The organism is Parasphingopyxis marina (assembly GCF_014237875.1).
Taxonomy (GTDB): Bacteria; Pseudomonadota; Alphaproteobacteria; order Sphingomonadales; family Sphingomonadaceae; genus Parasphingopyxis; species Parasphingopyxis marina.
The window spans coordinates 1,114,941-1,171,586 of record NZ_JACJVJ010000001.1; the positions used below are offsets into that span (position 1 = coordinate 1,114,941).

The 56,646-nt window shown below is 61.9% G+C and carries 53 protein-coding genes and 2 tRNA genes (1 of these 55 cut by a window edge); 27 read left to right on the forward strand and 28 right to left on the reverse strand.

The annotated features are described in order from the left end of the window. Positions 1-13: 13 nt before the first annotated feature. From H6P80_RS05580 to H6P80_RS05600, 5 genes are all read right to left on the reverse strand, one after another. Positions 14-499 (reverse strand): MarR family winged helix-turn-helix transcriptional regulator, encoded by a 486-nt coding sequence (locus H6P80_RS05580; protein WP_185800321.1) that lies wholly within the window; start codon positions 497-499, stop codon positions 14-16. Positions 500-504: 5 nt separating this feature from the next. Further along, positions 505-1,218: a nuclear transport factor 2 family protein gene (locus H6P80_RS05585; protein ID WP_185800322.1), complete on the reverse strand. Its 714-nt coding sequence runs from the start codon at positions 1,216-1,218 to the stop codon at positions 505-507. Between the two features lie 112 nt (positions 1,219-1,330). Beyond that, entirely contained in the window at positions 1,331-1,654 is a 324-nt protein-coding gene (locus H6P80_RS05590; protein ID WP_185800323.1) for a PspC domain-containing protein, read from the reverse strand. Positions 1,655-1,680: 26 nt separating this feature from the next. Beyond that, positions 1,681-2,325 carry a PspA/IM30 family protein gene (locus tag H6P80_RS05595; protein WP_185800993.1) on the reverse strand — a complete coding sequence of 215 codons (645 nt, stop codon included), beginning with the start codon at positions 2,323-2,325 and terminating at the stop codon, positions 1,681-1,683. 88 nt (positions 2,326-2,413) lie between these two features. Continuing rightward, entirely contained in the window at positions 2,414-2,590 is a 177-nt protein-coding gene (locus H6P80_RS05600; RefSeq protein WP_185800324.1) for a hypothetical protein, read from the reverse strand. 277 nt (positions 2,591-2,867) lie between these two features. Between H6P80_RS05600 and H6P80_RS05605 the strand changes: the two genes are divergently transcribed. The 9 genes from H6P80_RS05605 to H6P80_RS05645 all read left to right on the forward strand — a co-directional run bounded on the left by H6P80_RS05605 (position 2,868) and on the right by H6P80_RS05645 (position 10,516). Next, positions 2,868-3,221, forward strand: a complete 354-nt coding sequence (locus tag H6P80_RS05605) for an ArsR/SmtB family transcription factor (RefSeq protein ID WP_185800325.1) — start codon at positions 2,868-2,870, stop codon at positions 3,219-3,221. Next, positions 3,218-4,147, forward strand: coding sequence for an MBL fold metallo-hydrolase (locus H6P80_RS05610; protein WP_185800326.1), 930 nt, complete (start codon positions 3,218-3,220; stop codon positions 4,145-4,147). Before H6P80_RS05605 ends, H6P80_RS05610 begins: the two co-directional genes overlap by 4 nt. A 7-nt stretch (positions 4,148-4,154) precedes the next feature. Next, positions 4,155-4,586: a YeeE/YedE family protein gene (locus tag H6P80_RS05615; RefSeq protein ID WP_185800327.1), complete on the forward strand. Its 432-nt coding sequence runs from the start codon at positions 4,155-4,157 to the stop codon at positions 4,584-4,586. Continuing rightward, positions 4,586-5,038 carry a YeeE/YedE family protein gene (locus tag H6P80_RS05620; protein ID WP_185800328.1) on the forward strand — a complete coding sequence of 151 codons (453 nt, stop codon included), beginning with the start codon at positions 4,586-4,588 and terminating at the stop codon, positions 5,036-5,038. Before H6P80_RS05615 ends, H6P80_RS05620 begins: the two co-directional genes overlap by 1 nt. Positions 5,039-5,058: 20 nt before the next feature. Continuing rightward, positions 5,059-6,855: a SulP family inorganic anion transporter gene (locus tag H6P80_RS05625; RefSeq protein ID WP_185800329.1), complete on the forward strand. Its 1,797-nt coding sequence runs from the start codon at positions 5,059-5,061 to the stop codon at positions 6,853-6,855. Between the two features lie 104 nt (positions 6,856-6,959). Next, on the forward strand, positions 6,960-7,808 hold the full coding sequence (locus H6P80_RS05630; protein WP_185800330.1) for a hypothetical protein: 849 nt from the start codon (positions 6,960-6,962) through the stop codon (positions 7,806-7,808). Between the two features lie 214 nt (positions 7,809-8,022). Then, complete coding sequence (locus H6P80_RS05635; protein WP_185800331.1) at positions 8,023-9,594, forward strand: FAD-binding oxidoreductase; 1,572 nt, start codon at positions 8,023-8,025, stop codon at positions 9,592-9,594. Next, on the forward strand, positions 9,594-10,025 hold the full coding sequence (locus tag H6P80_RS05640; protein ID WP_185800332.1) for a c-type cytochrome: 432 nt from the start codon (positions 9,594-9,596) through the stop codon (positions 10,023-10,025). Before H6P80_RS05635 ends, H6P80_RS05640 begins: the two co-directional genes overlap by 1 nt. Next, positions 10,022-10,516 carry a hypothetical protein gene (locus H6P80_RS05645; protein WP_185800333.1) on the forward strand — a complete coding sequence of 165 codons (495 nt, stop codon included), beginning with the start codon at positions 10,022-10,024 and terminating at the stop codon, positions 10,514-10,516. Before H6P80_RS05640 ends, H6P80_RS05645 begins: the two co-directional genes overlap by 4 nt. Before the next feature lie 30 nt (positions 10,517-10,546). Here H6P80_RS05645 and H6P80_RS05650 read toward each other — a convergent pair whose 3' ends face one another. Continuing rightward, complete coding sequence (locus tag H6P80_RS05650; protein ID WP_185800334.1) at positions 10,547-10,744, reverse strand: hypothetical protein; 198 nt, start codon at positions 10,742-10,744, stop codon at positions 10,547-10,549. 194 nt (positions 10,745-10,938) lie between these two features. Between H6P80_RS05650 and H6P80_RS05655 the strand changes: the two genes are divergently transcribed. Continuing rightward, on the forward strand, positions 10,939-11,886 hold the full coding sequence (locus H6P80_RS05655; RefSeq protein ID WP_185800335.1) for a crotonase/enoyl-CoA hydratase family protein: 948 nt from the start codon (positions 10,939-10,941) through the stop codon (positions 11,884-11,886). Here H6P80_RS05655 and H6P80_RS05660 read toward each other — a convergent pair. Continuing rightward, positions 11,873-13,846, reverse strand: coding sequence for a putative bifunctional diguanylate cyclase/phosphodiesterase (locus tag H6P80_RS05660; protein ID WP_185800336.1), 1,974 nt, complete (start codon positions 13,844-13,846; stop codon positions 11,873-11,875). The two genes, H6P80_RS05655 and H6P80_RS05660, sit on opposite strands and share 14 nt — an antisense overlap. A 120-nt stretch (positions 13,847-13,966) precedes the next feature. Next, positions 13,967-16,312 carry a putative bifunctional diguanylate cyclase/phosphodiesterase gene (locus H6P80_RS05665; protein ID WP_185800337.1) on the reverse strand — a complete coding sequence of 782 codons (2,346 nt, stop codon included), beginning with the start codon at positions 16,310-16,312 and terminating at the stop codon, positions 13,967-13,969. A 224-nt stretch (positions 16,313-16,536) separates the two neighbouring features. Here H6P80_RS05665 and H6P80_RS05670 point away from each other — a divergent pair, with 224 nt between their 5' ends. Then, on the forward strand, positions 16,537-18,714 hold the full coding sequence (locus H6P80_RS05670) for a M3 family metallopeptidase (protein ID WP_185800338.1): 2,178 nt from the start codon (positions 16,537-16,539) through the stop codon (positions 18,712-18,714). 60 nt (positions 18,715-18,774) lie between these two features. Here the strand turns inward: H6P80_RS05670 and H6P80_RS05675 are convergent, their stop codons facing one another. Then, complete coding sequence (locus H6P80_RS05675; protein WP_185800339.1) at positions 18,775-19,512, reverse strand: META domain-containing protein; 738 nt, start codon at positions 19,510-19,512, stop codon at positions 18,775-18,777. Between the two features lie 129 nt (positions 19,513-19,641). Between H6P80_RS05675 and H6P80_RS05680 the strand changes: the two genes are divergently transcribed. From H6P80_RS05680 to H6P80_RS05715, 8 genes are all read left to right on the forward strand, one after another. Continuing rightward, positions 19,642-20,928: a thiamine pyrophosphate-dependent enzyme gene (locus H6P80_RS05680; RefSeq protein ID WP_185800340.1), complete on the forward strand. Its 1,287-nt coding sequence runs from the start codon at positions 19,642-19,644 to the stop codon at positions 20,926-20,928. Beyond that, the gene (locus H6P80_RS05685) at positions 20,925-21,953 is read left to right on the forward strand and encodes an alpha-ketoacid dehydrogenase subunit beta (protein ID WP_235973727.1); all 1,029 of its coding nucleotides are present in this window, start codon (positions 20,925-20,927) and stop codon (positions 21,951-21,953) included. The genes H6P80_RS05680 and H6P80_RS05685 overlap by 4 nt, the downstream gene beginning before the upstream one ends. After that, positions 21,940-23,205, forward strand: a complete 1,266-nt coding sequence (locus H6P80_RS05690; protein ID WP_185800341.1) for a dihydrolipoamide acetyltransferase family protein — start codon at positions 21,940-21,942, stop codon at positions 23,203-23,205. The genes H6P80_RS05685 and H6P80_RS05690 overlap by 14 nt, the downstream gene beginning before the upstream one ends. Before the next feature lie 115 nt (positions 23,206-23,320). Beyond that, positions 23,321-23,458: a hypothetical protein gene (locus H6P80_RS05695; protein ID WP_185800342.1), complete on the forward strand. Its 138-nt coding sequence runs from the start codon at positions 23,321-23,323 to the stop codon at positions 23,456-23,458. Positions 23,459-23,467: 9 nt separating this feature from the next. Beyond that, positions 23,468-24,430 carry a hypothetical protein gene (locus H6P80_RS05700; protein WP_185800343.1) on the forward strand — a complete coding sequence of 321 codons (963 nt, stop codon included), beginning with the start codon at positions 23,468-23,470 and terminating at the stop codon, positions 24,428-24,430. A 2-nt stretch (positions 24,431-24,432) separates the two neighbouring features. After that, positions 24,433-25,407, forward strand: coding sequence for a transposase (locus H6P80_RS05705; RefSeq protein ID WP_185800344.1), 975 nt, complete (start codon positions 24,433-24,435; stop codon positions 25,405-25,407). A 9-nt stretch (positions 25,408-25,416) separates the two neighbouring features. Further along, positions 25,417-25,740 carry a winged helix-turn-helix domain-containing protein gene (locus tag H6P80_RS05710; protein ID WP_185800345.1) on the forward strand — a complete coding sequence of 108 codons (324 nt, stop codon included), beginning with the start codon at positions 25,417-25,419 and terminating at the stop codon, positions 25,738-25,740. Between the two features lie 91 nt (positions 25,741-25,831). Continuing rightward, entirely contained in the window at positions 25,832-27,316 is a 1,485-nt protein-coding gene (locus H6P80_RS05715; protein ID WP_185800346.1) for a TonB family protein, read from the forward strand. Positions 27,317-27,338: 22 nt separating this feature from the next. Here the strand turns inward: H6P80_RS05715 and H6P80_RS05720 are convergent, their stop codons facing one another. From H6P80_RS05720 to H6P80_RS05740, 5 genes are all read right to left on the reverse strand, one after another. After that, on the reverse strand, positions 27,339-30,593 hold the full coding sequence (locus H6P80_RS05720) for an error-prone DNA polymerase (RefSeq protein WP_185800347.1): 3,255 nt from the start codon (positions 30,591-30,593) through the stop codon (positions 27,339-27,341). Beyond that, complete coding sequence (locus tag H6P80_RS05725; protein WP_235973812.1) at positions 30,590-32,134, reverse strand: Y-family DNA polymerase; 1,545 nt, start codon at positions 32,132-32,134, stop codon at positions 30,590-30,592. The genes H6P80_RS05720 and H6P80_RS05725 overlap by 4 nt, the downstream gene beginning before the upstream one ends. Beyond that, positions 32,058-32,879, reverse strand: a complete 822-nt coding sequence (locus H6P80_RS05730) for an ImuA family protein (protein WP_235973728.1) — start codon at positions 32,877-32,879, stop codon at positions 32,058-32,060. Before H6P80_RS05730 ends, H6P80_RS05725 begins: the two co-directional genes overlap by 77 nt. A 67-nt stretch (positions 32,880-32,946) precedes the next feature. Next, on the reverse strand, positions 32,947-34,170 hold the full coding sequence (locus H6P80_RS05735; RefSeq protein WP_185800349.1) for a tetratricopeptide repeat protein: 1,224 nt from the start codon (positions 34,168-34,170) through the stop codon (positions 32,947-32,949). A gap of 136 nt (positions 34,171-34,306) precedes the next feature. Next, positions 34,307-34,714, reverse strand: a complete 408-nt coding sequence (locus H6P80_RS05740) for a MarR family transcriptional regulator (RefSeq protein WP_185800350.1) — start codon at positions 34,712-34,714, stop codon at positions 34,307-34,309. A 296-nt stretch (positions 34,715-35,010) separates the two neighbouring features. Here H6P80_RS05740 and H6P80_RS05745 point away from each other — a divergent pair, with 296 nt between their 5' ends. Further along, entirely contained in the window at positions 35,011-35,604 is a 594-nt protein-coding gene (locus tag H6P80_RS05745) for an NADPH-dependent FMN reductase (protein WP_185800351.1), read from the forward strand. Between the two features lie 209 nt (positions 35,605-35,813). Here the strand turns inward: H6P80_RS05745 and H6P80_RS05750 are convergent. The 3 genes from H6P80_RS05750 to H6P80_RS05760 form a co-directional block, all read right to left on the reverse strand. Beyond that, a tRNA-Arg gene (locus H6P80_RS05750) sits at positions 35,814-35,889 on the reverse strand. 207 nt (positions 35,890-36,096) lie between these two features. After that, a complete protein-coding gene (locus H6P80_RS05755) occupies positions 36,097-36,501 on the reverse strand; it encodes a hypothetical protein (protein WP_185800352.1) in 405 nt (134 codons plus the stop codon). Positions 36,502-37,043: 542 nt separating this feature from the next. Beyond that, positions 37,044-37,469: a very short patch repair endonuclease gene (locus H6P80_RS05760; protein ID WP_185800353.1), complete on the reverse strand. Its 426-nt coding sequence runs from the start codon at positions 37,467-37,469 to the stop codon at positions 37,044-37,046. Between the two features lie 218 nt (positions 37,470-37,687). On the opposite strand from H6P80_RS05760, the gene H6P80_RS05765 reads away from it, so the two are divergent. Continuing rightward, positions 37,688-40,699 carry an ATP-binding protein gene (locus H6P80_RS05765; protein WP_185800354.1) on the forward strand — a complete coding sequence of 1,004 codons (3,012 nt, stop codon included), beginning with the start codon at positions 37,688-37,690 and terminating at the stop codon, positions 40,697-40,699. Next, positions 40,692-42,599 carry a response regulator receiver domain gene (locus H6P80_RS05770; protein ID WP_185800355.1) on the forward strand — a complete coding sequence of 636 codons (1,908 nt, stop codon included), beginning with the start codon at positions 40,692-40,694 and terminating at the stop codon, positions 42,597-42,599. Before H6P80_RS05765 ends, H6P80_RS05770 begins: the two co-directional genes overlap by 8 nt. A 49-nt stretch (positions 42,600-42,648) precedes the next feature. Here H6P80_RS05770 and H6P80_RS05775 read toward each other — a convergent pair whose 3' ends face one another. From H6P80_RS05775 to dapB, 7 genes are all read right to left on the reverse strand, one after another. Next, complete coding sequence (locus H6P80_RS05775; RefSeq protein WP_185800356.1) at positions 42,649-43,767, reverse strand: DNA cytosine methyltransferase; 1,119 nt, start codon at positions 43,765-43,767, stop codon at positions 42,649-42,651. A gap of 261 nt (positions 43,768-44,028) precedes the next feature. Next, a complete protein-coding gene (locus tag H6P80_RS05780) occupies positions 44,029-46,167 on the reverse strand; it encodes a bifunctional DNA primase/polymerase (protein ID WP_185800357.1) in 2,139 nt (712 codons plus the stop codon). 197 nt (positions 46,168-46,364) lie between these two features. Continuing rightward, positions 46,365-47,357: a tyrosine-type recombinase/integrase gene (locus H6P80_RS05785; RefSeq protein ID WP_185800358.1), complete on the reverse strand. Its 993-nt coding sequence runs from the start codon at positions 47,355-47,357 to the stop codon at positions 46,365-46,367. 124 nt (positions 47,358-47,481) lie between these two features. Then, positions 47,482-47,558: transfer RNA gene (locus tag H6P80_RS05790), tRNA-Arg, on the reverse strand. A gap of 77 nt (positions 47,559-47,635) precedes the next feature. After that, on the reverse strand, positions 47,636-48,049 hold the full coding sequence (locus tag H6P80_RS05795) for a hypothetical protein (RefSeq protein WP_185800359.1): 414 nt from the start codon (positions 48,047-48,049) through the stop codon (positions 47,636-47,638). A 52-nt stretch (positions 48,050-48,101) separates the two neighbouring features. Then, positions 48,102-48,764 carry an endonuclease III gene (gene nth / locus H6P80_RS05800; RefSeq protein ID WP_185800360.1) on the reverse strand — a complete coding sequence of 221 codons (663 nt, stop codon included), beginning with the start codon at positions 48,762-48,764 and terminating at the stop codon, positions 48,102-48,104. Between the two features lie 16 nt (positions 48,765-48,780). Next, entirely contained in the window at positions 48,781-49,509 is a 729-nt protein-coding gene (dapB, locus tag H6P80_RS05805) for a 4-hydroxy-tetrahydrodipicolinate reductase (RefSeq protein ID WP_185800995.1), read from the reverse strand. A gap of 195 nt (positions 49,510-49,704) precedes the next feature. On the opposite strand from dapB, the gene H6P80_RS05810 reads away from it, so the two are divergent. Together H6P80_RS05810 and H6P80_RS05815 are read left to right on the forward strand one after the other, a co-directional pair. Further along, a complete protein-coding gene (locus H6P80_RS05810) occupies positions 49,705-50,406 on the forward strand; it encodes an NAD-dependent deacylase (RefSeq protein ID WP_185800361.1) in 702 nt (233 codons plus the stop codon). Between the two features lie 5 nt (positions 50,407-50,411). Beyond that, the gene (locus tag H6P80_RS05815) at positions 50,412-50,954 is read left to right on the forward strand and encodes a manganese efflux pump MntP (RefSeq protein ID WP_185800362.1); all 543 of its coding nucleotides are present in this window, start codon (positions 50,412-50,414) and stop codon (positions 50,952-50,954) included. Between the two features lies 1 nt (position 50,955). Here the strand turns inward: H6P80_RS05815 and era are convergent, their stop codons facing one another. The 3 genes from era to lepB all read right to left on the reverse strand — a co-directional run bounded on the left by era (position 50,956) and on the right by lepB (position 53,472). Then, a complete protein-coding gene (gene era / locus H6P80_RS05820; RefSeq protein WP_185800363.1) occupies positions 50,956-51,849 on the reverse strand; it encodes a GTPase Era in 894 nt (297 codons plus the stop codon). Then, positions 51,846-52,514 carry a ribonuclease III gene (gene rnc, locus H6P80_RS05825; protein ID WP_185800364.1) on the reverse strand — a complete coding sequence of 223 codons (669 nt, stop codon included), beginning with the start codon at positions 52,512-52,514 and terminating at the stop codon, positions 51,846-51,848. Before rnc ends, era begins: the two co-directional genes overlap by 4 nt. Before the next feature lie 64 nt (positions 52,515-52,578). After that, entirely contained in the window at positions 52,579-53,472 is an 894-nt protein-coding gene (gene lepB, locus H6P80_RS05830) for a signal peptidase I (protein WP_235973729.1), read from the reverse strand. A 148-nt stretch (positions 53,473-53,620) separates the two neighbouring features. Here lepB and H6P80_RS05835 point away from each other — a divergent pair, with 148 nt between their 5' ends. The 3 genes from H6P80_RS05835 (at position 53,621) to H6P80_RS16685 (ending at position 56,514) form a co-directional block, all read left to right on the forward strand. Beyond that, the gene (locus H6P80_RS05835) at positions 53,621-54,286 is read left to right on the forward strand and encodes an EF-hand domain-containing protein (RefSeq protein ID WP_185800366.1); all 666 of its coding nucleotides are present in this window, start codon (positions 53,621-53,623) and stop codon (positions 54,284-54,286) included. Between the two features lie 99 nt (positions 54,287-54,385). After that, positions 54,386-55,105 carry a response regulator gene (locus tag H6P80_RS05840; RefSeq protein WP_185800367.1) on the forward strand — a complete coding sequence of 240 codons (720 nt, stop codon included), beginning with the start codon at positions 54,386-54,388 and terminating at the stop codon, positions 55,103-55,105. After that, positions 55,102-56,514 (forward strand): ATP-binding protein, encoded by a 1,413-nt coding sequence (locus H6P80_RS16685; RefSeq protein ID WP_185800368.1) that lies wholly within the window; start codon positions 55,102-55,104, stop codon positions 56,512-56,514. Before H6P80_RS05840 ends, H6P80_RS16685 begins: the two co-directional genes overlap by 4 nt. Before the next feature lie 20 nt (positions 56,515-56,534). Here H6P80_RS16685 and H6P80_RS05850 read toward each other — a convergent pair whose 3' ends face one another. Then, positions 56,535-56,646, reverse strand: partial view of an ABC-F family ATP-binding cassette domain-containing protein gene (locus tag H6P80_RS05850; protein ID WP_185800369.1) — the end only. 1,763 nt of this gene lie beyond the right edge of the window; only the last 112 of its 1,875 coding nucleotides appear in the window; the start codon falls outside the window, past its right edge; it ends in the stop codon at positions 56,535-56,537.

Genomic DNA, 56,646 nt, shown 5'->3' on the forward strand with positions numbered 1-56,646 from the left:
CCTGCTCCGCCGGTTATTTGACCTGCCACTGGGCGATCCGGTCGGTGATCTTCTGCGTCGTCGCGCGAAACCGCCGCCGTTCCGCGTCGGTCAGGTCGCTGAACAGCGTTTCGGCGATATCGGCGAATTCGGGGATCATCGCGCGATAGGCGTCGATCCCTGCATCGGCGATCGCATAGGGTTTGCGGCGGCGATTGTCGGCATCCTCGACTTCCTCGATCCAGCCGCGCTTTTCCAGCGCCGTGAGCGCGCGGCTGGCATTCATCGGCTGCATGCCGATGGCCCGCGACAGTTCATGCCCGGCCAGTTCGCCTTCGCCGCCCAGGCTCATCAGCGCGCGCATCTCGTTGAGCGTAAGGCCCTCGGGATCGGCAAGCCCTTCCTTCATGGGGCGATTGATGACCGACGCGAGCTTCAGGATCGCGACCAGCAGGTCGATATCGTCGCTGCTGCCGTCGGCGAACAGCCGATCCTTCAACGTGTCGGGTTGGTCCGTCATCGCGCCTATTTTCCCTCGTTGCCCGTCCAGGGCTCGCCGGTCACCGGGTGCGGATAATGGAACGGCACGACCCGGGTGTGCGGCCAGAAAGTCGGCGTATAGTCGAAAAGTTCGTCGGGACCGAACGGATCTTCGGGATAGGTCTTTTCGATAGGCGGCAGATGCACGGAGTCATGCGCCCAGCCCTTGTCGTAATCGGCCTGCCACAGCATGTTGTAGTTGAGTTCCTTGATCTTCCAGACGCCGCCTTCCTTCACGTAGACATTCTCGTGGATGCCGCCTTCCCAGCACTGGTCGGGCATCGGACGGACCGGCTTTTCCTTGGTGTCGTGCGATCCCGCCTGCATGATGCAGCGGAAACGGCCGCGCGCGGTCTTCCCGTCCTCGGAAATATCGACAATGTCCTGCGAGATGAAGTGATCGAGGAGGAAGCCGTAAATAGGTCCATTATGGGTCCTGTCGCCGATGAACATGTCGCGGAACCATTGTTGGTAGACCCGGCTCACGCTCTCGCGGCCGCGGTAGATACCGTTCAGGAAATAGACGATGCCGTCGTCGGCGAAGAGATCGACCGCCTCGTCATACAGCATCATGTCGATATAATAGCCATATTTGAAATGCAGCGTGCGGACGTCGTGGATGTCCTTCAGCCGGGTCACATCCTTGCGGAGCGCCTGCATTTCGGCCCGCAATTCCTCGATCGCCCGGTCGTCGCTCATCCTCGTCCTCCCTCACAATTGCTGCCGCCCGTTCCGGGGCGATCATAACAATCGTGAGGGTTAGTCGCTGATCCTTTTTGCGGCAAGGCGGAAAGGGCGGTTTCCGCTTCGCCTAGCGCAATGCGTCGATTTCCCGCGAAAGCGCGGTGTCGCGCTGGGCGATCAGGCGGTCGGCGTCCGACACATAGCGCCGCTCATAGCCGATATGGCGGGAGGAGGAGCGATGGGCGGCGCGGCGGTTGGCGCGGCCGCGCGCCATGATCCAGGCCGTTACGAGATAGACGGGGATCGTCCAGGCGGTGACGAAAAGGGTCAGCGCGATCGTCGCGATCCGCACCCAGAGCGCATTGACGCCCATCGTGTTGGCGACGGCCGAACAGACGCCGAGCAGCTTGCGATCCTGCCGCACCACCGCGTTTCTTTCTTGATAGCGCATTTCCTTACTCCCTTCCTGTCTGGCCGTTACCGGGCCGTTGATTTTCGCATTTCGGCGAGTTCGGCCTCGATCCGCGCGTCGCGCACGGGATCGGCCTCGTCTTCCTCGGCGCGGCCGAGGGCAGCGGCTTCGGCATGGCCTTCGGCTTCGTCGACAACCCGTTCGAGCTGATCGAAGCGGGCGAATGCGTCGTGCATCGCGCCGCCGTTCAAAAGTTCGCGCAGGCGGATGCTGTTCTGCGCCGATTCCAGCCGCGTGCGGATCCGGTCGCGCTTCGAACAGGCTTCGCGCAATTTGTCTTCGAGCTTGGCGATATCGGCATGGTTGGCGCCCAGCGCCTTGCCGAGCACGGCGATCTCCTCGCCGATTTCGGCGGCGCGTTCTTCGGCCTTGGCCTTTTCGACCAGCGCCTGGCGGGCCAGGTCGTCGCGGTCCCGCGAGAGCGCGAGCTCCGCTTTTTCGCGCCAGTTGCCGGCGAGTGTTGCGAGCGCGTCGGCGGCGCCCTTCAATTCCTTCTGGTCGGCGATCGTCCGGGCCGTCGAGGCGCGGACATGGACCAGCGCTTCTTCCATTTCGCAGATGATCATCCGGATCATCTTTTCCGGGGTCTCGCTGTGATCCAGCATGTCGGTGAGATTGGCCGCGAGGATATCGCGCATCCGGGAGAACATACGGGTGGAGCGGCTGCTCAGCGCGCCCCGCCCGTAATCGGCCATCGGATATGCGGCCCCCGAGGCGGCCGCCCCGACGGGGCTAAGCTCAAGCGATGTCGCCATGAGCCTGTCCCGCCGGAGTGGCATTGGCGGCGACCTGCATCGGTGCGCCGTTGGGGCCTGCCTGAACCGGGCCGATGGTGCCGAGCACGCACATGCTCGAAACCGCTGCTGCCGCCACGATGGCGAGCACTCTTTGATGAAATCCCATTTCGTTGTTCATTTTCGGTCTCCTGAACCTTGGCTGTTTCCTGTTGCGTCCCGGCTTTACCGGTGACGCCCTCATATAAGCAGGGAGCGTGCCAGTTTTTGAAAATGGCGAAAATGCGCGGTTTTCGGAAAATCAGCGTGTCGACACATTCAAGCTGCGGCCGATGAAGTAGGAAAATATGCCAATATTTGGCGTCTGATTCGCGCGATCAGCGAAATATGGGTTTCTCGCCTTGAATTTGATTTAGATCAAACTAAATTAGGTTTATCTAATGTAAGGAAGGCGAAGCATGACGATTACCGATACCCTTTCCTTTGCCGCCATGGCCGAAAACGCTTCCAAGGCGGCATCGCTCCTGAAGGCGCTGTCGAACGAACACCGTCTGCTCGTGCTGTGCCATCTCGTGGCGGAAAGCGAATTGACGGCCGGCGAACTTGTCGTGCGGTCCGGGCTGAGCCAGTCCGCCTTGTCCCAGCATCTCGGCCGGCTGCGCGAGGAAGGGCTCATCGATTTTCGTCGCGACGCGCAAAGGCTCCACTATCGGATCGCCGATCCGAACGCCGAGCGCGTCCTTGGCCTGCTTCACGACATCTATTGCCCGGACCTCGAGTCCGAAGGCGAACAGGAAAAGGTGATATCATGACCCACGATACCGCACTCCAATCCGCCGTCGATCTTGCCGCGAAAGCCGCGGCCGAGGAAAGCACGGCGCCGATCGTCCAGGGTTTCTTCGACGAGGAAACCTTCACGGCGAGCTATATCGTCCACGATCCCGCGACCGGCAAGGCCGCGATCGTCGATAGCGTGCTCGATTTCGACCAGCCCTCGGGCCGCACCTCGACCGGTTCGGCCGATGCGATCATCGCCTATGTGAAAGAGCTGGGGCTGAGCGTGCAATGGCTGCTCGAAACCCATGCCCATGCCGACCATCTTTCGGCGGCCCCCTATCTGCAGGAACATCTCGGCGGGACGCTCGCCATCGGGTCCGAGATCCTCACCGTGCAGAATGTGTTCGGGAAGGTGTTCAACGAAGGCACCGAGTTCGCGCGCGACGGATCGCAATTCGATCATCTCTTTTCCGATGGCGACGGCTTCGCGCTTGGCGATATCCAGGCGGTCGCGCTCCACGTTCCCGGTCATACGCCGGCCGACATGGCCTATGTGATCGGCGATGCCATATTCGTCGGCGATACGATGTTCATGCCCGACTACGGCACCGCCCGGGCGGACTTTCCGGGCGGCGACGCGCGCCGGCTGTTCCAGTCTATCCGCCGGTTGATGCATCTCCCCGACGAAAGCCGCGTCTTCCTGTGCCACGATTACAAGGCGCCGGGCCGCGACACTTTCGTCCATGAGACGACGATCGGCGCCGAGCGCACCGGCAATGTCCACGCCCATGACGGCGTGACCGAGGACGAATTTGTCGAGATGCGCACGCAGCGCGATGCGACGCTCGGCATGCCGCGCCTGATCCTGCCTTCGGTGCAGGTCAACATGCGGGGCGGGCATTTTCCCGAACCCGAAGAAAACGGCACGCGCTACCTGAAGCTGCCGTTGAATACGCTCTAGGACGCCCATGATGGAAACCTTCCCCCCCATCGTGGCGCTCGCCGGCGGTGCGCTGATCGGGCTCGCAGCGGCAGTGATGCTGCTCGGCTCGGGGCGCATCGCCGGCGTCAGCGGACTGACCGGGCGCGCGACCGGCATCGGCGGCGCGCGCCCCGAACCCTTTGCCATCCTGTTTCTCGCCGGCTTGCTGATCGGCGCGCTGGCTGTCGCGCTGCTCACCGGCGGCGTGGTCCAGCGCTTCCCGCCGCATCTCGGCTATCTGATCGCCGGCGGCCTGATCGTCGGCGTCGGCACGCGGATGGGCAGCGGCTGCACGAGCGGCCACGGCGTGTGCGGGGTTTCCCGCCTCTCGCGCCGCTCGATCGTCGCGACGCTGGTCTTCATGGCGTCGGGCATTGCGACCGTCGCGATCATGAACGCGCTCGGATGGGGGTGGTGATGCGGCATCCGACCATCGCCCTTGTTTCGGGAACCCTGTTCGGCGCCGGGCTCGCCCTGTCGGGCATGACCGATCCGGCGCGGGTCCGCGGCTTTCTCGACCTGTTCGGGGCCTGGGATCCGACGCTCGCCTTCGTGATGGGCGGGGCGGTCGCGGTGATGGCCCTCGCCTGGCTCGTCCAGAAGCGGCTCGAGGTGCCGGTTGCCGGCGGCGGTTTCGCGCTTCCCGATACCCAGAAGCTTACCGGCAAGCTCGTCGCCGGTTCGGCCCTGTTCGGCATCGGCTGGGGCATCGCCGGGCTCTGCCCCGGGCCCGCCTTCGCCTCGCTCGCGCTGCAGCCCGCCCAGGCGGCGATATTCGTGCTGGCCATGCTGACGGGAATGATCGCGCATCACTTTGTCACTGCGGCCAGGGTGCAGACTGCCACCAACGATCCGGGCAAATCGGCCTGACGGCGGAAAGGGGCAGGGCCGTGAAGGGATGGACGCGCTATTTTCCGATCCTCGATTGGGGGCGGCGCTATAATGGGGGCACGCTGACCAGCGATCTTGTCGCGGCGATCATCGTCACGATCATGCTGATCCCGCAAAGCCTCGCTTATGCCCTGCTCGCGGGATTGCCGGCGCAGATCGGCCTGTACGCGTCGATCCTGCCGCTCATCGCCTATATGATCTTCGGGACCAGCCGGACGCTGGCGGTGGGCCCCGTCGCGGTCGTTTCGCTGATGACTGCGGCCACGGCCAGCGGCATCGCCGCGCCCGGCAGCCCCGAATATATCGGCGCCGCATTGGCGCTGGCGCTGCTTTCGGGCGCGATGCTCGTCATCATGGGTGTGCTCAGGCTCGGATTCCTGGCCAATCTGCTCTCGCATCCCGTCGTCTCCGGCTTCATCACCGCGAGCGGCATCATCATCGCGACGAGCCAGCTCAAGCATATTTTCGGGATATCGGCGCATGGCGAAAACCTGCCCGCGCTCGTCGGTTCGCTTGCCGGCAATATCGGCGCGCTCAACCCCTTCACCCTGGCGCTGGGCGTGGGCGCGATCCTGTTCCTGTTCTGGGTGCGCAAGGGATTGAAGCCGCTGCTCATCCGTCTCGGCCTGGCGGATCGCCCGGCGGACCTGCTGGCCAAGGCAGGGCCGGTGCTCGCCGTGCTCGTCACCACGCTCGCCGTGGTCGGTCTCGGCCTCGATGCGCGCGGCGTGGAGACCGTCGGCGCGATACCCGCGGGCCTGCCGCCGGTCGCGTTGCCCGGGATCGACCCCGGCCTGTGGGCGCAGCTTGCCGTGCCCGCGCTGCTGATCTCGATCATCGGCTTTGTGGAATCGGTTTCGGTGGCCCAAACGCTCGCCGCCAAGCGGCGCCAGCGGATCGACCCGGACCAGGAGCTGGTGGGGCTCGGTGCCTCGAACATCGCGGCCGCGGTTTCGGGCGGTTATCCGGTGACCGGCGGCTTTGCCCGCTCGGTGGTCAATTTCGATGCCGGGGCGGCAACGCCGGCGGCCGGCGGTCTCACCGCGGTCGGCATTGCGCTTGCCACCCTGTTTCTGACGCCGCTTCTTTATTTTCTGCCGGTGGCGGCGCTGGCCGCAACGATTATCGTGGCCGTTCTCAGCCTTGTCGATTTCCGCACGCCGCTGGTCCTGTGGCGCTATTCGAAGAGCGATTTCCTGGCCATTTCCGCGACCATCCTCGTGACCCTGGGGCTTGGCGTCGAGACCGGTGTTATCGCCGGCGTGGGGCTGAGCCTCGTCCTCCATCTCTGGCGGTCGTCGCGGCCGCATGCGGCGATCGTCGGCCTTGTTCCCGACACCGAGCATTTCCGCAATGTGACGCGTCACGCGGTGGTCACCGTGCCGCACTTGCTGACGATCCGGGTCGACGAGGCGCTGACCTATCTCAACGCGCGCTGGCTGGAGGAGTTCGTGCTGGAGCAGGCGGCCGACCGGCCCGAGCTGCGCCATGTCGTGCTGATGTGTTCGGCGGTGAACGAAATCGACGCCTCGGCGCTCGAAAGCCTGGAAGCGATAAACCACCGCCTCGCCGAAGCCGAGGTCCGGTTCCATCTCTCGGAAGTCAAAGGCCCGGTGATGGACCGGCTCAAGCGCAGTCCCTTGCTCGACGCGCTAACCGGCACGGTCTTTCTTTCGCAGTATCAGGCCTTCGACACGCTCTCCGCCGACCCGTCCGCGATGGACGAGAGAGACGGGGAGGGCATGGACGTTTTCGAAAACGCGCAGCTCTATTTCCATGCGCGCGGTCTGATCTGAAGGGGCTCAACGCACCCGGTCGCGGCACCGGCCCGGGATAGGCTTACCAGCTCCAGCCGCCCCAGCCGCCCCAGCTCCAGCCATCATCATCATCGTCGTCGTCGTTGGATCCGTTGTTCCCGCCGGAGCTCGCGTTGTTTCCGCCGGAGCTGGCGTTGTTGCCACCCGAGCTGGCGTTGTTTCCGCCCGAACTGGCGTTGTTTCCGCCCGAACTGGCGTTGTTGCCACCCGAACTGGCGTTGTTTCCGCCGGAGCTGGCGTTGTTTCCGCCGGAACTGGCATTGCCGCCGCCGCCGCTCGAACCGCCACCACCGGAACCGCCGGACGAGCTTCCGCCGCTGCTCGATCCGCCCGAGGAGGAGCTGCTGCTTCCGCCGCTCGATCCGCTCGAAGAACCGCTGCTGCTGGAACCGCCCGACGAGCTGCCGCCCGACGAACTGCTGCTGGAGCTGCCGCCATCGTCATTCGATCCGCTGGAAGAGCGACTGCCGCCAGAACTGCCACCGCTGCTCGATCCGCCCGAAGAGCCGCCACCGCCGCCGCTGGAACCGCCGCTGGAACTGCCGCCACTGCTGCCCGAACTGCCATTGCCGGAATCGTCGCTGCCATCGCCACCGCCCTTGCCGGTGTCGCAACCAGCCGTCGTGCCCTGCAGACAATCCGACACGGTGTTCATCGTCCCGCCCACCGAATCTCCGGTGTTTGCCACGGCCGCGCTGATACCGAGCGCGATAAGCGCGATCGCGAGGCCATATTCGACATTGGTTACGCCGGCGGTGCTTTTGAGCAGGCTCTTGCTTTTCCGTTCCATGATTAATTCTTCCTTGTTCGGGGCTGACCCCGAACTAGGCGAGCGGCCTTGCGAAAAGATGAAATGCCAAGGTTTACGCGATGTTACGAGTTTCATTTACCCGTTACAGCGATTCCCCTACCACTCTGATAACAAAAGATAATATCTGCCATTCTGCTTCGCGTCAGGCCTCCGCCGAGAGCAAGCTTTCGGCATTGAGCCGGTGTGGCAGTCTTTGATTAGGGATTTCGATAAGGCGGTTGCCATGCGGTTCGCGCGGTCGCACGCCAGTGTCGCGATCGCGCGCTGCGCGCTTGCCTTGATAACGATTGTTAGGATAAACGGTTCACAGGAGAGACGATCGCGGAGAGGATTCCATGAGGCTGCAACTGCCTCCCGGCGTAACTGCATCGCAGTTCGATGCCGGGCTCAACGCGTTTCGGGGCGTGGTCGGCGATGACTGGACGCTCGCCACCGATCTCGATCGCGACACTTACGCCGATTATTACGCGCCCGGCGACCTGGACGAGCACGCGCCCGGGGCGGCCGTCGCTCCGGCCAGTGTCGAGGAAACCCAGGCGATCGTCCGGCTCGCCAACGAACACCGGATCCCGCTCTGGCCGATCAGCCGCGGCAAGAATCTCGGCTATGGCGCGGCCGCCCCGCGCGTGCCGGGCACGGTAGTGCTCGACATGGGCCGGATGCGCCGTATCCTCGAGGTGAATGACGATCTTGCCTATTGCGTGGTCGAACCCGGCGTCAGCTTTTTCGATCTCTACGAATATCTGCGCGCCAATAATCATCCGCTCTGGATGTCCGTTCCCGGCAATGCCTGGGGATCGGTGATGGGCAACGCGCTCGATCACGGTTTCGGCTACACGCCCTACGGTTTCCACGCCCGCAACATTTGCGGAATGGAGGTGGTGATGCCTACCGGCGATGTGATGCGCACCAATATGGGCGGCATGGAGGGCAATCACAGCTGGCACGTCTACCCGCTGAGCTTCGGGCCCAGCTTCGACCAGATGTTCACCCAGTCGAACATGGGGATCGTCACCAAGATGGGCTATTGGCTGCAGCCGGAGCCCGAGCACAGCATATCGCTGTCGATGGAAGCGCCCAACGAGGAAGATATCGGCTGGATCGTCGACACCATCTCGCCGATGCGCCGCAACGGCCTGATCGACCAGAACCAGTTCGTATCCTCCTCCCTTGGCCGGCTCGTGCTGATGGGGCAGCGCAGCGACTTCTACGACGGCCCCGGCGCGATGCCCGACGAGGTGGCCGATCAGATCCGCGCCGACCACAATCTCGGCTTCTGGGCCGTCAACATCCGCGTTTACGGGGAGGAAGCGGTCAACCGGGCCAAGGCCGATGTCATCAGGCGCGCCTTTGCCGAACATACCGATACCGAATTTGTCGAGACGGCCTGGAGCCGCGGCGAAGAGGTGAACACCATGGATCCGGGCTTCGGCGTGCCGACGGCGGTGCCCTTGCAGATGGCGAACTGGACGGGCGGACGTGGCGCGCATCTCGGCTTTTCGCCGATCGTTCCGGCGACTAGCGAGCATATCCTGCGTCAGCTCGAACGGTCCCGCGCGGTGATCGCGGCGCACGATGTCGATTTCTACGCCTCGTTCACGCTCGGCGAGCGCTATGCGACCAACATCAATATGCTGATGTACGATCGCGACGATGAAGAGCAGGTCGCCAATATCAGGCGGCTCTTCAACGCGCTGATCGCCGATGCCCGCGAATCCGGCTATGGCGAATATCGCACCCATCTGAGCTGGATGGACCCGGTCTCCGACACCTATGATTTCAACGACCATGCCCAGCGGAGAATGGCCGAGGCGATCAAGGACGCGCTCGACCCCAACGGCATTATCGCGCCGGGCAAGCAGGGTATCTGGCCCGAACGCTATCGTGCTCAGCGGGAGGGTTCGTGATGAAACCGGCATTCACCGTGCTTGCCGCCTGCATGCTCCTCGCCGCCTGTTCGGCGGACGGAGAGCCCGCGGTGGGCGGGCCGGAAGGCGGACCCCCGCCGATGGAATTTCGTCCGATGGAGGCCGAGCAGGGAGCGGATGTGACCGATCCGGCCAGTCGCGTCGCGGTCGGCCAGGATGGCGAACGCATGTTCAACCGGCGCTGCGGCGTCTGTCATCTGGGCGGCGGCATGGGCACCAATCTGCTGACCGGCCGGGTCGGCCCGGAAAACGCGCTGCTTGCGCAACGGCCCGGCGGCGTGCCTTCGGCATTGACAATGGCGGCGGTGCGCAATGGCCTGGGCGCGATGCCGCCGCTCTCTCGCGTCGAGGTCACGGACGCCGAACTCGACGCGATCGCCGCCTATCTGTCGGAGGATCACGCGCCATGATCGGCAGCGTCAACAAGCGCGAATTCCTGGCTGGATCGGCGATCGGTGCGGCCTGGGCATTTGGCGGCCGGCTGCTGGGGCGCGGCGCGGACGGGACGTCGTTCGATCGCCGGATCGCCGCCGCGCTGGTCGACGCGCGGACGCCGCTGGGCGAAGAACTGGCGAGCGCGGCGCGCCGCGCCGGCGTGCGGACGATGCGCTTCGACGGCGCGGACGCCCGCATCTGGCGCGATGCCCGGGCGGGTTTCGGTTTACGGCCCGGCGAGGCGATGATCGGACTGACGGGCTGGTCGGACTGGACGCTGCTGCGGCCGGCCCTTGCCGAACATCGCAAACTTGCGCGCACCGAACTGCGCATCGACCGGTCCGACATGGCGCCGGGCGAGCTGGTTCCCCTGCTGGCCGGCAATATAAATGGACGGTCGCCGGTCCGGTTGCGGTCCGGCATCACGCGATCCGGGCACACGCAATTCGGCTGGCTTGTCGCCTAGGCGCCAGCGCCGCAGCGCGCGAGGTCGGCTTTAGAAAAGTGCCGGTTCGCTGAACGAAATGATGCCGTCCCGATGATCAAGATCGGGGAGCCGCGTAAACCGGCCGACGAAGATTTCGCAGCCGGACGTCATCCGGACATCGAAGATTTCGCCGTCGATGCGGTGGAAACGCGCGACCTTGTGAAGCGATACGGGCTTCTCGGCCTTGAAGGATCGAGGACTGTGCATTCGTCCGATATCGCGGCTACTGCTTAAGAAAAAGTAGACGCCCCGATCTTTTTCAGGATCGGGTGTTAACCATAACGTCTTGGAAAGCTTTGCTTTCTGTCTTGTCCTGAGACGATTTCAGCCCGGCTTCTTTATCGTTTGCCGCGACCTCGCAAATATGTTTAGATTCGATCAACCATGTTCGGAGGCGTGCTATGGACCAGAGCAGGATCAGCGCGACGGATGGCCACGCACTGGCCAGCGATGCAGCCGATCCGTTGCTCGACGATACCGAACTCCGCCGTGTAACGCCTCCCAAGCCTTCTTCGCTGTTCGACCTCGGCCAGTTGGAAGTGACGTGGGACGAGGAACGCGAGGCGCTGTGGACGTTCATGACGCCGCGCAGCCGGCCCAGTTTCAACCTGCACATGCTCCGCGATTTCGAGATCTGGCAGAGCGAGATCGCGCGCCTCTACGGCATAGGCGGGGAGCCGCTCCGCTATCTGATCCTGGGATCGCGCTTTCCGGGCGTCTGGAATTTCGGTGGCGATCTTGGCCTTTTCTCCAAATATATCCGTAACCGCGATCGCCAGGCGCTGCTCGACTATGGTCGCGCCTGCAACAACATCCTCCATCGCAACATGAAGTGCCTGGGCCTGCCGATCGTCACGATCGGGCTCGTCCAGGGACAGGCGCTGGGCGGCGGGTTCGAGGCACTGATGTCTTTCAACGTGATCATCGCCGAACGCAGCGCGAAATTCGGATTGCCCGAAATCGCCTTCGGCCTGTTCCCGGGCATGGGCGCGCACGCGCTCCTGGCGCGGCGCCTGGGATTTGCGCGGGCCGAGCAGATGATCCTGAGCGGCAAGACCTATTCGGCGCAGGAGATGTACGATCTCGGTCTCGTCCATATGCTTGTCGAGGATGGCAAGGGCGAAGAGGCGGTGAAGGATTATCTGCGCACCAACAACCGCCGCCATGCCGGCAACAGCGCGGTCTACGAAGCCAGCCGCCACGTGCTTCCGGTAACCCTCGACGAGCTCAACGCGATCGTCGAGATCTGGGCCGATACGGCGCTCAAGCTGGACGAGGGCGATCTTCGGCTGATGGAGCGGCTGGTGCGCGCCCAGGCGAAGCTCTCGGAAAAGGTCAGCGCAGGTTGACGATCTGGACGGTGCCGTCGTCGGGCACCGCTTCACTCGCGAGCCGATGGGACGCCTGCTCGGCGCTCATCGGTCGGGCATAATAATAGCCCTGCACGCGGCTGCATCCGGCGTCGCGGACGCGGTCCAGCTGCTCTTCGGTTTCCACGCCTTCCGCGACGGTCGCGACCTGCAGGGACTTCGCGAGCTGCACGACCGCGCCGATGATCTTCTGGTCGGTCGGGCTGTTCGCGATGTTGCGGATGAACGACTTGTCGATCTTGATCGTGTCGAATTCCCAGCTGCGCAGATAGGTGAGCGAGGAGAAGCCGGTGCCGAAATCGTCGAGGCACAGGCGCAGGCCCATCTTCTGCAGCTGGCGCAGCAGCGAGTTGGTGTGCGGGCTCTTGTCGAGCAGCACGGATTCGGTGATTTCGAGTTCCAGGCGCCGCGCGACCATGCCGGTGTTGACCAGGGTTTCGATGATCGTCACCGGCAGGTTGGTCTGCTTGAGCAGCGCGGGCGAGATGTTGACCGAGACGTTGACGTCCTCGGGCCAGCCGGCCGCCGCCTCGCAAGCCTTGCGTAGCACCCATTCGGTAATGTCGCCGATCAGGCCGGCGCTTTCGGCTACGGGTATGAAAACCGCCGGGCTGACATCCCCGAGTTCGGGATGTTTCCAGCGCAATAGCGCTTCGCAGCTGCGCGTCTTGCCGGTTTCCAGGTCGACGATCGGCTGGAAGAGCAGGGTGAATTCGTCGTTGGCGAGCGCCTCCTGCAGGCCGGATTCGATCTGGCGGTGCATGAGGAAATCCTCGTGCATGAAGGGTTCGAAGGCGCGGACCTTTTTCCCCCCGTCATTCTTCGCATGGTAGAGGGCGATATCGGCGTTCTTGAGCATGATCTCGCTCTGCCGACCATGATCGGGCGCGACCGCGACGCCGAGCGAAGCGGCGACCTCGACCGTGTTTTCGTTGATGCTGACCGGCTGCGAAACCGAATCCAGGATTTCGCGGCCGAGCCGGCTTGCCTCTTCGACGGTTTCCACATTGGCCATGATCACGAACTCGTCGCCGCCAAACCGGGCCAGCCATCCGCGCGGGCCGAGAACGGCCTTCACGCGCTGCGCGGTGACGATTAGAACCTTGTCGCCCGCGAGATGGCCGAGCGTATCGTTGATCGCCTTGAAGTGATCGAGATCCATCCAGATGACGGCAAGCTTGTCGGTCGGCCGCTCGTCCAGCGAGTCCAGCAATTCGCCCAGCCGCATCTGCATCGCGAGCCGGTTGTCGAGGCCGGTGAGCATATCGCTGCGCGCCATTTTCTCGAAACGCGCGGCGACCTCGCTCTTTTCCTGCTTGCCCGAAAGCGCGGTGTAGACGACTTCATAGGTCTGCAGGCTGATGTCCATGATGCCGAGGACGAAAAGCAGGGTCAGCACGGCGAGCGTGATGGAGAGCGCGGTGCCCATGACCACGAGGCCGAGCATGATCGGTACCATGCACAGGCACAATTGGCCGATGGCGATGAGCGGCCGGCCCGCATTGCGCGCGGCCACGCCGGCGGCATAGCCGGTCACCGGGATGGCGGCCATCAGCAGCAGGATCGTGTGGTTGACCTGGGTGAAGGTAAGATAGGCCATGGCACCGAGCAGCGAGGCATAGAGCCAGGCGCCGATTTCGTAGAAACGCTCCCAGTGCAGCCTCTCTCTCGACGTGCCGTTATGTTCGGTGCGGTTATAGGCGATCGCGCCGGCGATGCGGAACAGGCCGGTGATGTGGATGGCAATCGAACAGAGGAGAAGCGCAAGATTGCCCGATACATGGGCGATGCAGCCCGCCGTAACGCTGCAGGTGAGGGCGCCGATGACGAGCGATGCGGGCGATGAATAAAGGGTGCGGACCAGCGACGCGCGAACCTGCCGCGCGAGCGAACTTTCCGAAGCGGCCAAGTGCCTTAATTTACCGCCGACAGTCGGCATCGACTTCTCCCACACGCCGACATTGTTAGGGGCATATGGTTAAGACTCTATGGGTGAATTGGGTGAAATTCAGAGAATCTTCACGCGGTGCGGCCGCCCGATTTCCGGGGCTTCCGGAGGTTAACCGACTTGCCGGTGTTCCCATTTGCTGCCCACGATCTCAAGCGTCTTTTCAAGTGGCATCGGCCGGCCGAAAAGATAGCCCTGAAGCTGGTGGCAGCCGAGTTCGCGCATCCGGTTGAAGTCGTCGGCGGTCTCGATGCCTTCGGCGGTAATCGTCAGCCGGAAGCTGTTGGCCAGCATGACGATCGCCTTGATGATCGAAACCGTTTCCTCGCGCTCTGCGGCCTCGCGCACGAAGCTGCCGTCGATCTTCAGCTTGTGGAACACCGCCTTGTTCAGATAGCCGAGCGAGGAATAGCCGGTACCGAAATCGTCGAGCGCGATGCCCGAACCAAGGGAACGCAGGCGTTTGAGCACGTCGAGCGCATTGCCGGCGCCACTCATGAACACGGATTCGGTCACTTCGATTTCCAGCCGGTTCGCCGAAAGCCGCGCCTTTTTCAGCGCATCGGCGACATCGTTGGGCAGCGAAGGAATGACGAGCTGGAGCGGCGAAACGTTGACCGCGACGGTGATGTCGTCGGGCCAGTGCGCGGCGTCCATACAGGCCTTGCGCATCACCCAGTCGCCGAGTTCGCCGACAAGGCCGCTTTCTTCGGCGATCGGAATGAACACTGCCGGAGAAATCGGCCCGCGGGTCGGATGGTTCCAGCGCAGAAGTGCTTCGAAGCCGGTTACGCGCTGGGTCTGCGTCGATACCAGCGGCTGGTAGAGCAGGTTGAACTGTTCGGTCCCGATCGCGTCGCGCATGTCATGTTCGAGCCGGACGCGCTCTTCCGCCTCGACCTGCATCTTCGCGTCGAAATTGCAGAAGGTGCCGCGCCCCTGCGACTTGGCGTGATAAAGGGCGAGATCCGCCTTGCGGACGAGGTCGTCCACCGTATCGCCGTCCACCGGGCCATAGGCGCAGCCGATCGAAAGGCCGATGCGGATCTGGATATTGTCGATCATATACGGTTCGCTGATCGTGGCGATCAGCTTTTCCGCCAGCGATTCGACAGCGACGCGGCTTTGCGCGTCGTCCAGCACGACCGCAAATTCATCGCCGCCGATCCGGCCGACCGTGCCGCGCTGGCCGACAAGATCGTGCAGCCGCCGGGCGACCGTCTTCAGCACGGCATCGCCCTTGGGATGGCCGAACGTGTCGTTGACCGGCTTGAAGCCGTCGAGATCGAGAAACAGCACCGCGCACGGCACGTTGCGCGCCTTGGCGTCGACCAGGGCGGTTTCCAGCAAGGTGCGAACGCGCGAACGGTTCGGCAGGCTGGTGAGTACGTCGAGATTGGCGAGATGCTGGAGCCGGGCGTGCGAGCTTTTGGAATCGGTGATGTCGAGCCCGACCCCGCGGTAACCCATGAACTCGCCATGATCGGTGAAGATCGGGCTGCCCGACAGCGAAACCCAGCGTTCCTCCTTGTCATGGCCGACCTGGATTTCGAACTTGCCGAATTTCTGCTGTTTGCCGAGGACATCGCCAAGGCCGACCCTGCCGCCGAAGGCGGCGACGAACGGCCGGCCGAGCAGCTGGTAGGTGGCGCAGCCGAGCAATTCGCCCATGCGCGGCGAAACATAGGTCAACGCATAGTCGCGGTCGATCTGCCAGAGCCAGCCGGCGCCGCGATCTTCATATTCCTGCAGCAGCAGCCGGATATCGGCATGTTTGGCGGAAACCACGGCAGCCTTGTCCATCTGCCCCTGCCAGGATCGCGCCAGCAGCAGGAAGCCGACCAGGGCGGCGCCCGAGAAGGCGGCGAGAATGGCGATGGCGGGCAGGGCGGCGGAACCGAGCGCCGTAAAGGCGGCGAACGCCATGCCGAGCGACAATATGCCGACCCAGAGCGCGATCGCGGCGGGAATGACGGCGACCGAAATGCCGCTGACGATCATGATCGCGACGAGCCCGCCGGTTGTCGCCTGGTTGATCGGCGCGCCCGAAAGCGTCGCGTAGACGGGCATCGATATCCAGAGCGCCGCGCGAGCCGCGCAGTCGCCGGCGGCCATCCAGATCCGGCTTGCCGGTTGCTGGTCGCTGCGGCGGACCATCGTGCTGGTGCTGAGCCAGCGCGCCGAACCGTATGTCGCGCCGATGATCAGGGCGAGCCAGGCGAGCAGTAGCATGGTCGACAGCGAGTTGCGTTCGAGAATAGCGAACACGACTGCGCAGATTGCCTGGGTGCCGCCGGAATAGAGCGCGAAGCGGGCCAGAATGTTAAGCTGTGCGGTGCGCACTTCGCCCGACGGGGCGTGGCGTTCTTCGATACGATGGGCAGGGCCGCGCGCGTCGCTTTCGCGACGGTGATGCGCTTCAAGATTCGCTTCCGCGTGCAGATTGTCTTCCGACATGAGACCCCGGCTCTACAGTGTTGGCCGGAGACATGGCATGAACTATTTGATGGTTGGTTAAGATCGCTTTGGGAATGTTTATACCCCGTCTTCCGCCAGTTGCGGGTTTCCGCCGTTCCCCGGACAAGAGGTTTTTGCGCTGGATCGCAAAACCGCCTAGGAAACAGCCATTGTCAGCGAGTCCGGATACATGCCCGGACTTTATGCTCCGAGGAGAAATAAGAATGCGCAAAGCGCTGTTTTTCGCGGTTAGCGGCCTCGCCCTTTCCGCCTATGCCACCATTTTCAGTGAGGACCGCGCCATGGCGACCGAACGTGTTGCTGCCCCGGCCAACGATGCCGACCAGAATCCGCTGCTTGCCGATTGGGCCGGGCCCTTCGAAGGGGTTCCGCCCTGGGACGAGATGCGCCCCGAACTGTTCGGCGAAGCTTTCGAGACGGCGATGGCGGAAATGCGCGCCGAGGTGCAGGCGATCATCGACAATCCGGAGGCGCCGACCTTCGCCAATACCAATGAGGCGATGGAACTGATCGGCGACCGGATGAGCAATGTCCAGTCGATGTTCGGCGTCGCCGTCAGCAATGTCAGCAACGACGAATATCGCGCGGTGCAGCGCGAATGGAGCCCGCAGCTCGCGAGCTTCTATCAGGATGTCTATCTCCAGCCCGGGCTTATCGAACGCTATCGCGCGGTTTATGAAAGCCGCAACGATGCGGGCCTGACGCCCGCGCAGATCCGGCTCGCCGAAAGGGATTACGAGCAATTGGTGCGCGCCGGCGCGACCCTGGAAGGCGCGGAGCGCGAACGGCTCGACGCGATCACCGCCGAACTGGCGGGGCTCTACACCGAATTTTCCAACAAGCTGCTCGCCGACGAGGAAACCTATGTCCTGCTCGACAGTGAAGACGACCTTGCCGGTCTGCCCGACAGCCTGATCGGCACCTTGCGCGCCGCAGCCGAGGAACGCGAACTGGAAGGCTGGGCGGTGGTCAATACGCGCTCTTTCATGCAGCCTTTCCTGCAATATTCGACGCGGCGGGACCTGCGCGAGCAGGTGTGGCGGGCCTATGTCAATCGCGGCGACAATGGCGATGCCAACGATACCAACGCCACGATCGCAGCGATCCTGGCGCTGCGCGCCGAGCGCGCCGCGTTGCTCGGTTTCGAGACGCACGCCCATCTGCGGATGGCCGATACGATGGCGGGCACGCCGGAAAACGCGACCGAGCTGATGATGCGCGTGTGGCCGGCGGCCGTCGCCCGGGTTCATGAGGAAGTCGCCGATATGCAGGCGATCGCCGATGCCGAAGGCGCAGGGATCACGATCGAGCCCTGGGACTATCGCTTCTATGCCGAGAAGGTCCGCCAGGATCGCTATTCGATCGACGAGTCCGAGATCAAACCCTATCTCCAGCTCCAGAACATGATCCAGGCGATGTTCTATTCGGCCGAGCGGCTCTACGATCTCCACTTCGAGGAAAATACCGGCGCGGTGCCGGTCTTCCATCCCGATGTCCGCACCTTCGCCGTCACCAACAGCCGCACGGGCGAGGATGTCGGGCTCTTCTATCTCGATACCTATGCGCGGACCGGCAAGCGTTCGGGCGCGTGGATGACGACATACCGTTCGCAGCAGACCTTGGGCGGCGAGCGCAATGTGCTCGCCTCGAACAACAATAATTTCTCCGAACCGGCCGAGGGCGAGGTGGCGCTGATCAGCCTCGACGATGCCCGCACCCTGTTCCACGAATTCGGCCATGGCATCCATTACCTGCTCCAGGACGTCTACTATCCGGGACTGGCCGGCACGCCGCGCGACTTCGTCGAATATCCGAGCCAGGTGAACGAGAATTGGGTGCTCACGCGCGACGTGCTCAACCGTTTCGCGACGCATTATGAAACCGGCGAACCGATGCCCCAGGAACTGGTCGACCGGATCGAGGCCAGCGACACGTTCAACCAGGGTTTCGCCACGGTCGAATATCTGTCTTCGGCGCTGGTCGACATGCGGCTGCACAACCGGGCCGAACCGGTCACCGATATCGACGCCTTCGAACGCGAAACGCTGGCCGAGATGGGCATGCCCGACGAGATCGTCATGCGGCACAGGCTGCCGCAATTCGGGCATCTCTTCTCGTCCGACGCCTATTCGGCCGGCTATTACAGCTATCTCTGGTCCGAAACGATGGACGCCGATACCTGGGAGGCGTTCGTCGAGAGCGGCGATGTCTGGAACCGCGAGATCGCCGACCGGTTCCGCGAGACATTGCTCTCGACCGGCAACGTCACCGACCGCGCCGAAGCCTATCGTGAGTTCCGCGGCCGCGACCCGGATGTCGACGCCTTGCTTCGCAAGCGCGGTTTTCCGGTGCCGAGCGAAGAGACCGAAACCGACGATTGAATGTGCAGGCCGGGTGAATATGCAGGCCGGGCGGCGATCCCGCCCGGTCAGCCCTTCTCCCTAATCGTGCGCCGGCCGCGGGCGGACGGCTTCGATCACGGGGCCGTCATCCGACAATAGCAGCAGTTCATCATTGGGGCCGACATCGAAGCCGGTGACGCTGGCGAGCAGCGTGAGCAGCATATGTTCGCGATCGCTCGCTTCCCGATCGGCGCAGGCGCGCCGGGTCGAGGCGACGGGGCCGATATCGAGCGTATCGCTGAGCGCATAGCCGCCCGTGTAGCGGTTGCAGCCGCCATTGCCGGCGACGCGGCCCTCGTCATCGAAGCTTATCGTCAGGCCGTCGTCCTGCGACGTGTAATAGGGGCCGGTGGCGGTGATCACCCAGTCGCCGATCAGCACATCCTGCCGCTCGCCGCCGCATCCATAATAGTGGACCCCTTCGAGGAATATGTTGACCGTTTTCGGAAAGGGCACGTCCGACATACCGTCGCTGCAGATATCGTCTTCGATCATGACGATGAAATCGCGGCCGCTGGCGCTTCGGCTCATGAATATAGCCCGGCCGGTTATGGTGCCCGGTTCGGTGCGCGGCGCGCGCGATTCGAGAACGCCCATATGTTCGAAGACCATCTCGTCGGCGCCGATATCGAGCGACCAGAAAGGTTCGGTGCCAAGGCCGCGAAAGCCGGTCCATTCGTCGGCCGCTTCGGCTTCATGATGGTCGGCGAAGGCCGGTGAGGCCGCGAGCGGCAGCAGGGTCAGAAGCGCCGCGAGGCGGAGAAGGGCGTGGTTCATCGTCCGATTGTCGCAGATGGCGGGGATTCGATCAATCGGCTGAGAACCGGCAATTCTCGGGAACTATCCGAACCCTGTGTAATTATATTATAAGGCGTTCAAGAAACGATTCGCCTGGACAGGATTCCGATGGCTAGCGACAAGAAGCGGCGTAACCTGCCGTCCCTCGAACTCTACGTGCCGGAGCCCAAATTCCGGCCCGGGGACGAGGCTGACTTTTCCGATGTGGAGGTGCTGCCCGCCGGGGAGACGCGGCGGCCGGACACGGCGGCCGCGCATGACGAGATGCACGACCTTGCCTATGGGCTGGTGCGCGTGCTCGGTGACGACCACAAGGCCGTCGGCCCCTGGGACCCGAAGCTCGATCCCGATACCCTGCGAAAGATGCTGCGCGCCATGGCGCTCACCCGCGCCTTCGATCAGCGCATGTTCCGCGCCCAGCGCCAAGGAAAGACCAGCTTCTACATGAAGTGCACGGGCGAGGAGGCGGTGGCGATCGCCGCGACCTTCGCGCTCGACCGCGACGACATGACCTTCCCCTCCTACCGCCAGCAGGGCATCCTGATCGCGCGGGACTGGTCGCTCGTCGACATGATGAACCAGGTCTATTCGAATTCGAAGGACCGGCTGAAGGGCCGCCAGCTGCCGATCATGTATTCGACGAAACAGGGCGGTTTCTTCTCGATTTCCGGCAATCTTGCGACGCAATTCCCGCAGGCCGTTGGCTGGGCGATGGCGAGCGCCGCGAAAGGCGATACCCGGATCGCGGCGAGCTGGACCGGCGAGGGATCGAGCGCCGAGGGCGATTTCCATTCCGCCTGCACCTTTGCCGCCGTCTACAAGGCGCCGGTCATCCTCAACGTCGTCAACAATCAATGGGCGATCAGCTCGTTCAGCGGCTTTGCCGGCGCCGAAGCGACGACCTTCGCGGCGCGCGCGGTGGGCTATGGCATCGCCGGGCTGCGCGTCGACGGCAACGATGCGCTGGCCGTCTATGCGGCGACCCAATGGGCGGCGGAACGCGCCCGCACCAACAAGGGCCCGACCTTGATCGAGCATTTCACCTATCGCGCCGAGGGCCATTCGACCTCGGACGATCCCTCGCAATATCGTTCCGCCGACGAAGCCGCCGAATGGCCGCTCGGCGATCCGATCGCGCGGCTGAAAAACCATCTCATAGCGCTGGGCGAATGGGACGAGGAGCGGCAGGAGGCGATGGACAAGGAATGCGCCGAGCAGGTGAAGACCGCCGCCAAACAGGCGGAAAAGAACGGCATTCTCGGCCACGGCCTGCACCAGCCGCTTGAAACCATGTTCGAGGATGTGTTCGAGGAAATGCCCCCGCATCTGCGCAAGCAGGAGCAGGAAATGCTTGCCGAGAACCGCGCCGCCAACAATGTGGCCAAGACGCGATGACGCAGATGAACATGATCCAGGCGATCAACAGCGCCATGGATGTCTCCATGCAGCGCGACGACAATGTCTGCGTGTTCGGCGAGGATGTCGGCTTTTACGGCGGCGTCTTCCGCGCCACTGCCGGCCTCCAGAAGAAATATGGCAAGACCCGCGCCTTCGACACGCCGATCAACGAATGCGGCATCATCGGCGTCGCCGTCGGCATGGCGGCCTATGGCCTCAAGCCCGTCGCCGAGATCCAGTTCGCCGATTATATCTATCCCGGCCTCGATCAGCTGGTGTCCGAAGCCGCGCGGCTGCGCTACCGCTCGGCGGGCGAATTCACCGCGCCGATCACCGTGCGCTCGCCCTTTGGCGGCGGCATTTTCGGCGGGCAGACGCACAGCCAGTCGCCCGAGAGCATCTTCACCCATGTCTGCGGCATCAAGACGGTGATCCCCTCGACGCCGTACGATGCCAAGGGGCTTTTGATCGCGGCGATCGAGGACCCCGATCCGGTCGTCTTCTTCGAGCCCAAGCGCATCTATAACGGCCCTTTCGACGGCCATTACGATACGCCGGTGACGCCCTGGGCGAAACATCCGGCCAGCCAAGTGCCCGACGAACATTATGTGATCCCGCTCGGCAAGGCGAACATCGTGCGGGGCGGCGGCGATCTGACGATCTTGTGCTATGGCACGATGGTGCATGTCGTGATGGATTCCGTCAAAACGCTCGGCATCGATGCCGAGGTGATCGACCTGCGCACCTTGCTGCCGCTGGACATGGACACGATCGAGGCATCGGTGAAGAAAACCGGCCGCTGCATGGTGGTGCATGAGGCGACGCGGACCTCGGGCTTCGGCGCCGAACTCGTCGCGCTGGTACAGGAACGCTGCTTCTATCATCTCGAAGCGCCCATCGAGCGTGTGACGGGCTATGACACGCCCTATCCGCACAGCCTGGAATGGGCCTATTTTCCGGGGCCGGTGCGGCTCCGCCTGGCAATCGAACGCGTCATGGAGGACGTCAGTGGCGAAGTTTAGCTTCAAGCTCCCCGATATCGGCGAAGGCATCGCCGAGGCAGAGATCGTCGCCTGGCACATCAAGGTTGGGGACGAGATCGAGGAAGATCAGGCCATCGCCGATATGATGACCGACAAGGCGACCGTCGAAATGGAATCGCCTGTCGCCGGCAAGGTGCTGGAATTGAACGGTGAAGAGGGCGAGATGCTTGCCATCGGATCGGTGCTCGCGGTGATCGAGACCGACGAGCTGCCCGACGAGGAAGAGATCGCCGAAGCGGTGAAAGCGCAGGTGGAAGCACCGGCCGAAGAGGAGGCCGAAGAGCCGCACGAGAGCGAAGAGGCGCCCGAGGCGCCCAAGCCCTTCGATCAGGAAGTCGCGGCCGAACGCGAACCCGCCGCGAAAAGCAGCGGGCCGATCCTCGCTTCGCCCGCCGTGCGCCAGCGCGCCGCTGATCTCGGTGTCGATCTGGCGCAGGTGAAGCCGCATGGCGACCGTGTCCGTCATGCGGATCTCGATGCCTATCTGAGCTACGGCTCGGCGCAGGGCTATCGCGCGCCCGGCGCCTCGCGCAAGCGCGCCGACGAGGAAGTCAAAGTGATCGGCCTCCGCCGCCGCATCGCCGAAAATATGGCGGCGGCGAAGCGCAACATCCCGCATTTCACCTATGTCGAGGAATTCGACGTCACCGAGCTGGAGGATATCCGCACCGACCTTAACGGGTCGCGCGGCGATCGGCCCAAGCTTACCGTGCTGCCCTTCCTGATCGCCGCGATCTGCAAGACGCTGCCCGATTTTCCGATGATCAACGCGACCTATGACGACGAGGGCGGGACGATAACCCGCCACGGCGCCGTCCATCTCGGCATGGCGACGCAGACCGACGCCGGGTTGATCGTGCCCGTGATCCGCGATGCGCAGGACATGAATGTCTGGCAGCTGGCGACCGAGATCAACCGGCTGGCGGAGGCCGCGCGCACCGGCAAGGCCAAGAGCGAGGAACTGTCCGGCGGCACGCTCACCATTACGTCGCTCGGTCCGCTCGGCGGCATCGCAACGACGCCGGTCATCAACCGGCCGCAGGTCGCGATCATCGGCCCGAACAAGATCGTCGAACGCCCGGCGATCATCGACGGCGAACTAGAGGCGCGCAAACAGATGAATCTTTCCATCTCCTGCGATCACAGGGTCGTCGACGGCTATGACGCGGCGAGCTTCGTCCAGTCGTTGAAGAAGATCGTCGAAACGCCGGTGCTGATCTTTACCGACTAGGAAAGGCATCCGCGCCGGCGGGTGCGACGCGCTTTGCCCAACATTACAAAAGCTTAAATGTTTCGGGCGGCGTGCCCGGGCTAGGCTGGCTCGCCTGACAGGGGGAGCAAACGCCATGGACAGGCCCATCATCGATATCGACGAATTGCCCGAACTCGAAACCGGTGTTGCCGCCTACGGATCGAGCGAACAGCGCGAGGTGGGCGGCGAGGTTTGTATTGCGATCCTGCTGATCAATCCGCCGGTCGGATAGGCGGCTGCCGTGCAGCCTGGCGAGGCGCTGCGCCGGTGGCTGTCGGACGCGGGCGAGCACCGGGCGGCGCTAGACCGAACGGCGACGGCGCGCGCTGCGTTCGAAACCTTGCCGCCTGTCGCGCGATTTCGGGACAGGGTGGCCGGGTCGCAAGATGTCGATGCGATAGCGGAGGCGTTGCGCGACCTGTTTGAAGCACCGGTCTGGGTGACGGCAGCGGTCGATGCGTGGATCGGAGGAGCGCGCCGCGACCCTTTTTTCGCGCCGCCTTTCCGGCCCGTGTCCGGCCCCTTCCATCAGGGCGCGCTGTTGATCGAATTGGCCGAAGCGACGGTGGCGGTCAGCATTGTCGATCCGGTGACGCTCGCCGCGCACAAGCGGGCGGGTGGGGGAAGGGGTTCCGTCCATTTCACGGGCCGGCGGACATGGCTCAAATTTCTCGATGGAGGCGGAATGCGGCTGGCCTTTTGGCGCGCGCCCGAAGCGAGCGAGGATGTCGCGGCGCTGTCGCGGAGACCTTGCAAGCGCGTGGAGGTGCGGGACATCGAAACCGGCGACGGCATCGCCGTCGATACGCGCAGCACCAGTTACATCATCGAGAGCGCGAAGCGGCCCGCCGTCTTCCTGCACGGCGAGGTGCGGATGGGCGGCGCGGCGCTGGCGCGCGAATATGATGCGGCAACACGGCGGCTGATCGGAGTCAGCAGTTCGTCGGATCGCTGGTCGCGTATACAGATGATGCTGAGCTGGCTGCGGCGCATCGGCCATTTGCGAGCCGGAGAGATGCTGGGGGCGGCGATACGGGACGCGCCTTTCTTCGTGCGCTGGCATGCGATGCGTGAATGGCTGGCCTGCGATCCGGCTGGCGCGATGCCGGAGCTTGAGCGGATGGCGCGCGACGATCCCCATAAGGAGGTGCGGGAAGCCGCTGGAAAGACGCTCGCCGTGCTTGCCGGGCGCCGGGCCGCCTGAGGGTGCCGCGCGAACTTCCTTGCGCCGACAGAGAGGCCATCGCTTTTGACGATTTTATTGCCGCCCTCGACGCATCCGGGTTCGATGCCCGCGACGAGGAGAGCTTCGCATCGCTCGCGCCGCTGCTCAGAAAGCTCAGCAATAACACTGATTTTCTTGGCAATTTTATCGTCCGAGAACTTGAGACGCGATGTCAGGAGCAGAGCGCGAAGAACCGCTACGGCATCCAGGTGCTGATGCTCCACAGCGGGCCCGGCTATTTCATCCGCGCCAATTTCTGGCCCTCGCGCACCGACAGCCTGATGAAGTTCAGCGGCGACGCGCCCTTCTTCTATGGCATCCCGCACGATCACAATTTCCACTTCCTGACGATCGGCTATTCCGGCCCCGGCTATTGGAGCGACTATTACGAATATGACTATGAAAGCGTCGCAGGCTATCCCGGAGAAGCGGTCGACCTCCGTTTCGTCGAACGCTCCCGCCTCGCCAAAGGGCGCATGCTTCTCTACCGCGCGCATAGGGACGTTCATCGGCAGCTTCCGGCGGACGAACTGTCGGTATCGCTCAACATCATGGAATCCTCGCCCGCCTCGGCGTGGCGCGATCAATATCGTTTCGACGTCGACAAGGGGGAGATCGCGGCGCTGCTCACGCAGATTCCGGGCGGGGTGCTGATGCAATTGGCGATGGCGCTGGGCGGGGAAGAGGGTGTGGGGCTGGTAGCCGATTTCGCTGCGCATCACCCGAGCGACCGTCTCCGCTATCAGGCGCTGGCCGCCCGCGCGGCGGTGGTGCCGGCGGACGAGGCGCTATGCATCTGGGAATTGGGCTGTGCCGATCCGAGCGCGCAATTGCGGGGCCTTGGCCGCGCGGCGCTCACGCGGATCGAAGCGGTGCTCGCGAAAACGGACATATCCGCCGATGGTCCGCTCGAAAATGGCGCAGATGTCACTGGCGATAAGGGGTTGGCTCAATAACCTTGCAGCATGGGGGTCGGACGGTTCGAACTGGGTACGGAACAGCTCAAGGTCGATCTGCTTGGCCGCGCTGCGGTTTATCGGGGCGAACGGATCGCGCTGTGCCCTCGCGAACTCGATCTGCTGGCCCATCTTCTGATCCGCCACCCAGCCACCGTTTCGCGGGCGGAGCTGTTACGCGCCGTTTGCCGCCTCAGCATCGATCCGGGCACCAACGTCGTCGAAGTGCATCTTTGTCGTTTGCGTGCCAAGCTGGCCCGGCGGGGCGCGGGCCGGATCATCGAAACGGTCCGCGGAGAAGGCTATCGGCTCGCCATGGCGGCGAGTGGCTGACCACGTTCGCCCCGCGCCGAACCGGCGAAATCTCGTCCATTGCGGCGCGATGATCGCCAGCCTAGGATAATCCCGGGCAAGGGGGTTTTCTATGAGCGGAACGGCCGGCGATGGCGGGAGGCAACCGGTTGCCTTTATCAGCCATCACAGTTCGCAGGTCGAAACCGCGCGCAAGCTGAAGTGTATCCTCGGCGAAAACGATATTCGCGGCTGGATGGCGCCCGACGATATCGATCCCGGCCGCCCGTTCGACCAGGCGATCATCGAACAGGTCCGCGCGTCCGATCTCATCATCCTGCTATTCTGCTCCCGCTCCGATCGCTCGCGCCATGTGAAGCGCGAACTGATGATGGCGGAAAATGGCGACAAGCTGATCTTTCCGGTACGGCTGGAAAATATCGATGCCGACGGCCTCGCATACTGGTTGAACGACTATCAATGGGTCGACTGGATCGACCGCCGCGATGCCACGATCCAGAAGATGATCACCACGATCAAACGGATCGTGCAGATCGCAGCGCCACGGGAAGAGCCGGCACCCCCGCCGGATGCTCCCGCTGAAGCGGTTCCGGTCGCAGAAGCACCACCGCCTCCGCTCCCGAATAAGCCGTCCGCTCCCAAGGCGCGCGAACCCGAGGGCGCAGGACAGCCGCTCAATGTCGCACCCGCCCCGATGACGCTGGAACCCGAGAGCGGCGACGGTGGTCCGCCATCCGGTTTCGACCGGCGGCGGATGCTGCTCTTCGGCGGCCTCGCCCTGTTGGCGGTGCTCGTCGTTCTGGCGCTGGTCTTCCTTTGGCCCGGCGGCGAGGAGAGCGAGGATCCTGCCGCGCGCGGTGTGCTGTCGTCGAGCGTCGATTGCGGGGATGTCGCGCTGCCAAGCCATGGCATCATCTGTGGCAGCGATGCGCTGGCGGCGCGCGAAACCGCGATCGGCGAGGCCTATGAGCGGGCGATGTTGGATGCCGAAGGCCGGAGCCGGGTCGAACTGCAGCAGGGGCAGGCGGATTTCCTGGCGCGCCGCGATGAGTGCCGGAGCGAGGCCTGCCTCGCGATCGTCTATGATGCGCGCGAGGAGGAGCTCGAACAGGTGCTGGGTGAGGAAATCGAAGCGCCCGAAGAAGTTCCCGATGCCGATGGGGAGGAAAATCCTGCCCGTCCCGAACCACGCGACGAGCCGGCGGCCCAGGATCGGCCCTCTCCGTCCGGTCGCGCCGAACCGTCCCCCTCACAGCCCGAGCCTCGGCCGGCACCCGAGCCGGCACCCTCGCGGGGCGTCGCCACGACACCGCCACAACCAGCGAACAATCCGGCGAGCTGGGTCCAGGTCGGCGACTATCCTTCCGATATCCTGCGCAACGGCGAACAGGGGACGACTCGCTATCAGGTGAGTGTCGGCGCCAATGGCTTGCCGACCAATTGTTTCACCATCGGCACCAGCGGCCATTGGCAACTCGATGCCCGGGCCTGCCGCCGGGTGATGAGCCGCGCCCGTTTCCAGCCAGCGCGTGATGCGTCGGGCAACGCGGTTAGCGGCGTCTATGCAGGCAGCTACCGGTGGGTCGCGCCCAACTGAGGACGGAGGGACGCACCGGCATTCAATGGAAGTCGCGGGATTTGGGTAGCACACGCACGTTGCGGGGATGATGGTGGCCACGGGGGACCGAGGGACGGATGATTTCGTCGCTGGGCGATAGCTCGATCTCCGCGTGATGGGCGTCCGAGAGGCGGTCGAGCCAATCCGTTCGGTCGATCACATTCGCGGCCATCAGATGGACGACGCCTTCCTCGCTCCGCTGCACCTCTCCCTCGATCAGCATCAAGCGGGCGGCCATGACGGCACGGCGAACCCGGTCGAGCTGGCTTGCCCAGAGCAGCGCGTTGACGATGCCGGTTTCGTCCTCGATCGTGATGAAGATCGCATTGCCCTTGCCCGGCCGCTGGCGGATCAGCACGACGCCCGCCGCGCGCACCCTGGCACCGTTCTTCGCCGCATTGGTCGCGGCGCAGTTGAGCACGCGGTCCCTGTCGAAATGCGGGCGGAGGAACGCCATCGGATGGCCTTTCAACGACATCCGCGTCGTCTGGTAATCGGCGATCACATGTTCGGCGGGCGGCATTGCTGGGAGCTGCGGATCGGGTTCTTCGCGAAGTTCGCGTTTCTGGGCCGCGGCGAAAAGCGGAAGTTCGCCTTCGGGCATGCGGCGGACGTCCCACAGGGCCTGGCGGCGGTCCTGCCCGATCGAGCGGCAGGCGTCGGCATCGGCGATCAGACGTAGCGCGCGGCGGGGCAGGACGGCGCGGCGGGCGAGGTCCTCGATCGAGACGAAGGGCCCCGCGGCCCGGGCGTCGGCGAGACCGGTCGCCCATTCCTCGCGAAAGCCGTCGACCTGGCGAAAGCCGAGGCGGAGCGCCAATGCGCCGCTATCGTTCCGCTCCAGACTATTGTCCCAATGGCTGGCGTTGATGTCGACGGGCCGCACCTCGTCGCCATGTTCGCGCAAATCGCGGACGAGCTGGGCCGGGGCGTAGAAGCCCATCGGCTGGGCGTTGAGCAGCGCGCAGGTGAAGACCGCCGGGTGGTGTTTCTTGATCCAGCTCGACACATAGACGAGCCGCGCGAAGGACAGCGCATGGCTTTCGGGAAAGCCATAGCTGCCGAACCCTTCGATCTGCCGGAAACAGCGTTCGGCGAAATCGCGTTCATAGCCGCGGCGCACCATGCCCTCGATCATCTTCGTTTCGAACTGGTCGATGGTGCCGAGATTGCGGAAGGTCGCCATCGCGCGGCGCAGCCGGTTGGCGTCGGACGGCGAAAATTCCGCTGCGACGATGGCAAGCTTCATCGCCTGCTCCTGGAACAGCGGCACGCCGAAGGTCTTGCCGAGTACCGCGCGCAGCTCGTTCGGGTCGTGCGGCGGCCTTGGCGAGGGATAGTCATGCGGCTCCTTGCCCGAACGGCGGCGCAGATAGGGATGCACCATATCGCCCTCGATCGGGCCGGGGCGCACGATCGCGACCTGGATGACGAGATCGTAGAATTCGCGCGGTTTCAGGCGCGGCAGCATGTTGATCTGCGCCCGGCTTTCGACCTGGAAGACGCCGATGCTGTCGCCGGCGCAGAGCATGTCATAGACGGCCGGGTCTTCCCACTGGATCGTTTCGAGCTTGAAATCGCCGAGTCCGTGCGTCCGCATCAGGTCGAAGCTTTTGCGAATGCAGGTCAGCATGCCGAGCGCGAGGATATCGACCTTCATCAGGCCGAGCGCGTCTATGTCGTCTTTATCCCATTCGATGAAGGTACGCTCCTCCATCGCGCCGTTGTGGATCGGCACGATCTCGTCGAGCCGCCCCTCGGTCAGCACATAGCCGCCGACATGCTGGGAAAGGTGGCGCGGGAAATGGAGGATCCGGTCGACGAGCCGCGTCAGGCGGACGATTTCGGGATTGCCGGGATCGAAGCCGGTCTCCGCGACCCGCTGTTTCTCCATCTTGCTCGCATAGCTGCCCCAGATGGTGCTCACGATGCGGCTGGTGAAATCTTCCGACAGCCCCAACACCTTGCCGACTTCGCGTACCGCGCTGCGCGGCCGGTAATGGATGACGGTTGCCGCGATGCCCGCCCGGGCGCGGCCGTAACGGCGATAGATATACTGCATCACCTCCTCGCGCCGCTCATGCTCGAAATCGACGTCGATATCGGGCGGCTCCTTGCGCTCTTCGGATACGAAGCGGGAGAAGAGGAGATTATGTTCGACCGGATCGACCGAGGTGATGTCGAGCAGGAAGCAGACCACCGAATTCGCCGCCGAGCCGCGCCCCTGGCACAGGATCGGCGGTTTCTGGGCCCGTGCGTATTTCACGATGTCGTGCACGGTGAGGAAATAATAGGCGATCTTCTGGCCGCGGATCAGCGCGAACTCCTCGTCGAGCAGCGCCTGCGTCTTGGCCGGAATGCCCTCCGGATAGCGGTCATGCGCCGCCTCCATCACCAGATGTTCGAGCCAGTCCTGCGGTTCCCAGCCTTTGGGCACGGGTTCGTGCGGATATTCGTAGCGCAGATCGTCCAGAGTGAAGGCGATGCGGGAAAGGAAGTCGGTCGTTGCGGTGATGGCCTGCGGATAATCGCCCAGCAGGCGGGCCATTTCCTCCGGCGCTTTCAGATGCCGCTCGGCATTGGCGGCGAGCAGGCGGCCGGCATCGGCAAGCGTCGTCTTTTCCCGGATACAGGTGAGGACGTCGTGAAGCGGCCGCGCCGAGGGATCGGCATAGAGCGCGTCGTTGGTGGCGAGCAGCGGCAGCCTGATACGCTCCGCGAAACTCGCGAGCCGGGCCAGCCTGCGATGGTCGCGGCCCGTGCGCGGCATCGTCGCGCCGATCCACAGCGCGCCGGGCACGGCATCGCCAAGCCGGGCGAGCGCGGCCCCTTCGCCCTCGTCCGCCATCGCGATGAAAAGCTGCTCTTCGCTGTGATCGAGCAGATCGTCGAGCGTCAGGATGCAATCGCCCTTTTCCGCGCGGCGGTTGCCGACCGTCAGCAAGCGCGTCAGCCGTCCCCACCCATGCCGCGTCCGGGGATAGGCGATAATGTCGGGCGTGCCGTCGGCAAACGCCAGCCGCGCGCCGACGATCAGGCGGAAGGGGAAGGCGGCACGCTGTTCTTCGTCCAGCCCCTCCAGCGCATCGCGCATCGCGACATGGGCGCGCACCACCCCGGCGACGCTGTTGCGGTCGGCGATGCCGATACCCGCCATGCCGAGCCGGATCGCCTCCGCGACCATCTCGCCCGGATGCGAGGCCCCGCGCAGGAAGGAAAAATTGGTCGCGGCGGCGAGTTCGACGAAGTCGGTCACGCGAACAGTCCATGGAGATACCAGCCGGGATCGGCCTTTTCCTGTCCGTAAAGCCCGTGGCGGAACAGCCAGTAGCGCCGGCCTTCGCTATCCTCGACCCGGTAATAGTCGCGCGTCAGCCGTTTTTCGCCCAGTGGATCGCCGGGGCTGCGCCACCATTCCGAGGCGATCCGTTCGGGCCCTTCGAAGCCGATCACTTCATGCTGCTTGCCGCGCCACTGGAAGCGCCAGGGCGGGCCGTCCGGCACTTCGGCGATGACGGCGACCGGTTCGGGCGGATCGAACAGCTGCAGCGGCCGCCGCGGCGGTTCGCCGGGTTCGGGTTGCGGCCAGCCATCGGCCTTGCTGTCGCTCTGGCCGCCGGCAATGGCCGGGACGAGGCGCTGCGCGGCTTCGGGGATATGGGTGTCGCGCGGTTCGAACCGCATCAGATTGCCGCGCCCGATCCTGATGCTCAGCCGATCGATCAGCGCGGCGACCTCGTTTTCGTCGATCTCGCCGCCATCAAGCGCGATCTGTGAGGGATTTTGCACTTCCTCGCCGAGCACCAAGAGGCGGATGGCGTCGAAGCCGAAACCGGGATCCAGCGGATCGCCCAGGCTCTCGATGCGCTCGTCGAACAGCCGCATCACCGCTTCGGGATCGCGCACCGGGCGGCCGAACTCGATGGCGATCCGTTGCGCCAGCCCATCAGACCGGAAAAAGACGGCTTCGAACCGCCGCCCGCCGCGATTGCGCTGCCGCAATTCTTCCGCCGCCTCGTGCGCCAGTTCGCCGAGTATCCCAAGCGCATATTCGGTGCGCGCCACGGGTTCGGGAAAGCGGCGCTCGGCGTGGATCGCGCCGAGCGGCAGGCGCGGGGAGAGCGGTCCGCGCGTTTCGCCGAGCAGCCGTTCAAGCGCCGTCACTGCGGCCTTACCGAAGCGCGCGGCGATGGCGGCGCGCGGGCGCTTGGCGACGGCGTCGACCGTTTTCAGACCCGCCCGCCGCAGGCCCAGCTCGCCTTCGGGATCAAGGCCGAGCGCGATGACGGGCAGGCGGCGGATCGCCGCGACCTCATCGTTCGTCTCTCCATCGCCCCAGCGAGCCAGCGCGTGGGCTGCCTCGGCGGTGTTCGCACGGGCAGGGCGGACGGTCATGCCGAGCCGCTTGAGGCGGGCCATGGCGTCAGCTTCAAGCGCCGCCTCGCCGCCGAACAGGTGGGCACAGCCGGTAATATCGAGGATCAGCGCATCGGGCGGCGCGGCGGCCGCCATCGGCGTGTAGCGCGCGCAGCCCTGGACGAGCCGGTCGAGCCAGCGGGCATCGGCATCGGGATCGAAATCGCGCACGGCGAGATCGGGCACGCGCGCCCGGGCATCAGCCAGGGTCAGGCCGGGGACAAGACCGAGCCGCCGCGCGACCCTGTTGACGGCGGCGAGCCGCATCGCACCCTTTACCTTTTCCGCGAAGGCGAGGGGCGGTTCAGGCGGTGCGGGCGAAGCGGGCCGGGCGGCGATCTTCAGCCGGTCGGCCGGCAGGAAGGGGAACCACAGCGCCAGGAAGCGCCGGCTTCCGGGCCGGGTCTGTGAAGCGCCGCCGCTCACGATCCCACTCCACGTGCCAGCTCTTCCCAGCCGGGCCGCCGCGTCGGCGCAGCAAGGTAAGGTCGAATGCCGGAGGGCCGGGCGCGCGCGCTTCCAGCGTCCGTGCAGGGGCCGATCGCACCGACCAGCGCGTGTCGGCGGTGCTCGGCGAGGGGCTGGCGCCCTGCCGCAGCATCAGCGCGGTGACGCCCGAGCGTTCGGCCGCCAGGGTCAGCCGCCGGCTGGCCATCAGGTTCAGTTCGGATGGGTTGCGCCAGCATTCGGCGATCACCGCGCCCAGCCCGCCGCAGCGCAGGGCATCGGCGGCACCGCGCAGCAAGGCGAGGGTATCGGGAACGATTGCGAGCAGCACCGAGGCCGGATCGCCGCCCAGTTCGGCAAAGCCCGCCGCATGGAAGCGACCGCCGCGCCGTTCCGCCTCGCGTGTGCGCAGCCAGACCAGCGGCTTGCCACCATTCCCGTCTTCTCGTGCCTGTGCGATAAGCGCAAGCATAGCCGCAAAGCCCGCGGCGCTGCCCGCGTCTTGGGTATCGTCGGCAAAGATTTCGTGCAGTTGCGCACGTTTCAAACCTCCATCGAGCCAGGTGTCGAGCGGCTCATGCCCGGACGTCAGGGGCGCATCGCTGCTTTCGGCCCGCCCTTGGGCGTGGCTCGCAATGCGCGCCCGAAGCGCGGAGAGAGAAGCGACCGACTCGCGCATAATGTTCCCGATTTGTTCTAGTAGAGGCAAATCGGAACGGCGAGTCAAGCAGGCAGAAGCCTCTATGCTATTCGCCGTCCGCGAGAATTTTTTTCAGATATCGCTGAAACATCCTATTGCCCGGTTCGAGTGCGGCCGCCCGCGATGCCGCCGATCGGGCCTCGCCCAGCCGCCCGAGCCGCTGGAGCAGCCTGGCATGGCTGTGATGGTAGCGGGCCTCTTTAGGGTACAACGCGATTGCGCGGCGCAAAACCGCGTCGGCTTCGTCCAGCATGTTTTCCCGGAAGAGCAGGGTTCCCAGATGGTGATGATGCCGGGAAATGGACGGATCGGCCTCCACGGCCTTTCGGGCCATGGTGATGGCCTCTTGCGCGTCTCCTTCATTTTCCAGCGCCTGGCTTTGCTCGACGAAGGTGGCCGGCAGGTCTTCGGCATAGGGCGACGCGCGGGGCCCGGGGCTCAGCGCCTCCCATGCCGCCAGCCAGTCTCGCCGAAGCCGGTCGAAGCGCTCGGCGTTGGCGTCCAGAGAACCGTCCTGCAGCGTCGAATAGAGATCCTTGAACGGCTGCGCGATGTCGTCCGCTTCCAGAATCGCGTCGGCCGGGAGGGCTGCGTGGCGATGACGGGGATCGAGAAACGCCTCGATCGCTTCGCACGCGGAAGCAGCCGGGGCGAAGGGGGCACCGATCGCGGCCATCGCCGAGCCGAGAGTGGCGCGCCAGTCCGACAGTACCGCATCATAGCCGATCAGGGCGCGGGGCAGGCCGCGCGAGTGATACTCGGCCTCGATCATGTGCGATTGCCACAGCAGGAGCGCGTGCTCGCGGGTCATGCCGTCCCGCCGGGCAAGCGAGTCGGCGATTTCGAGCGGGTGTCGCGCGGCGATCAGACAGCGGGTCTCATAGCCCTTGGCCGCCAGCGCTTCGATCCAGAAAGGCAGCAGGCGCGAAAGCCGGGGGTCCTTGACCACGATCCTCCCGGCATCATCGAATTCGCTGGCAATGGCTTCGCGGGCTTCGTCGCCGAAAGCGGCGACGTCCGCCCGCGTCTGCCAGTCTTTCCCGGCCGGTTTGGGGTCCGCCCAACCGCGGTCTAGTGCGGCCAGAATCCGGTCGTCGATTCTGACGATGGGAAGCGATTCCCAATGCCCGGTCTCGTTGAACTCGGCGGAGCGCATCAGCGTCTTGGCGCTTGCCCACCCGGCAAGATTGATGACGCGTGTCAGGGCGGACGTGCCCGAACGGTGCATGCCCAGAACCAGTATCGCGATGTTTTTCTTGGTCTGTGTCACTGCGGCCCGTGTCGCTCCAACCGGATGAAATGCAAGGATTTCGGCTGGGTAGAGACAAGGGGGTTTGGCGGTCAATGTCCAGCGCCGCGAAAGGACGCGGTCCTGTCCGGAAATTTCCGCGGCGATTTCGGGCTACTTATCCAATGCTGTCGAAATAGGCCATCAGAAGGGCGTTTGCCTTCGGGGTCAGCAAAAGGAAGCAGCGCCTCTTGTCGTTTTTGTCGGGCTCCCGCCTCACGAGCCCGGCCGATTCCAGTTTCCCCACCAGCCGGATCGCGCTTGTCTTGGGGCAGTTGCCGGCGAGATAGAGATCTTTGATGCTGGTGTTCCGGCCATTCAGCTGGGCCTCCAGAAGCGCAAGCAGCATGCTCCAGCTGGGTCCATCGGCAAAATCGCGGCCCAGAATGCCATAACGGATCTGCCGCCGCTCAATTTCTCTCGCTGTACGCGCTTGGAGCTTCCCGCGCCCGGCCCCAACCAGCTTTTCCGTCTGATCCGGCGCCGCGCCATTGCCCGCAAGGCTTTCGATCCGCTCGTTCCGCATCCGTTTCCCCCAATGGCCAGCGTCACACCCACCATTCTCCTGACGATAATAGCAAAGGTTGCCCCGGAATCGCTGATCTAGAATTTAGTTACGCGTGGTCCAATTCGTCCACCTGCCCACAGGTGGGTGGATCACCGCCCGGATGCCTTGTCGATCCGTCCGCCGGGGCATCGCCTTGGGCCGCCAAGCTTGTTATCCTCCGGCCTGTCGATCGGGGCGCGCCAGTCTGCCAGACGTCCTTCGCCTTATGCCCCGGTTCGGGCAAACGGGGCGCACATGGAAAGAAAGACAACTGCATGGAACCTTTGTTCATTCCCGTTTTCTACGGCTCCTATCGGAGGGACCGGCTCGGTATCCGGCTGGCGGATTACGCGGTCGGCCAGTTGCGCGATCGCGCGCACAGGAGCGAACTGGTCGACGCCAAGGCGGTGGGGCTGCCGATGCTCGATCGCATGTACAAGGAATATCCCGAGGGCGAAGCGCCGCCGGAAATGGAAGCCGTGGCGGAGATCCTGCGCAGCGCCGACGCCTTCGTGCTCGTCGCGGGGGAATATAATTGGGGCATGCAGCCCGGCCTCAAGAATTTGACCGACCATTTTTTGGAGGAATGGTTCTGGCGGCCCGCTGCCATCCTCAGCTATTCCGCCGGCCGCCTCGGCGGTGCCCGATCGAGCTATGCTTGGCACCCCACACTGGCGGAGATGGGCATGGTGGTCGTGCCGAGTACCGTTGCGGTGCCACAGATCGGCGCGACCTTCGACGAAAACGGCAATCCGCGCGGCGACGCCGGAGAGGCGGTGAGCCGCGGCATGGACAAGACCATCGCCACCTTGGAATGGTGGGCGAGTGCGGCCAAAGAACACCGGAAGATTCAAAAGCCCGCCTTCTGATTGGTGTTGATCCCGTGGGCGAGGGCGGGAGGACATTGGCGGATTGATTTTTTCTTGGACGGATGCGCTTGTGGACCGTCGCCATCTCGTCGCTCCATGCGTCAATGCCTCGCCACGAGCGATGGAAGGGACGCGTGGGCAGGGCGAACGGGCGTCGGTCCAATGAGCAAAGCCCAAGGAAAATTGGCGGTTGCGGGATTTCAGGAAGCTGGCGCACCCGACAGGATTCGAACCTGTGGCCTCTGCCTTCGGAGGGCAGCCTGTATCTGGCCCTGCCAGTGGTGCTGTTCCTGAGACCCTAGGAAAATCGCCGGTTCCCAATCGCTCTGGGGAAGGGTAGCGCGCTATCACCGTCGATTAAAGCCCCATCGACAAGCCTTTCGTGTGTCATGAGTGTGTCAGGCCAAGGGGGCAGAAATGGCAGATTTCTGGGAAGGGTAGCACGTTTATTTTCAATGTGAATGTGCATTACCGCTAGGCTATCCCAAATTTCTATTTCTGCAAATTTTCCGATTTTGGAGAGGCTTTGCTTTGCTCGGTCACTGTGTTGTTTGAGCCCCTTTGGCCTCTGACATCGTCTATGCCGACTTGGGCTCTTTGCCTGTAAGAAGAATAAATAGCGCCGGGAAAGTTTGCGAGGATAGACCTATAAGCGCCATCTGCTTCGTCGAGACACCTTTCAGTTAGGTAGAGATCGGCCATCGAGAATTGCGCTTCGGCAACAAGTGGTATCATATCGCGGAGGATGTTTCTCACGATGTATCTGGTTCCAGCACCCGCTCGGCTCGAAGTTCCTTGGCTCTGCAAATTCGCTGCGATGTCAAACGTTCTGGCCAAGCTTTGCGGGACACCTACTTCCACGGGTGTTTGGCAGGTCGCTTCAGGATCGATGGCCATTACCTCCGCTAGGTGATTGACCGATTCCAAGTCTAACTGTGCGAGTCTTACATAGTCATCGCGTGACTGGGCAGCTGCTCCCGATGAAAAATGGGGAATTAGGCTTGCTGCTATGTATATCCGGAAACGCATTTTTCCTCCTGTGTTCGCGCCCCCGGCTGGTGCCGGGCGGTTGATCGCGCGAGAACACAGGGAACCGCGCCCCGCGTATTCCCTTGTCAGGTATTTTATTCCGCAGGCCACCCGACGTGAGTCGGTGCCTGTGTTCACCGCGCGAATGCGGACCTTCCCTACCGATCAAGATCGGGAATGCAGCTCCGGAATAGGTGAATTAGATTTGAAGGTTTACAGAGACGAGACGGGCGACAGAAAACCAGAAGAGCGGTTTCGGATCCGTTGAGCGCTTTTGAGTTTGCTATCCAGGCAAGCCGCAAACGCTACGAACATGTCGTTGCAAAGGACGAACAATCTTTACGATTTCAGCTAAAAGAGACGTTCGTGTCATAGTCCTTCAGAGCACATAGGATGGATATGCCTTCAATTTATGCATGACCCTCAGCCACTTCATGTGCGATTGTTTCAACAATCGTGCGCAAACCTTCGATTGTTTTGATTTCGCACTCCCAAACCGTAATGACGCGATAACCGATTGCAATCAGGGCCTCTCGGTTGCGACAATCTCTAGCGACATTGCCGTTCAATTTCTTTTTCCAAAATGCAGTGTTGGATTTTGGAACGGCGGCTCGGATGCATCCGTAATGTTGATGCCAAAAGCACCCGTGAACGAAGATCGCAATCCTGGCTGTGCGGAAGACTATATCGGGTTTACCCGGAAGCTCTTTTGCATGAAGACGATATCGAAGACCTCTGGCATAGAGCGCCTTCCGCAACTTCATCTCAGGTTGCGTGTTGCGACTTCGAACGCGACTCATGAGCTGGCTTCGCGCTTTGGGCTCAAGGTGATCCATTAGAGTCAGGTTTATCGACGATATTGTGAGATATCAAAACACGTTATGTGACGCACTGTTTCATATAGCCTCAGGTTTTCTCGCATCTCTATAGAGGAGGAAATGCGATGAGAGGTGTAACTTCGGTTCAATCGCGTCGATCTATTGACGGCTGCTCCAGCGAGCGGGATATGTCGTAATCGAGACTTTGGATTGCGATCAGGGGGCTTCGCGCAAATATGGCGGATAAGCCGATACGATCACGGCGCAGTATGGTGAGCAGTGCGTCATTCCAGACGCGGGCAAGGACGGTCGATCATCTTGGGCGAGAACAGATTGCCGACTGCCCCACGGCAATCTCCGAACTCTGGAAAAACTCTTACGATGCTTATGCTCGAAACGTACAGCTCGACATCATAGATAGAGCAGAGCCGGTCGCCGTGCTGTCGGATGACGGTCATGGCATGTCTCGCCGCGAATTCGACGAGCGATGGCTGGTAATCGGAACGGAAAGCAAGCTGGACGATACGTCGTCGGTACCTAGGGTAGATCGCAATGGCTTGCCGCCTCGGCCGAGACAGGGGCAAAAAGGCATTGGCCGTTTATCTTGTGCGAATTTAGGCCCACTTTTGCTGCTTCTAAGCAAGCGTAAATCGGAAGATGCCGTTGCGGCTCTTATCGATTGGCGCCTTTTCGAAAACCCTTTCATAAACTTGTCAGACATCGAGATCCCGGTCGTAAATCTTGAAAAGCCTCAGGATATATTTGACCAGATCGAAGTACTCCATAACCTTCTTGTCACGAACGTGACCGGAGATGGACGCAGTGAAGAGGCCAAGCAGGTTCTAGAGGGCGCCTGGGCGGCATACGATAAAAACCATGCTCAAGAACACAAAGGTGTGGAAACAAATTTCACCGCTCCTTCGCTTGCGATCCAAAGTTTAGCCGCATCCAGCCCCTTCGAAGCTGCAGATTTGGATGTTTGGAAAAATTTTGGCGGTAAGCATGGAACGGTACTTATGGTGGCCGGTCTAAATTACGACCTGCGCGCGCAACTTGCTCACCCCCCGTTCGATGCCTCTGAGAAGGCTACTCGCGATAGGTTTAATCAAACGCTTTCGAGCTTTATCGACCCATACATCGTCGAAGATGACCGGGCGAAATCGAAACCGACTGCTCCCGACTTTCGATATGCCGTTGCAGTTCATCGCGGCGGTCGTGAAGAAATGGTTCTTGGCACGGACAAGAACTTCAACCGACGGCAGGTTGAAGGGATGGAACACTGTATCGAGGGGACCGTCAACGACGATGGAGTCTTTGTTGGCCGCATAAAAAGTTTCGGTACTTGGCTCCCAGATGCCGTTACTATCGAACCTCCCAAAAATGCAAAAATTCCTGACAGAGCGAATACGAAAATCGGGCCGTTTAGGTTCTATATATCCGCTATGGAATGGGACGCGATAAACTCCACGCATACGGCGCAAGAGCACCAGCATTACAAAGCATTGGCGGAACAATTTGCAGGTTTCATGATCTATCGGGATGGTCTGCGCGTTTTGCCTTACGGCCGAGCGGATAACGATTTTTTTGAAATTGAATCCCGAAGATCCCGTAGTGCGGGTCGTGAGTTCTGGAATCACCGCCAAATGTTTGGTCGCATTGCTATAAGTCGGTCGAGCAATCCGAATTTGAAAGACAAGGCGGGACGCGAAGGACTCCTGGATAACGTAGCTGCGAAAGCATTCAAATCGATCGTCGACAACATATTGATGGTTTCGGCACGGAGGTTTTTTGGATCTTCGTCGGATATTCGCAAGACGCAATTGCCCGACATTAAGGCGTCGAATAAGGCCGCACGCGCTCGTGAGGCGCGTCAACAACTTCAAAAGAGACAGCGGGCCGAATTTGCCAAACTGCTCGAAGCCCATCTCGCTTCTATACCGGGCATCTTGGAAGATTTATTAGCAGCAACCGATAGTCTAAGCATTGGCAACGATGATGAAATGTTGGCGGTCAAAGAGAGTCTCCATCACTTTGAAATAAAACTAGTTGAACTCGCAATTCCGGATGTTCCAAAAGCTCTTGGCAGCCTTAAAGGAGATTATGAGCGCTACCGAGAAGAATTCGCCTCTCTATCGGATGCTGTAAGCGCATATCGGGCCGCTTTCGAAGCAGCGGTTGCATCTTTCGAACCGACCAACCCCTCAAAGGCGGTCGAAGACTATGCCGTACAGATCAAGAAGAGTATTCGTTTACAGCTTCAGGACTTTTCGTCGCGAGTGGAAGGTATCCAAAAGCGCGAATTTGAGCGAATGCGTCAACTTCGAGCAGAGAGGGAGGATTTACTGAATCAAGAAATCGCGGACGAGATCCAGTTTTTTAGGTCGAATTTGCAGGATTACACGACGACTTTTTCGAAGCTGGAAACTATCCTTGGCAAAGCGCGCCAGGAAAATCGCAGTTTCTTTGAACCTTATGTTCGATCACTCGAAGCCTTGAGTGAGAGCATTGATCTTGAGACTCTCGCAGCTTCTGGAATGGAAGAACTCTCAGATGCGAGGAAGGAGATCGAAAGGCTCAATGCGCTTGCACAACTTGGTATTGCGGTAGAAATTTCCGGTCACGATCTCGAAGACTACGATAGCATTATCACTTCCGCTCTGGCTGGTTTCCCCGAAAGTATGAAGGAGCTGAAGGCCTACCAGGACCTACAGACAGGAGTGGAGGGTCTTACGGATCATCTTCGCTTCCTCTCGCCGCTGCGATTAGCTGGTCAAAGAGTCGAACGGGAGATTTCTGGTGCCGAGATCAGCCAGTACATAAGAAACTTTTTTGCGCCCGTGCTTGCGCGAACGGGAATAAGGTTGACGACCGATCCTCGGTTCGAAGGTATGATACTTTTAGACCGACCGTCCCGCATCATGCCTGTTTTTATAAATCTTGTGAACAACAGCATCTACTGGACCGCATTGAATCGAAAGGACGGAGAGATATCAATTCATACGGACGGTACTTCTGTAATAGTTGCCGATAACGGTCCTGGTGTTGCAGATGAAGATATCGAGAATCTCTTTAGTTTGTTTTTTACCCGTAAAGCTCGTGGAGGGCGTGGTGTTGGCTTGTATTTGGCGAGAGCAAACCTTACCGCTGGCGGACATTCCATCCGCTATAAAGAGGCGGAGGACAACGTCGAACTGGATGGGGCGGCGTTTGTTATAGAATTTACCGGTGCCGAGTTCAGCGATGAATGACACATACGCAAGCTTCATAGAAAAGGCGTTTATAGATCCTATTCGATCTGTTCTAATCGTCGACGATCAATACCCTACGATTGATGGAACGCTTGCCGCAGCAATCAACAAAGAGTGGCACCAAGAGGATTGGGAGCACCACGCAAAAGATGTTGAGCTGGTCATATCAGAGTTTCGAGGAGCAGGACGGCCGTATCTTTTAGATATTCACGACCCAAGCCTAATTTCGGGGAAGGACGCAGATCAACGTCCGAAGTTGGCGACCGAAGTATCTAAAGAACAAGAACCGGACGTAGCCGAACATCTGCATCAGACCGATCTATTGATTTTGGACTACAATCTCGAACCGGGCAATGATGAAGATGGGAGCTTGGCTATTTCAATAGCCCGGAGCATTCTGAAAAATGCGCATTTCAATCTCTGTGTGATCCATACGAACAAAGAATTGGACGAGGTATTTCCGGAAGTGTTGATCGGACTTCTGCATCCCGATCCAGACTTCGCGGATCCAGAAACTCTGCTTGATGCGAACCGTCGCTTTGAAAACAGCGATAAATATGACCCCGGCCGAGATCCAGGCGTCGGCCCAGCATTGAAAGCGCTTGTCAGTAAAGAGATTTACTTTCGCGCGAGAAGCGAAGGCCTTGATCCCTTTGTGATTGACGGTGGCGCTGGGGCAAGGTTTGTGCAGATTCTTCGCGACTATGGAGTGTCTGAAGAGGACTGGAGAACCTTCGTCGCCGGTGCTTTTGACGATTTCCAAAACGACGAAACGAATGGTTTGTCAGATACGGATCTTCGGATTGCAGCATGGAACGAAGGTCGCAATGGTTCGCCGCCTTGGATTCGATCTGATTTTGGATTTCTAGCTTTTACGAAGAAGAAGGAAGGGCCGCTGCTCAAAACTTTGAGAGAAGCCCTATCATCTTGGGGACCCCGACCGTCACGATTGTTAGCCACGATGGTTCGTGCGGAAATTGATGAGCACGGTATCGAAGTTCAGGATCGAATGCTCGGAGATTCATATGCCGCCGCAAATTGGTATTTACGTCTTGTCAAAGACAAGACATCTGCCCGATCATTTTTGATAGATGAAACCGTTCGTCGCCATACTGAACAGTTGCTGGCGGAGATACTGCCGAGAGTTTCCAAGTTCATGAATGAATTGATCGAGGCAGATGAAGCTACTCTTGAGGATGAAGGGAAGTTAGCAGGGGCAGACGCAGTTGAACCTGTACCAATAAAATCTGGAGCATATCTTCGGCTCGTGGACAAACGATTCGGCATCGATCTTTCGATAAACGAAAAAATGGATAGAGCGATCCGTGACCACAATGTTTTCGTGTGCAGTATGCCGGTGACAGGCTGGCATTTGCAGACGGGGCATGTTCTGAAGATTAATGATGCATACTGGTGTTGTTTGTCTCCGATTTGTGACCTCGTGCCGGGGCAAGGCAAAAACGATGCCCCAGATTCTTTCGACGGCTGGAAGCGTTTTACGGCCGTTTGGATGGACGAAGTCGAAATGGCGACTGCGCTCAAAAAAGTGAACAGCAATCGATATGTTTTTCTCCGGACAAGAAGCGGAGAACAAGAGCCCTACCAAGCATTTAAGATTGTCGATGGCTCATCCGACAATCCTGTGTGGTCAACTTTTTATGCTGACGATGATGGCAGATTGTTCTGGCCCGAGGAAAGATCGCAATCACCGTTACCACTGTCGATTAGGCGGCTGGAACGGAAACTTCCGAAAAAGGATAGTGAGAGCGGTAACTTTGAGTTTGCTGTTCGGGAAGCAACTGTAGTTGCGCAGTTGCGCTACGAATATGCCTTGAACCTTCTACAAACCCTTGGCGGTTCAATAACGCGGATTGGGTTGGACTTTCAAAAAAAATCGTAGCTGCGGGAAAGCGCAACCTTATTGCATACGGAAGCTTGGCGGCGAGTTGCTATTTTAGCTGATCGACAAGAAACTCGCAGAGGACTCGCGCCATTTCGACGGGGACGGCGTTTCCTATCTGCTTTCCTGCCGCCATAAGCCCGCCATGGAAGACGAATTGATCGGGAAAGGTCTGTAATCGTGCTGCCTGTCGTACGGTAATTCCATGGTCTTCCGTGGGATGAACAAACCGTCCTTTGGACGGGTTTACGCATGCTGTGGTCATTGTGGGGCCGGGTTTATTGGAGTCTATACGTCCATAAACGTCTTTATGACCGTCGTGGTTCTTGTGGCATTCCAACTCGCGTGATGACTCATGCCTGGAACCACCATTATGCGGTGTTGAAGCTAGGGCCGCCGTCACAAGGGGGCCGGAATTCATATGCTTAGCATTGGGGTCATTTGCTGTAGTCGGCCGGAATGCCGCTGCCGCTGTCTTCCAAGATAATTTTTTATTCACGCCAACTTCAGTCGGCTTGTGGTGCGTTGCTTCCGGAGGCCAATCAACGCCTTTTTCCAGTTTCCGTTTATGACGCCCTAGTATGAAAACCCTCTTTCGATTTTGCGGAACACCGAAATCACGTGCATTCAGCACTACAGGATCTTCAACAACGTAATCGGCCTTTTTCGCCATGTCGTACAATCTCTTCAGATAATGCTCATGCTTGGTCCGAAGAAGGCCCGGAACATTCTCGATAAGGAAAAGCGTGGGCTTCAACGCTTTTACGTAGTCAAAATATCGCAACAGCAGTGCGTTCCGAGGATCGTCGATGCCACTGTCGTGCAGCCGGTGCTGAGAGAATCCTTGGCACGGTGGGCCGCCGAGTAAGATGTCGCAATCTCCTTGCTGCAGCCCCGTTTCCTCCAGGAACTTCATTGGTCCGAATTCTATTATATCTTCGGCAATGACTTTCGTGTCTGGCGACCATTTTTTTTGGATATTTTCACGATAAGTTGTCGATGCATGCGTGTCGTATTCCAAGGCTGCAGCGACATGAAGTTCAGCCTGGATGGCACCAAGCGAAAATCCGCCGGCACCTGCGAAAAGATCGACTGCGACTAATTTAGTTTTGTCAGAATCGTCGGTGTTCGGACGATTAGTGTCCAAGAGGGCGATGTCAGACAGCATCTTTAAGTGTTAGCCGGCACCGCGTGGGGTTGGAAGCCAGCTGAAACAAAATTGTTGATTGTGCCTTTAGGGGCACGTTGGCGCCAGTGCGGTGGGCCGGAGAGCCTGAAGCCTTATACGGGGCCAATTTGTCTAACTGTCTAACTTACTATGTTGATTCGGAGAGGTGGATACAGTGAAGGGGAAGCTGAGAGAGCGCGAGAATACGCCCTCTCAGCTTCCTTAACAGCCTAGACAGTCAGACAATCAGGCAGCCACGTGTTATTGGTCAACGGACCGGATCAGGGGATCCAGATTGACTAGCAGACCATCATAGCGGGCGAATTCCGCAGCGCGGTCGACTGGTGGAACTTTCAGCCAAAACTGCGGATTGCAGTGAATCCACAAGCTTTGCCGTGATCGCTCATCCCGTATCCAATGGAAGGTGCCGTCATCAAACATCCTCCAGAAGCCTTCGGTTCGATGTTGCGCCACAGGCACAGCACCAAGTTCCTCAAGGGCGTCCGTCAGCTTTCTGCTGCTTACGTATCCTTCCGTGTACCGAAGGTATGCCTTCACCTCGGAGAGAGAAAAAACATCCCTTGAGAACGGAAATACCCGTTCCTGCATGGCGGTGATGACCGTTTGCTCCAACGGGCTCCTGCTGGATGTCCGCAACTTGGCTTTGGCTCTTGTCTCCGGCGGATGGGCTCGTGGATCGAATGTACTCAAATCCACGTGCTCCAGATATTGAAGAATGACGCCGAGATTTTCACGCCACCATGCCTGAAAACCGACATAGTAGTCGCTATCTCTCGCCACAGCGGGAGAGTCGACAAAGAAGATGCGGCGGTCCGTGTCTTCGATCAGCAACGGGGTCTTGAGATTGGAGAGAAATACGAAACTGGCGAGGTTCTTGGCTTCGCGGACCGGCACGTATTTCTCGTTTATCACGACCGTGTCGTCGGAGATCATATCCTTCAGACGATTGTACATCTGCAATCCGCTGCCAAGATTCAGTTCCTCGATCACAACCAAAAGGTTGTCGCCGAGGAAGCCTTGGAACTGGCCTCGAACCTCGTCCGAATTCGCTTTCCGAGTGTTCTCCATTCCAACCAATTGCCGCCAGATATTGATGAGAGTGGTCTTCCCGACACCTTGGTTCGTCGAGCGTAGAAGCAAAGCGTGTCCTAGCTTTTGGCCGGGATTACGGACCGTCCATGCTATCATCTTCAAAAGGTGTTCGCGTTCCTCATCATGTGGGACGAGGTACTGAAGAAAATCCTCAAACGGACCAGCGTCTCCCGGCACGCTCTCGATGCCCGGTGGCACGTAGCGGTTCAGATAGAGGAAATTACCTTCCCTGTAGATGCGGTCGGATGTCGTAGGATCGAAACCGAAATCATGCAGGATCAGTACAAACTCGTTCTTCGTTAGGATTGACGAAATCGAGCCCTTCTCCCCTTCAAGGAGGTGGTTATAGCTCCTGTTGAAAGCATTCGGCCTGACGGTCTTACCGCTTTCTATGTGGACGAATTCGTCGCGTTTCTGAAGAAATGCCCACTCGCAAGCGAGCGTCATCCACCCTACTGGTTCCTTGGAACCGGCGTTCCAGGCGCTGATGCAAGTTGCACGAGCCTCGGCTTCACCCAGCCCGATGGCACTACTGGCATCGCAAAGGGCGAGAACGAAAGGTTCCCAGTTGGCTTTTGCTCCCGCAACGTAGCGAGCGAGATTGAATGCAACGAGGTTAAGCGTGTTGTTCCGTTCTCCCTCTTTGCAGTCTTTCAAGCGATCGATCGATGCACGAAGCTGGCATTCCAGAACCCAAGCAAATCGGTTCTGCTCCATTGCTGTAGCCAGTTCCGGCGTCTCCGCAGATAGCTGTATCTGACGATGATTTGCGGCATCGGAAAGCAATACAGATTTCAGGTTTTCTGGGACTTCCGCGAGATCGGCTTCGAGAGGTGATATCTCCCACTCGTACTCAAAACCAGTTGAGTGAATGGATGGCGGGGCGACAACATAGCCGCCTTCGCCACGTACATCGAGCTTGTGGGATGCCAGTCCAACCGAATTACGAACTTCATAGTCCGGATAACGAAAATAGATGTGACGGCCTCGGGCAGTTTTTGCGGTAGGTGTGCACGGCAGGTCCAGCTTCGCAACAAACTCTGCTGCTTCATCACTGTCTATATCGAGCACCAGAACGCCGCTCTGGCGGCCACATATGAGGCCAACATTAAAATTTAAGCGGTGCCATTCGGCCAATTCGTCATCGGTTGGTTGTCTGTCACGATACTCAGACCATTTGACAACAGGACGTTTGCCTCCTGCTTCGACTGGAAAAACGTAGAATCCAGTGTCCACAAGTACAGCAAACGGGTTCGGGTTTTCGGGATTTTTATGCAAACTATTCAAATTCTTAACTCCACATGGGATTAAGAAGAGTTTTGACATAGTTCGCAGTTGGATTGCAGGCAGATAGTATAAGATGCATATATTACAATAAATTATTACGAATTTTGCGATAAAACGTTATTTTCGTAAGATAAGTTGATAATGCATCTATCTTTTATTCTAACCCTACTTAAGTCCGCAAAGTTTACGTGTCAGCGTTATGCGCCAGCCCTTTTCATTTTCAGTAGGATGTTTTGTGGTTTAGGATGCGTGTATCTGAACAGCATTTTCGGGTCTTTGTGACCTGAGATGAGGGCGACTTCGGGAACGTTTAATCCGATCTCAAAGAGCCTCGATATTGCCTCGTGCCTCAAGTCGTGAAATCTGAAATCGTTCAGATTTGCTCGCGTCCGAAGCCGCTCCCATGCACTGCGAATAGCCTCTCCCGACACAGGGAAAATTCTATCTTCTGTACGGGGTTGCGTTGACAGGATCGAGATCGCGCTTTTCGAAAGTGGTACAGTCCTTGTCTCGCCGTTCTTGCTATGGCGAATATGAGCGGTTCCGGCCGATAGATCGACATCCGCCCAAAGTAAGCTCAAAATTTCGCCGCGCCGCATGGCAGTGGACAAAGCAAATTCCATCACTGGTCCGAGATGACGGTTTCGTGTGTGATGCAGAGCCTCGCGCAATTTCTCTAGCTCGCCCTCTCGCAATCTTCGCGTCCGCTGATCCCTGACCTCTGGACGCTTGATGGCCGATACAGGGTTGGTCCCAGTGTCGATGCCCCACTCGCGCGCGGCAACGGCGAACGCATGACGCAACACAGTGAGTTCTCGCCGAACGGTTCCGGGCTTAACTTCTGAAAGGCGTTCGTCGCGATAGGACGCAATGGCAGCGGGTGTGACGGCTGACAAAGCGAGATCACAGAGCGGAGCATTCTGCATCTTCGAGATACGTAGCTGCTCGCTGGCACCACTTCGTTTGAGACTGGAAACGTCGTTCTTGTAGCGCTCCAACAAGTCTCGAAGTGTGATCTTCGATAGCGATTGTCCGTTGAGGCAGGGATAGCGCGCATCCAGCATCGCTTCCTGCGACCGCGCCCATGCGAGGGCCGCGCTTTTCTTGGCAAAGGTCTTGTATCTGGGTGTGAATCCCTTGCGCCTAATTTGGACGTACCAGCTATCGCCGCGTTTCCTGATCGTAGCCATCTTGTCGCTCCGTGTGTCATTGCTGTGTCACGAGCGATGGATTGGACGTGCCGACGGGACGCAGGCGTATCGGTCCAATGAGCAAAGCCCAAGGAAAATCGGCGGTTGCGGGATTTCAGGAAGCTGGCGCACCCGACAGGATTCGAACCTGTGGCCTCTGCCTTCGGAGGGCAGCGCTCTATCCAGCTGAGCTACGGGTGCGTGGGCGAAGCGGGTAGCGGAACGGGCGGCTTTCGCCAACCCTGTTTATCGCATCCGCCCGCTTGCCCGCCGCTGCGCTATTCTTCCGCGTCTTCAGGAAATTCGATCGGCGTGAATTCGCCGAGCCCGCAGCTTGCGCCGCGCATGAAGGCGCCGCCCGTCCGGTTGAGCACGGTGATGATGTCCGACGAGCAGAGCTGGCTGAGCGAGGTCGAATAGCTGAACGCGCGTTCGAACCGGAGGCCGCCGCAGCGGTTGGCCATGGTGTTCCGGTACGTCCGGCCGCCGGTCATCACGAAGTCGATCGTCTGATCGTCGCGGACTTCGGTGCTGCGGATCTGGCGCAGCGGGATGCAGCGTTCGGCGGTGCCGATGGCACGGGCCTGCTGCCATTCGGGGAGCTCGTCCTCCATGGCGGTGGCGGGGAGGGCGAAGGCGGCAATCCCGGCGGCGGCGCTGGCAACGGAAAGGGCAAAAATCGATCTGCGCATGGTGTCTCTCCTTTGGGCTGTCCGGAATAATGAAGCCCGGATGAACGGCAGTTTAAGGCATCGCCTTTCGTTTCGGCGCGGGCGCCGGCGTCTTCGGTTTATAGCGGCAGAATTCGGCGACCTGGCAGCGCCAGCATTCGGGCGTCCGCGCCTTGCAGATATAGCGGCCGTGGAGGAGTATCCAGTGATGGGCGTGGCGCTTGAAATCCGCCGGCGTGACCTTTTCCAGCTTCAGTTCTACCGCCAGCGGCGTCTTGCCTGGGGCAAGCCCGGTGCGGTTGGAAACGCGGAAGATATGGGTGTCGACCGCGATGGTTTCCTCCCCAAATGCCTCGTTGAGCACGACATTGGCGGTCTTGCGGCCGACGCCCGGCAGTTTTTCCAGCGCCTCGCGATCGCGCGGCACCTCGCCGCCATGCTCGTCGACCAGCATCTGCGCGGCCTTTATGACGTTCTTCGCCTTGGTGTTGAACAGCCCGACCGTCTTGACGTGTTCCTTCAGGCCTTCCTCGCCCAGGTCCAGCATCGCCTGCGGCGTTTGCACCTGCTTGAAGAGTTCCTTGGTTGCCTTGTTCACCCCGATATCCGTCGCCTGCGCCGAGAGCGCCACCGCGACGAGCAGCGTGTACGGATTGACATAGTCGAGCTCGGTCTGGGGCTCCGGATTATTCTCCGAAAGCCGGTGGAAAAGCTCGTAGATATCGGCCTTTTTCATGGGGCTCGGTTTTCCTTCAAAGCCCCAGCACGTCGCCCATCGAATAGCGCCCCGGTTGCTTGCCCACGAGCCAGAGCGCGGCCTTGATCGCGCCGCGCGCGAAGATTTCGCGGCTTTCGGCGCGATGGCCCAGTTCGATGCGCTCGCCCTCGGTGGCGAAGACCACCTGGTGATCGCCGGCGACCGATCCGCCGCGCAGGCTGGCAAAGCCGATTGCGCCGACGGTGCGCGCGCAATCGAGGCCCGCCCGGCCTTCCTCGCGCACTTCGCCCAGGGTCGTCCCGCGCCCTTCGGCGGCAGCCTTGCCGAGCAGCAACGCGGTGCCCGACGGCGCATCGACCTTGTGGCGGTGATGCATCTCGACAATCTCGATATCCCAGTCGTCGCCGAGCTTCGCCGCGGCATCGCGGACGAGATGGGCGAGCAGGTTGACACCGAGCGCCGTGTTCGCGGCCTGCAGCACCGCGATATCGGCCGCCGCCGCGTCGATCAGCGCGTGATGCTCGTCGCGCAGTCCGGTCGTGCCGATCAGGATCGGCGTGCCGGTTTCCCGCGCGGCGGAGAGAGAGTCGCCCAGCGCGGCGGGCGCGGAAAAATCGACGAGCACATCGGCCGCCGTCGCCAGCGCGCCGACATCGCCGCCATTGTCGACGCCGCCGGCCAGCGCCGCGCGGCTTTCCTCGATCAGCGCCGCGATCGCCCGGCCCATCCGGCCTTCGCTTCCGATAATTCCGATTGCGGTCATCATATGTTCGTCCTCGGCCTGTCGGCGGTTGACACTGGTTGACACAGGTCGCGGGTAAAGCGGCTTGCCTGTCCGTCCATCAGGTGGGTCTTTCGGTCCGTCATTCTGATTGTGTGGCAGACAAATTCCAACATTTACAGCTTTGCGTTTCCCGCTCCGGCTTGCCGCTCCGTTTCGCCCCGTTATGGATGAGGCATGTCGGAAATTTGCAATATCGTCGTGCTGACAGGGGCAGGCATTTCCGCTGAAAGCGGCGTGCCGACCTTTCGCGGGCCGGACGGGCTGTGGGAGGGGCAGCGCGTCGAAGATGTCGCGACGCCGGAGGCTTTTGCCCGCGACCCCGATCTGGTGCTCGATTTCTACGACCAGCGCCGCGCCAATCTGGGCAAGGTCGAGCCCAACCCGGCGCACCATGCCCTCGGAAGGCTCGACGCGGCGTGGCAGGGCGAACTGCTGATCGTCACCCAGAATGTCGACGATCTGCACGAGCGGGGCGGCGCGAAGCGGTTGCTGCATATGCATGGCGAGCTCAAATCCGGCTGGTGCCTGGCGTGCGGCGCCCGCCATCCGTTCGAGGGCAAGATGGCCCAGCGGCCGCCATGCCCCGTCTGCAGCGCAAGCGGCCATGTCCGTCCCGATATCGTCTGGTTCGGCGAGATGCCCTACCGGATGGAGGAGATCGACGCGGCGCTCTCTGCCTGCGACCTGTTCGTTTCGATCGGCACTTCGGGTGCCGTCTACCCGGCCGCCGGCTTCGTCCAGACGGCGCGGCATTATGGCGCCCGCACCCTGGAGCTCAATCTCGATCCCAGCGAGGGCAGCATTTTCTTCGAGGAAAGCCGGATGGGCCGGGCGGGCGATCTTGTCCCGGCATGGGTGGACGAGGTTCTGGGCTAGCCGCGATGTTCGCCGTTTTCGTCCTTGCCCTGGCGCTCGCCATGGACGCTTTCGCCGTGTCGCTGGCGCAGGGCGCGGCCGGGCGGATGCGGGTCGGCGAGGCGCTGAAGCTGGCGCTGGCCTTCGGCATTGCGCAGGCCGTAATGCCGCTGATCGGCTGGGGGCTCGGCACGGCCTTTGCCGGCTGGATCGAGAGCGTCGATCACTGGATCGCCTTCAGCCTGCTCACCGCGCTCGGCCTCAACATGATCCGCGCCTCGCGGCAGGATACGGAGGCCGATCCTGCGCTCGCCGGCTGGCACCTGTTCGCCGCCGCCATCGCGACGAGTATCGATGCAGCGGCGGCGGGCATCACCCTGCCGCTGCTCGCCGTGCCTGTAGGCTGGGCCTGCGCGGTGATCGGCATCGTGACGGCGATACTGTGCTTCGGAGGCGCGCTAGGCGGCCACCATGTCGGCAAACGCTTCGAGGGCAGGGCGGAGATTTTCGGCGGGCTGGTGCTGATTGCGCTCGGCGTGAAGATCCTCGTTGAGCATTTGAGCGCCTAGGCTATTCCACCCAATCCAGCCCGATATCGCGGTAGAGCGCCTGGTCCTCTTCCCAGTCGGGTTTTACCTTTACGTGCAGGAACAGGTGGACCTTGCGGCCGAGCATTTCGGCTAACTCTTCGCGCGCCGCCGATCCGATTTCCTTGATGCGGCTGCCGCCCTTGCCAAGCACGATGGCCTTTTGCGTCGGCCGGGCGACGAGGATCTGCTGGCGGATCTCGACCGATCCGTCCTGGCGCTCCGTATAGCTCTCGGTGTCCACCGCGCTGGCATAGGGGAGCTCGTTGCGGAGCTGATGGTAAAGCTGTTCGCGCGTCACCTCGGCGGCGAGCAGGCGCTGGCTGGCGTCGCTCACCTGGTCTTCGGGGAAATGCCATGTGCCTTCGGGCATGGCTTCGACGAGCGCCTGTTTCAGCTCTTCCACGCCATCGCCGCTGGTCGCGGAAATGAAGAAGGTGTCCTGCGGTTCCAGCAGGGCGTTAAGCCCGGCGGCGAGGCGCAGCAGCTCGTCTTTCTTCGCGATATCGACCTTGTTGAGGATCAGCAGCTTCGGCTCGGGGCGCTTGCGCAGGCTTTCGACCATCGCCTCGATCCCGCCCTTGAGGCCCGCCTTGGCATCGACGATCAGCGCGATCAGGTCCGCGCCTTCCGCGCCGCCCCAGGCCGCCGCGACCATCGCCCGGTCCAGCCGCCGTTTCGGCGCGAAGATGCCCGGCGTGTCGATCAGCACCATCTGGGTTTTGTCCTGGATCGCGATGCCCATCAGGCGGGTGCGCGTGGTTTGCTTTTTGGGGCTGGTGATCGCGACCTTCTGGCCGACCAGCGCGTTGACGAGGGTCGACTTGCCGGCATTGGGCGCGCCGACAATGGCAACGAAGCCGCAGCGTTGCGTCATGTCAGTTTCTCCAGCAGCGCCTGCGCGGCGGCGGTTTCGGCTTCCTGTTTCGAGCTGCCCTTGGCCAGCGCATGGGCGCGGTTGGGGATTTCGACGCGGATCGTGAAATGGGGGTTGTGCGCCGGGCCCGAACGCTCGGCGATCGAATAGACGGGCGGCTTGCACTTGTTCGCCGCCGCCCATTCCTGCAGCGCGCTCTTGGGATGCTGGGGCGCGCTGTCCATGGCCTCGACCCGGCTTTCCCATTTGCGGAAGACGAAGGAGCGCGCGGCATCGAAACCGGAATCGCGATAGAGCGCCCCGATCAGCGCCTCGACGACGTCGCCGAGCACATTGTCGCTATCCCCGCCGCCATCGTCCTTGGCCTGCTTGCCGAGATGGATATGCGGCGCAACGCCGATTTCCCGGCCGATATCGGCGCAGGTCTGGCGCGAAACGAGCGCGGCGAGGCGGCTGTTGAGCAGCCCTTCGGGTTCCTTGGGGTAAAGATCGAAGAGCCAGGTCGACACGATCAGCCCGAGCACCCGGTCGCCGAGAAATTCGAGGCGCTGGTAATCGGGCTCGCCGGTGCTCGGATGGGTGAGCGCGCGCGTAAACAGCGCCATATCCCGCGGGGAGTGCCCCAGGGTATCGGCAAGCCAGTCCGTAGAGGCGGTATCGGTCATCGCCGACCCTCTAGCCCGGGGCGCGTTCCGGGGCCATGCTCAATATCGGCTCGATATCGGGGGTTCAATATCCATGCCCGATACGGTCCCAGCGCGCGGCGCTGAACCAGCTGACCGGGTTGGCCCAACTCGCGCTGCCATCGGTCGACCAGAAGATGACGAGCGCGCGGCCGATAATATAGTCTTCGGGCACGAGCCCGACGCCGCCGCCGGGCTCCGGCGGGAAGCGGCTGTCGGCGCTGCGGTCGCGATCGTCGCCCATCAGGAAATAATGGCCTTCCGGCACGACGAACAATTGCGTCGTGTCGGCCGTCGTGTCGCCCGCATCGAGCACGAAATAGCTGTGCCCGCCGGGCAGGGTCTCACGATAGCGCGGGGTGAAGCAGGTGAGCTGTCCGTCCGCGTTCGAACCGAGCCGCGCGCTGCCCAGCGGGATGACCGGGCAATCGCCGGCATCTTCGGCCGGCTCCTCGAAATCGGACACCTGGGTGCGCGGCACGCGCTCGCCGTTGATGATAAGCTGGCCGTCGCTCATCCGCACCCGGTCTCCGGGCAGGCCGATCACGCGCTTCACATAGGATGTGTCGGGATCGGCCGGCGAGCGGAAGACGACGATATCGCCGCGCTCGGGCCGTCCGCCGCCCAGCCGTCCCTCGGGCCAGAGTCCGGGAAGGGGGAGGCTGAAGCGCGAATAGCCATAGGGCCATTTCGCCGCGAACAGATAATCGCCGACCAGCATCGTCGGCGTCATCGAGCGGGACGGGATGTTGAACGGCGCGACCACGAGGCTGCGCACGAGCAGGGCGAGAATGACCAGCGTCGCGAGCACCCGCAGCCGCGACCAGATGCTCGGCGGCTTCCGCTGGTCGTTTTCGGGCCGGTATTCCTCTTCGGGATGGCCGATTTCCGCGGTTTCGTTCATCGCAGGCGATGTCGCCGAGCGGCGCGCGCGGGTCAAGACGCAATTCCGGCACCGATCTTCCTGCGACAATTTGCGACACTTTTTCGCCGGGCCGGGACAATTGCGCGACGGCGATGCGCTTTAAGGGCTCTCATCGGCGGACCCCGATCCGCCCGGAGTTTTTGGTAAAGCAAAGGAAGACCCCATGAAAAAGACCCTGATAATCGGCGCGGCCACCGCCACATTGATCGCCGGCGCGGCGCTCGCCCAAGGCGGCGGAGCGGAGCGCGGCATGCGCGCCGATGCGAATGGCGACGGCAATCTGACGATGGCCGAGGTCAACGCCCAGATCGACGAGCATTTCGCCCGTATGGATACCAATGGCGACGGTTCCGTCGATGCCGCCGAACGCGAGGCGCTGCATGCGCAGATGCGCGAGCGTCGTGGCGAACGCCGCGGACGGGGCGGACATGGCATGCTCGGCCAGGCCGATGCCGATGGCGACGGCCAGATTACGCGCGCCGAATTCGATGCCCGGTCCGGCGAACATTTCGCCCGGCTCGACACCGACAGCGACGGCGTGATTTCCGCCGAAGAGCGCGAAGCGATGCGCGCGAATCGCGGTGAACGGCGCGGCCATCGCGGTCGTCGCGGCCATCGCGGCGGCGGCGACGTGATGGCCCGGATGGACGCCAATAGCGACGGCGTCATCACCCGCGACGAGATCGGCGCCCGCGCCATCGAGCGCTTCCAGCGCGCCGATGCCGATAGCGACGGTATCGTCACCGCGGCCGAACGCCAGGCAGCGCATCAGGCGATGCGCGAGCAGCGTCGCGAACGCCGCGAAAATCGGAACAACCAAGGCAGCTAGCCCCCTCTTCCTGCCTTGGCACTGGGCGGCCGGTCCCCTCCTGTGGCCGGCCGCCTCTTCGCTGTCGCTTCGCGCAAAGGAGGCCGCTAAGCTCTCACCATGTCCGGCCAGCCGCATATCTTGATCGTCGAGGATGAACGCTCGATCCGCGAGCCGCTCGCCGCCTTTATCGGGCGCAGCGGCTTTCGCGTTTCCGAAGCCGCCAATGCCGAAGCCGCGCGGCAGAAACTGGCCGGCTACGCCATCGATTGCGTGGTTTGCGACATCATGATGCCGGGCGAGGACGGGCTCAGCCTGACCCGCCATATCCGCGAACATACCGAAATCCCGGTCATCCTGCTGACCGCCAAGGCCGAGGAAACCGATCGCATCGTCGGGCTGGAGATCGGCGCCGACGATTATGTCGTGAAGCCTTTTTCGCCGCGTGAGCTGGTCGCGCGCATCAAGGTCGTGCTGCGCCGCGCCGGCGGTGGATCGCGGCCCCAGCGGGCGCCCGACCAGCAGGTTTACGCGTTCGGCGGCTGGCTGCTGAAGGCGGGCGAGCAGGCGCTTGTCGATAGCGACGGCGTCAATGTCGCATTGTCGACCGGCGAATTCCGCCTGCTGCTCGCGCTCGTCACCCATCCGCGCCAGGTGCTGTCGCGCGACCAGCTGCTCGATCTTACCCAGGGTCGCGAGGCCGCGCCCTTCGACCGGGCGATCGACAACCAGGTCAGCCGGCTCCGGCGCAAGATCGAGAGCGATCCGAAAGAACCCGAATTCATCAAGACGGTCTGGGGCGGTGGCTACACCTTTGCCGCCGAGGTAACATTACCGTGAGGTGGCTCTGGCCCCGCAGCCTGCTCGGCCAGCTGATGCTGATCGTCGCGCTTGCCGTGCTCGGCGCGCAGACGATCAACTTCGTCCTCCATTATCGCGCCGGCGAACGGCTGCGCCTCGCCGAGGCCGCGGCGCCCATCATCGTGCGCATGGCCGAGGCCGAAGGACTGGAGGTTGGCGATTTCGAACGGCGGCGAGAAAGCCGGCGGCGGGACGGCGAACGTCGCGGCGGCCGGCGGCGCGCCTTTTTCCGGATCGAGGATGCCAGCGCCGTTATCGCCGAGGGAAGGGAACAGGATCCAGGCCTTGCCCGCGCGATCACCCATGTCCTCGAAGCCTCGGAGCTGGAACCGCGCGCCGTCCAGATCGGCGATGCCGATGCGGATCGCGAGCGGTTCCGCCGCTTTTTCGGCCGTCGCTTCGAACGCCGGATCGAGCGGAGCGGCCATCGCGGCCCGCCGGGGGAGCTTTACCGGGTTTCGGTGCAGCTCGACGACGAGCGCTGGCTCAACGGCTGGATGCGGATGCGGCCTCGCAACTATGGCGCGGTCGTGTTGATCGCCGGGCATACCGTGGTGCTCTATCTGATCGTGCTGCTCGCCGTCTGGTGGTTCGCGCGCCGTATCTCCCGTCCGCTCGATCGCCTCACCGAGGCGGCCGAGACGTTCGAGGCCGGCACGCCGCAGGAACCGGTGCCGGCGAGCGGGCCTTCGGACGTTGTCCGGCTGATCGACGCGCACAATGCGATGCGCGTGCGGATCGGCGCGATGCTCGCGGAGAAGGATCATATGCTGGGCGCGCTGGGGCATGACCTGCGCACGCCGCTTGCGGCGCTGCGCATCCGCGCGGAAAATGTCGAAGACGAGGCCGAGCGCGCGCGGATGGTCGAGACGATCGAGGACATGAACGCGATGCTGGAGGATATCCTCTCGCTGGCGCGGCTGGGCCGGGTGAAGGGCGAGACGGAACGGCTCGATCTCTCCGCGCTCGTCGACAGCGCGATCGAGGATTTCCGCGATGTCGGCGCGCCGGTGGAGCTGGACGATGGCGAACGGGTCGTCGTCAAGGGCCAGACGACCCTGCTCAAGCGCGCCGTGCGCAATCTGATCGACAATGCCATTCGCCATGGCGGCGGCGCGAAAGTCCGTGTGCGAACCGACGGCGGCGAAGCGGTGGTCGAGATCGACGATGACGGCCCCGGCATTCCCGAAGACCGGATCGAAGCGATGTTCGAACCCTTCGCGCGGCTGGATGTCTCGCGCAATCGGGAGGTTGGCGGCTCGGGTCTCGGCCTGGCGCTGGCCCGCGCCATCGTTCGCGATCATGGCGGCGAACTGGCGCTTTCCAACCGGGAAAGCGGCGGGCTGCGCGCGACGATCCGTCTATCGCTGGCACCCTCCGCAACTTAACGCCTGCGCCCTAGTGGGCGTCAGCCCGTTTCGGTCTCCAGCGCTTCGCTTGCTTCCAGCCAGGTCGCTTCGGCCTTCTCGATATGGCTTTCCAGTTCCGCGCGGCGCTGCATAAGGTCGCCCATTGCCATA

What these genes read in the sequence shown, in the direction of transcription:
- H6P80_RS05665 (WP_185800337.1), bottom strand. Translation starts at nt 16,312, where the DNA reads ATGTCGGAAGACAATCTGCACGCGGAAGCGAATCTTGAAGCGCATCAC.
- H6P80_RS05755 (WP_185800352.1), bottom strand. Translation starts at nt 36,501, where the DNA reads ATGGCCATCGATCCTGAAGCGACCTGCCAAACACCCGTGGAAGTAGGT.
- H6P80_RS05580 (WP_185800321.1), bottom strand. Translation starts at nt 499, where the DNA reads ATGACGGACCAACCCGACACGTTGAAGGATCGGCTGTTCGCCGACGGC.
- H6P80_RS05620 (WP_185800328.1), top strand. Translation starts at nt 4,586, where the DNA reads ATGCGGCATCCGACCATCGCCCTTGTTTCGGGAACCCTGTTCGGCGCC.
- H6P80_RS05715 (WP_185800346.1), top strand. Translation starts at nt 25,832, where the DNA reads ATGAGCGGAACGGCCGGCGATGGCGGGAGGCAACCGGTTGCCTTTATC.
- H6P80_RS05810 (WP_185800361.1), top strand. Translation starts at nt 49,705, where the DNA reads ATGTCGGAAATTTGCAATATCGTCGTGCTGACAGGGGCAGGCATTTCC.
- H6P80_RS05610 (WP_185800326.1), top strand. Translation starts at nt 3,218, where the DNA reads ATGACCCACGATACCGCACTCCAATCCGCCGTCGATCTTGCCGCGAAA.
- H6P80_RS05770 (WP_185800355.1), top strand. Translation starts at nt 40,692, where the DNA reads ATGAATGACACATACGCAAGCTTCATAGAAAAGGCGTTTATAGATCCT.
- H6P80_RS05785 (WP_185800358.1), bottom strand. Translation starts at nt 47,357, where the DNA reads ATGGCTACGATCAGGAAACGCGGCGATAGCTGGTACGTCCAAATTAGG.
- era (WP_185800363.1), bottom strand. Translation starts at nt 51,849, where the DNA reads ATGACGCAACGCTGCGGCTTCGTTGCCATTGTCGGCGCGCCCAATGCC.
- H6P80_RS05635 (WP_185800331.1), top strand. Translation starts at nt 8,023, where the DNA reads ATGAGGCTGCAACTGCCTCCCGGCGTAACTGCATCGCAGTTCGATGCC.
- H6P80_RS05815 (WP_185800362.1), top strand. Translation starts at nt 50,412, where the DNA reads ATGTTCGCCGTTTTCGTCCTTGCCCTGGCGCTCGCCATGGACGCTTTC.
- nth (WP_185800360.1), bottom strand. Translation starts at nt 48,764, where the DNA reads ATGAAAAAGGCCGATATCTACGAGCTTTTCCACCGGCTTTCGGAGAAT.
- H6P80_RS05600 (WP_185800324.1), bottom strand. Translation starts at nt 2,590, where the DNA reads ATGAACAACGAAATGGGATTTCATCAAAGAGTGCTCGCCATCGTGGCG.
- H6P80_RS05840 (WP_185800367.1), top strand. Translation starts at nt 54,386, where the DNA reads ATGTCCGGCCAGCCGCATATCTTGATCGTCGAGGATGAACGCTCGATC.
- H6P80_RS05675 (WP_185800339.1), bottom strand. Translation starts at nt 19,512, where the DNA reads ATGAACCACGCCCTTCTCCGCCTCGCGGCGCTTCTGACCCTGCTGCCG.
- H6P80_RS05650 (WP_185800334.1), bottom strand. Translation starts at nt 10,744, where the DNA reads ATGCACAGTCCTCGATCCTTCAAGGCCGAGAAGCCCGTATCGCTTCAC.
- H6P80_RS05730 (WP_235973728.1), bottom strand. Translation starts at nt 32,879, where the DNA reads ATGCGCGAGTCGGTCGCTTCTCTCTCCGCGCTTCGGGCGCGCATTGCG.
- H6P80_RS05745 (WP_185800351.1), top strand. Translation starts at nt 35,011, where the DNA reads ATGGAACCTTTGTTCATTCCCGTTTTCTACGGCTCCTATCGGAGGGAC.
- H6P80_RS05740 (WP_185800350.1), bottom strand. Translation starts at nt 34,714, where the DNA reads ATGCGGAACGAGCGGATCGAAAGCCTTGCGGGCAATGGCGCGGCGCCG.
- H6P80_RS05645 (WP_185800333.1), top strand. Translation starts at nt 10,022, where the DNA reads ATGATCGGCAGCGTCAACAAGCGCGAATTCCTGGCTGGATCGGCGATC.
- H6P80_RS05835 (WP_185800366.1), top strand. Translation starts at nt 53,621, where the DNA reads ATGAAAAAGACCCTGATAATCGGCGCGGCCACCGCCACATTGATCGCC.
- H6P80_RS05595 (WP_185800993.1), bottom strand. Translation starts at nt 2,325, where the DNA reads ATGTTCTCCCGGATGCGCGATATCCTCGCGGCCAATCTCACCGACATG.
- H6P80_RS05795 (WP_185800359.1), bottom strand. Translation starts at nt 48,049, where the DNA reads ATGCGCAGATCGATTTTTGCCCTTTCCGTTGCCAGCGCCGCCGCCGGG.
- H6P80_RS05670 (WP_185800338.1), top strand. Translation starts at nt 16,537, where the DNA reads ATGCGCAAAGCGCTGTTTTTCGCGGTTAGCGGCCTCGCCCTTTCCGCC.
- H6P80_RS05765 (WP_185800354.1), top strand. Translation starts at nt 37,688, where the DNA reads ATGGCGGATAAGCCGATACGATCACGGCGCAGTATGGTGAGCAGTGCG.
- H6P80_RS05695 (WP_185800342.1), top strand. Translation starts at nt 23,321, where the DNA reads ATGGACAGGCCCATCATCGATATCGACGAATTGCCCGAACTCGAAACC.
- H6P80_RS05655 (WP_185800335.1), top strand. Translation starts at nt 10,939, where the DNA reads ATGGACCAGAGCAGGATCAGCGCGACGGATGGCCACGCACTGGCCAGC.
- H6P80_RS05685 (WP_235973727.1), top strand. Translation starts at nt 20,925, where the DNA reads ATGACGCAGATGAACATGATCCAGGCGATCAACAGCGCCATGGATGTC.
- H6P80_RS05590 (WP_185800323.1), bottom strand. Translation starts at nt 1,654, where the DNA reads ATGCGCTATCAAGAAAGAAACGCGGTGGTGCGGCAGGATCGCAAGCTG.
- H6P80_RS05615 (WP_185800327.1), top strand. Translation starts at nt 4,155, where the DNA reads ATGATGGAAACCTTCCCCCCCATCGTGGCGCTCGCCGGCGGTGCGCTG.
- H6P80_RS05640 (WP_185800332.1), top strand. Translation starts at nt 9,594, where the DNA reads ATGAAACCGGCATTCACCGTGCTTGCCGCCTGCATGCTCCTCGCCGCC.
- H6P80_RS05605 (WP_185800325.1), top strand. Translation starts at nt 2,868, where the DNA reads ATGACGATTACCGATACCCTTTCCTTTGCCGCCATGGCCGAAAACGCT.
- H6P80_RS05710 (WP_185800345.1), top strand. Translation starts at nt 25,417, where the DNA reads ATGGGGGTCGGACGGTTCGAACTGGGTACGGAACAGCTCAAGGTCGAT.
- H6P80_RS05760 (WP_185800353.1), bottom strand. Translation starts at nt 37,469, where the DNA reads ATGGATCACCTTGAGCCCAAAGCGCGAAGCCAGCTCATGAGTCGCGTT.
- H6P80_RS05585 (WP_185800322.1), bottom strand. Translation starts at nt 1,218, where the DNA reads ATGAGCGACGACCGGGCGATCGAGGAATTGCGGGCCGAAATGCAGGCG.
- rnc (WP_185800364.1), bottom strand. Translation starts at nt 52,514, where the DNA reads ATGACCGATACCGCCTCTACGGACTGGCTTGCCGATACCCTGGGGCAC.
- dapB (WP_185800995.1), bottom strand. Translation starts at nt 49,509, where the DNA reads ATGACCGCAATCGGAATTATCGGAAGCGAAGGCCGGATGGGCCGGGCG.
- H6P80_RS05680 (WP_185800340.1), top strand. Translation starts at nt 19,642, where the DNA reads ATGGCTAGCGACAAGAAGCGGCGTAACCTGCCGTCCCTCGAACTCTAC.
- H6P80_RS05775 (WP_185800356.1), bottom strand. Translation starts at nt 43,767, where the DNA reads ATGCTGTCTGACATCGCCCTCTTGGACACTAATCGTCCGAACACCGAC.
- H6P80_RS05660 (WP_185800336.1), bottom strand. Translation starts at nt 13,846, where the DNA reads ATGCCGACTGTCGGCGGTAAATTAAGGCACTTGGCCGCTTCGGAAAGT.